We start from the raw sequence: 46809 nt of genomic DNA, 5'->3' as shown, positions 1-46809 counted from the left end.
GAGGATCGCGGTCTGGCGCGCGGTGAACCGCTGTGGGTCGACGATCCTCGGCATGTCTGCTCCCATATTCCTAGAGCGCCTACTCTAGCGCACGCACTCTATGAATTCGGACCAGATCAGAGGCGATTTCTGTTCCGATCGATTGTTGCGCGCAGCTCGGAGTGTGGAGCGCCGGTGGTTCTCATCGAGCACTCCGCCGTCCTGTGGACGGCCGGGCGATCATGGGGGAGCAGGCGGGACAGTCCACCTGCCGGACCCGCCCTGCCCGCGTGAGCTCGAGGTGTACGGGTGCATCGTCGTCGGGCTGTCGGATCGCGTGATGTCCGGCGCTTTCAACTATCGCCCCCGCGGTGGATATGCACGTCGACAGCATCTTCGCCGAGTCGCACCTGCACGATCGGATCCACGCGGTGACGACCCTGGGGCAGGACCTCCGGAACGGGCGGCTTGGCATGCCGGATGAAGCTGAATTGACATAATGCGCATTATCGGCTCTTTCCAGCCCGCCGCGAGCGGGGCCGGATCGGGTCACGTCGGCATGCATTTCCGAGCCGAGGATCGCGACGATGACCGGGGCGCGTCAGGAGCCGATGTACCGAGCGAGATGTTCTCCGGTCAGCGTCGAGCGATCGGCGACGAGCGCTGCGGGCGTCCCGGTGAACACCAGATGTCCGCCGTCGTGACCTGCGCCGGGTCCGAGGTCGACGATCCAGTCCGCATGCGCCATGACCGCCTGATGATGCTCGATGACGATGACCGACTTGCCGGAGTCCACCAGTCGGTCCAGGAGTCCGAGCAGGTTCTCCACGTCAGCGAGGTGCAGGCCTGTCGTCGGCTCGTCCAGGATGTAGACCTCGCCCGAGTCGGCCATCTGCGTCGCCAGTTTGAGTCGCTGTCGTTCGCCTCCTGACAGGGTCGTCAACGGCTGTCCGAGGCTGACGTAACCGAGCCCGACGTCCACGAGTCTCGCCAGGATGAGGTGCGCGGCGGGCGTCCGGGCCGGCCCGTCGGCGAAGAAGGCCTCGGCCTCCGTCACCGACATCGCGAGCACCTCGCTGATGTCCCGCTCCCCCAACTGATATTCCAGAACGGAAGCATCGAACCGGCGGCCCTCGCACACCTCGCAGACGGTCGAGACGCTCGCCATGACGCCGAGATCGGTGAAGACGACACCTGCGCCGTTGCAGTTCGGGCAGGCTCCCGCCGAGTTCGAGCTGAACAGCGCCGGCTTGACCCCGTTGGCCTTCGCGAACGCCTTGCGGATGGGCTCGAGCAGACCCGTGTACGTCGCCGGGTTACTGCGACGCGAGCCGCGGATCGGGCTCTGATCGACCGTCACCACACCGGGACGCCCGGCGACCGAGCCGTGGATGAGCGAACTCTTGCCCGAGCCGGCGACACCCGTGACGACCACGAGGACGCCGAGCGGCACGTCGACGTCGACGCCCTGCAGGTTGTGCCGGTCGGCGCCACGGATCTCGATGACACCGGTCGGTCGACGCAACACCGGCTTGAGCGTGGCGCGGTCGTCGAAGTGGCGTCCGGTGAGCGTGTCGCTCGCTCGGAGGCCGTCCACCGTCCCCTGGAACGTCACCTGTCCCCCGCCGGTCCCGGCTCCGGGACCGAGGTCGACGACGTGGTCGGCGATCGTGATCGTCTCCGGCTTGTGTTCCACGACGAGGACGGTGTTCCCCTTGTCGCGGAGCCGCAGGAGCAGTTCGTTCATCCGCTGGATGTCATGCGGGTGCAGTCCGACGGTCGGCTCGTCGAACACGTAGGTCACGTCGGTGAGCGACGACCCCAGGTGGCGGATCATCTTCGTGCGCTGCGCCTCCCCACCGGAGAGGGTGCCCGTCGTGCGGTCGAGTGACAGGTACCCCAGCCCGATGGCGACGAAGGAGTCGAGCGTCTCCTGGAGGACCGTCAGGAGTGGGCGCACCGACGGTTCGTCGAGCGCCCGGGTCCACGCCGCGAGGTCGCTGATCTGCATCGCGCACAGTTCGGCGATGTTCCGACCGGCGATGCGCGAACTCCGTGCGCCCTCGCTCAGGCGGGTCCCCTCACACGCCGGACACGTGGTGAAGGTGACGGCGCGGTCGACGAATGCGCGGATGTGCGGCTGCATCGCCTCACGGTCCTTCGAGAGGAACGACTTCTGCACCTTCGGGATCAGGCCCTCGTAGGTCATGTTGATGTCGCCGACCTTGACCTTCACCGGCTCCTTGTGGAGGAAGTCGTGGAGTTCCCGCTCCGTGTAGTCCTGGATGGGCTTGTCCGCGTCGAGGAATCCGGATCCGGTGAAGATCCGCACACCCCAGCCGTCGGGTGTGTAGCCGGGGATCGTGAGCGCGCCCTGGTTGAGCGACTTCGTGGCGTCGTAGAGCTGGGAACGGTCGATGTCGTTCACCGTCCCCATCCCCTCGCACCGCGGGCACATGCCGCCGGTGATCGAGAAGCTCCGCCGCTCCTTCGTGCTCTGGCCCCCGCGCTCGACGGTCACCGCTCCGGCGCCGCTGATCGAGGCGACGTTGAAGGAGAAGGCCTGTGGAGAGCCGATGGACGGGTCTCCGATCCGACTGAAGAGGATGCGCAGCATGGTGTTCGCGTCGGTCGCCGTGCCCACCGTCGAACGCGAGTTCGCGCCCATCCGCTCCTGGTCCACGATGATCGCCGTGGTGAGTCCCTCGAGCACGTCGACGTCGGGCCGCGCCTGCGACGGCATGAAGCCCTGGACGAAGGCACTGTAGGTCTCGTTGATCATCCGCTGTGACTCGGCGGCGATCGTCCCGAAGACGAGGGAGCTCTTCCCCGAGCCGGACACGCCCGTGAACACGGTGAGGCGGCGCTTGGGGAGGTCGACATCGACGTCGCGCAGATTGTGCTCGCGGGCACCCCTGACCCGGATGACGTCGTGGCTGTCAGCGGCCCTGGTGTGCATCGGCGTCTCGGTCATGGCGATCAGCGTATCCGTCGTCATCGGCCGGCGTCTCGCCTCGATCGACACTGGATCCGCGCGACATGGAAGGTCATGCTGTGAAACAGCTGTGTGGATGCGTCACACTGGTGGAACGCACCCCGTCTGCTCGGGAGCGCTGCACTGTACACCGTCAGGAGCCGACCATGTCCGAACCGTCCACCACCACCTACACGCTGAACTCCGCCAAGCTGACCGCGAGCCAGATCTCCGGTGTCCGATCGGCCTTCGCCGTCGGAGGGATCCTCACGATCCTCTTGGGTGTCTTCCTGCTGGTCGCGCCGAAGGCCTCGCTGGTCGCCGTCGCGTGGATCTTCGCCGTCTACTTCCTGATCGCCGGGATCGCCCGCATCACTCGTGGCGTCGTCGCCCGGGAGCACGGCGGACTCTGGCGGGTCCTCACGATCGTGTTCGGAGTGCTGTTGCTGGCCGCCGGCGTCTACATCTTCATCGATCCGCTGCTCGGCATCGGCGCACTCGTCTTCGTGATCGGTGTCTCCTGGATCGTCGAGGGCGTGGCTTCGCTGTTCGACTCGGCACCGGACGTGTCGCGGTGGATCACCGTCCTCTACGGCGTCATCAGCGTCGTCGCCGGCGTGTTCGTCCTCGCGAACCCGCTGCTCGCCGCCGTGACCCTCCTGCTCGTCACCGCGTTCTTCCTCATCGCGGCCGGCGTCGTCGAGATCATCCAGGCGATCACGTTCGGCAAGCAGGTGAAGCGGGCCGGTCTCGCCGGCTGACCCCGCTTGGCAGGACGACGAACGCCCGGCCCCTCGAGGACCGGGCGTTCGTCGCGTCGGGATCGTCGCCTACTCGGCGATGAAGTCGCTCGTGTCCCCCACGTAGCGGGTGTGGTCCTCGGGGATCGGGTCCACGGCGGCCGAGGCGACCTCGGCCGCGAACTCGCCCACGTTGTAGAGGCGACCGGCCGACTCCTTGCGGGAGCTGATCGCACCGGGGTTGGCACGTTCGAGGAGCGTCGCGGTGATGGTCCCCTCGATCATGTCGCCCGAGACGACCACGAACTCGACACCGGCGGCATCGAACTGGTCCTGCTTGGCCCGGAGTGCGTCCTCGCCCGCGCGCTTGGAGGTCGCGACCGGCACGTACTCGGGCATCGTCGGCGTGGTCCGGATGAAGTGCGCCTGGTGGCTCGTGACGAACACGATCCGCGAGCCGGGGCGGAGCAGCGGGAGGGCGTGTTCGACGACGCTCACCTGTGCGTCGCGGTTGAGCTGCATGGCGTAGTCCTCGGCCATGCCGCTCTCCATCCCACCGGAGGCGTTCAGCACCAGGACGTCGAGGTCGCCGAGTTCGGCCTTCGTCGTCGCGAACATCGCGGCGACCGACGCGGGGTCGGTGAGGTCGGCTCCGACCACCACGGCCTGCACACCGAGGGCTCGCACCTCGTCGGCGAGCTTGACGGCGCGAGCCTCCTTGTTCCGGTAGTTGATCACGACGTTGGCGCCGGCACCGGCGAAGTACCGGATGGTGTCGGCACCGATGCCGCGGGAGGAGCCCGTCACGAGGACGTTCTTCCCGGAGAGTGATCCGGCGGCCAGGGGGTTCGTCACGTGAGGGCTCCTTCAGATCTGGGGCCGCTCATCGGCGGCTGGTTCCAGCCAACGACCTTACCAAGAACCGGGAGACGGATCCGGTTCGGCGCTCCGCCCAGCTGATAGCGTTGAACCCGACCGGCGCACCGTCTCGCGCTCCCCCGGACTGCGAGGCGGCAGACGCGAGAGCCGATCCGGGAGGAATCCGCACCATGGACGTCATCACCGAGTACGCCTGGATCGCCTGGTTGGTCCTCATCCTCGTGTTCGTCATCATCGAGATCCTGTCACTCGAGTTCACCTTCCTCATGCTCGCGCTCGGTGGCACCGTCGGGCTGCTCTCCGGCCTCCTCGGCGCTCCATGGTGGCTCCAGCTGCTCATCGCGGCCGCTGCCGCCCTCCTCCTCCTGTTGGCCGTCAGGCCGCCGCTGCTCCGAGCGCTGCAACGCGGCGCGGACCCGGCGAGGAGCAACGTCGACGCACTCCTCGGCATGCCGGGGATCGTCCTCGCGACGGTGACCCCGCACGCTGGCCAGGTCAAGCTCGGCAACGGCGAGGTCTGGACCGCCAGGACCCCGCACGACTCCCCCGCGTCGTCGCTCGAGCCCGGCACGCGCATCGTCCTGTCCGTCGTCGACGGTGCCACCGCCGTCGTCGTCCCCGTCCCGACCCACCCGGCACCGCTGGGCGAGCAGAAGGAGTAGTCGTGAACGACATCTCATCAGGAGCGATCATCGGCTGGGTGATCGCGGCCATCGTCGTGGTCTTCGTGCTGGTGGTGCTGTTCCGATCCATCCGCATCATCCCGCAGGCGAGCGCCGGCGTGGTCGAGCGGCTCGGCAAGTACCACAAGACCCTCATGCCCGGGTTGAACCTGCTCATCCCGTTCATCGACCGGCTCCGGCCGCTCATCGATCTCCGAGAGCAGGTCGTCTCCTTCCCGCCGCAGCCGGTGATCACCGAGGACAACCTCGTCGTCTCGATCGACACGGTCGTCTACTTCCAGGTGACCGACGCCCGTGCCGCGACCTACGAGATCGCGAACTACCTGGGGGCCGTCGAGCAGCTGACCACGACGACGCTTCGAAACGTCGTCGGTGGGCTGAACCTCGAGGAGGCGCTGACGAGCCGCGACGAGATCAACAGCAAGCTCCGCATCGTGCTCGACGAGGCGACCGGCAAGTGGGGCATCCGCGTCGGACGCGTCGAGCTCAAGGCGATCGACCCGCCGCTCTCCATCCAGGACTCCATGGAGAAGCAGATGCGGGCCGAGCGTGACCGTCGAGCGCTCATCCTCACCGCCGAGGGCACCAAGCAGTCGGCGATCCTGACCGCCGAGGGTGCGCGGCAGGCCGAGATCCTCCGCGCCGAGGGTGATGCCCAGGCGGCTGTGCTCCGTGCTCAGGGTGAGGCGTCCGCCATCCAGACGGTGTTCAAGGCCATCCACGACGGTGACCCCGACGAGAAGCTCCTGGGCTACCAGTACCTGCAGATGCTCCCGAAGCTCGCGGAAGGCCAGGCGAACAAGCTCTGGGTCATCCCGAGCGAACTGACCGAGGCGCTCAAGGGCATCGGCTCCGCCTTCGGGCCGGGCAACACCCGCGACCCTGCGGCCACGGCACGGGCGGCGGCCGCAGCCGCGCAGACGCCCTCCTTCACCACGGCGCCGGCCGCGTCGCCCCAGACGCCACCGGCGCCGACGGCGCCCGTCCAGCCCGAGGGCTGAGCACGCGGTGACGACAGCGGTCCTCCCCTACTTCCGTCCGGCCCGCCCTCGGGTCCTCGCCCATCGAGGGCTGGCCGGGCCGGGGGCCCCCGAGAACACGCTGTCGTCCTTCCGCCGCGCCCTGGCTGCTGGCGCCGAGTACGTCGAGACCGACGCGCACTGCACGCGCGACGGACACGCCGTCCTCTTCCACGACCCGTTTCTGCGCCGCATCACCGGCGATCCGAGACCGATCGCCGACCTCGAACTCGCGGATCTCCAGCGGATCGACCTCGGCGGCGACCGCATGCCGACGTTGTCGGAGGCGCTGGCCGAGTTCCCCGGGGCGCGCTTCAACCTCGACATCAAGGCCGCTGCAGCGGCTGCTCCGGCAGCTGCCGCGATCATCGGCGCCGGTGCGGCCGATCGGGTGCTCGTCACCTCCTTCGACGAAGGCAGACGTTCCGCGATCGTGCGGGCCGTGGGGCTGGAGGCCGGTGCCGACTCCGTGGCATCATCCGCGTCGGCCGGGATCCTGCTCCGCGTCCTCCCCGCAGCCGCCCTCGGGCTCCGCGGAGCGCTCCGTCGGTCGCTCGCCGGTGTCCAGGCGCTCCAGGTGCCCGAACGGTTCCGCGGCGTGCCCGTCGTGACGAAGCGCCTCCTCGCACAGATGCACGCCCTCGGCGTCGAGGTGCACGTGTGGACGGTCAACGACCCCGCCGACATGCGACGCCTGCTGGATCTCGGCGTCGACGGCCTCGTCACCGACCGCTGTGATCTCGCGCTCGACGTGGTCCGCTCACGCTGACGGCTCAGCTCTCCGCATCCGGCGTGGCTCCAGCTGGGCATGAGCTGATAGCTAGATGGGTGAACGGAACAGTTTACCCAGCTTGTGGGTTTATAACTGTGGATGCCGAGCGAGAGGAGACCACACAATGGCAGATCGCAGTTTGCGCGGAATGCGCCTGGGCGCCCAGAGTCTACAAACGGAAGAGGGCGTCATATTCTCGGCGCGGAGCAACCACATCTACCGGTGTCAGAGTTGTGAGCGCGAGACCACCATGACCTTCGCCGCCGATGCGGAAGTCCCCGAACTGTGGGAGTGTCGGCACTGCGGTGCGGAGGCCGTCCTCCTCGTCGACTCGAAGCCCGTCGTCGTCGACCGCGGTGACGTGAAGACGCCCCGCAGCCACTGGGACATGCTGCTCGAGCGCCGCTCGCGCGATGAGCTCGAGGAACTGCTCGAAGAGCGCCTCTCATATCTCCGGGCCCGGCGCGGCCAGCAGAAGAGCGCGTGACACCGAGCCCCTGACAGGCCTCCCCTCGATCGGCTGATCCGATATCGGATCAGCCGATCGTCATGTCCGGGGACGGTTCGAGACGCGCCTGGGCCTGGCCGCGAACCCGGCGAGGACCAGCGAGGCGAGTCCCATGCCACCGATGAACATCTCGACCTGGTGACCGAAGGCCATCGACGGCGTGACCGTGTCCGCGAGCGGCACCTCGGAGACCATCGACCCGGGGCGGAAGGCCGGGATGCTGTCGATCGTCGATCCGTCTGGGCCGATGATCTGACTGGTCCCCACGGTCGAGATGTTCACGACCGATCGTGCCGACTCGATCGCCCGGAGTCGAGCGATGGCCAGCTGCTGTTGATTCTCGTCCGTCTGCCCGAAGTCCGCGTTGTTGGTCTGGGCGAACACGATGCGCGCGCCACCCGCCACCGCGTCTCGGGTGAGCCGGTCGTCGGCGATGTCGAAGCAGATGCTGATCCCTGCGAGCACCCCGCCGATGTCGAAGACGTTGTCCTTCGTGCCAGGGGTGTACTCGCGCTGGATGAGGCCGATGAGGTCGGGTGCGAACGGCTCCCAGAACTTCCGGTCCGGGACGTATTCGCCGAACGGGACCGGGTGCTTCTTGTCGTAGACGTCGCGGACGCCGTCCGAGGCGTCCCAGAGGAGCGACGAGTTGTAGTAGCGATCGCCGCGCTGAGAGATCGCACCGACGACGAACGGTGCGTCCATGCGGCGGCTCAACGCGTCGAGGGCCGCAGCCGATTGGGGAACCCGCTGCGGGTCGAGGTCTGCGCTGCCCTCGGGCCAGACCACGACGTCGACGTCCGCATCGAGCACCTGCAGCGTCTCGTCGATCTGGGTCTGCATGACGGTGCCGGGTGCTGCGGCGTCGAAGTAGCCGGCAGGGCCGTTGCCCTGGATGGCAGCCACCCGCATGCTCCCGGTCGTCGCCGTCGGCCATGCCGGCACCACGAGCACCGCGAGGACCGCGAGGACCGCGGTCCCGACCCGGCTGACCGTCGGGAGCTCCGCGGTCGCGGCGAGCTGCAGGGCGAGTGCCACGAGCAGCACCATGAGGAACGACAGCCCCGAGAACCCGACCCAGGCGACGAGCGGGGCGAACGGGCTCTCGGACTGGCTGAGCGCCATCCTCGCCCACGGGAATCCGCCGTAGGGCCAGGTGCTCACGAGCGTCTCGCGCGCGGTCCACAGGGCGGCGACCACCGTGGCGGTCAACCAGACCCGTCCCCCGACGCCTGGGAAGGCGCGCGGTACCCAGCGGTACGCCAGGGTGATGAGCACGGCTCCGAGCGCGAAGAAGATGGCCTCGAGTGTCGACAGCGCCGCCCAGGGGACGGGACCCAGGTAGGCGGTCGCCCACTCGATGTGGATCAGGTAGAACGACTCCCCCGCCAGGAAGCCGATCAGGAGCGCACCGCCGACGCTGCGTCCCATGAGGGTGAGGAGGACGAGGGCGATGCCGACGAACGTCAGGGGCCAGACCCCGCGGTCCGGGAAGCCGGCGTCGAGGACCGGCCCGGCGGCGATGGCCACGACGGCCGCGAGCCAGAGCGGGAGCGGTGGACGACGATCGACCAGCGCGTCGATCGGTCGGAGCCGGCGGCTCCGACGGTGCGGGGACCTCACAGCGAGCTGTACGCGACGATGCCGCGTCGGATCGAGTCGAGCGCCTCGCGCGAATGACGGCCCACCGGTCCGTCGACGACGCGGAGCTGATCGAGCAGGTCGATGGTCTGCTTGCACCACCGCACGAAGTCCCCGGCGGCGAGTTCCGCCTCGATGAGCACCGTGTCGAGGTTCGCGCCCTTGGCCCACTGGTGCATGGCGAGCGAGAGTCCGGTCGAGATCGGGTTGCTCCCCGGGAGGCGGTGCTCCCGTTCGCTGTCGTCGAGCCGACTCCAGAGGTCCTGCGTCCGTTCGAGTGCGGACCGGAACGGGCCGCGGGGCAGGAAGCGTTCCGGGGTGTTCTGCTCCTCGCGCCGTGGTTCGTACACGATCGCGGCGGCCATCGCGGCGAGGGATGCGGCGTCGAGGTCGTTCCACGCACCGGTGCGCAGGCATTCCGCCACGAGGAGGTCCCGTTCTCCGTAGATGCGCTTCAAGGTGCGTCCGGGAGCCGCGACGACGACCGCGCCGTGCTCGTCGCGGGCCAGGTACTCGTACTCGAGCAGCACGTCGACGACCCGGTCGAACACGCGTGCGACCGCGCCCGTCCGCGTCTGGATCTGCTGTCGCAGCTGGTCGGTCTGCTTCTTGAGCTTGAACCATCGTTCCGCCCAGCGAGCGTGGTCCTCGCGATGCGGGCAGACGTGGCAGGCGTGAGCCCGCATGCGCTTGCGGAGTTCGGCGAGCTTGCGTTGGCGACGGTCCTTCGACGCGCGCGAGCCGTTCGGCTCGCCTTTGCGTTCGAGGTCCGTGAGCTCGCGCCGGATTCCCGCGTACTCGACGAAGTTCCCGAGGTGGCACGACATGGACTTCTCGTAGCCGGCGAGCGAGGACTCCTGCTCGCGCACCTTCCGGGCGATCCCGACGACGGCCCGGTCCGCCTGGAACTGTGCGAAGGACGACTCGAGGATCTGCCGGGTGCGTTGACGGCCGAACTGGTCGATCAGGTTGACCGCCATGTTGTAGGTCGGGCGGAAGCTGGAGTTGAGCGGGTAGGTGCGTCGGGAGGCCAGCGAGGCGACGGACTGCGGGTGCAGCCCCTCGGTCCACTGGATCACGGCGTGGCCCTCGACGTCGATGCCACGGCGTCCGGCGCGCCCGGTGATCTGGGTGTACTCCCCCGGGGTGATCGGGACGCGTGCCTCACCGTTGAACTTCTCGAGCTTCTCGAGGACGACCGTCCTGGCCGGCATGTTGATGCCGAGCGCGAGGGTCTCGGTCGCGAAGACGACCTTCACGAGCTTCCGCCGGAAGAGCTCCTCGACGACCTCCTTGAACGCCGGCAGGAGACCGGCGTGGTGGGCGGCGACGCCCCGCTCCAGACCATCGAGCCACTCCCAGTAGCCGAGGACGGCGAGGTCCTCGTCGAGCAGGGTCCGACAGTGCTCGTCGACGATCTGACGGATCTCGTCGCGTTCGTGCGCCTCGGTCAGCCTGATGCCGGAACGGAGGACCTGCTTCACCGCCTGGTCGCACCCGACGCGGCTGAAGACGAAGAAGATCGCCGGGAGCAGGAGGTGGTCGTCGAGCATCTGGACGAAATGCCCGCGGTCGAGCTTCTCGGCCCGATGCGGGGCTCGGCGCTGGTTGTAGCGGCTGATGTCCTTGTACTGACGACTGTTCGGTGCACGGCCACCGAACTGCGCCATACGGACGAGCTCCGGGTTGACCTGGTGGGTGTCGGCGAGGCTCGGCGCGGCGAACAGGTCGATGAGCTTGTTCCGCATCAGCACGTGCTGGGTGAGCGGCACCGGGCGATCCTCGGACACGATCACGGCGGTGTCACCGCGGACGGCCTGCAGCCAGTCGCCGAACTCCTCAGCGTTCGACACGGTCGCGCTCAGCGACACCATCCGGACGGCCTGCGGGAGGTGGATGATGACCTCCTCCCACACCGCTCCGCGGAACCGGTCCGCCAGGTAGTGCACCTCGTCCATGATGACGAAGGCGAGATCGGTCAGCGCGTCGGAGTCCGCGTACAGCATGTTGCGGAGGACCTCGGTCGTCATGACGACGATGCGGGCGTTGCCGTTCACGTTCGTGTCGCCCGTGAGCAGGCCGACGTGCTCGGACCCGTACTCGGCGGTGAGTTCCTGGAACTTCTGGTTGCTGAGCGCCTTCATCGGCGTGGTGTAGAAGACCTTGCCGCGGTCGCCGTGCATGGCGAGGGCGATCGCGAACTCGGCGACGATGGTCTTACCGGCCCCCGTCGGTGCGGCGACGAGGACGCTGCTGCCGTTCTCGATCCGCTCGCACGCCTCGAGTTGGAACGCGTCGAGATCGAAACGCTGCCTCGCGCGGAACTCCTGGAGCCTCGGTGTCGCGTTCCGGACCGCCGCTGCCCGATACCGCTCGGCAGGCGAAGCGGTGTCGCTCATGCGAGCCCCGCGCTACCGAGTTCGGCGTCGATGCGTCGCTGCCGCTTGGCCGCACTGCGGTCGTGGAGGACGGCGACGCCGTACGCCGCGAAGTACAACAGGACCATCGGGATCGCGAGGACGAACATCGACACGATGTCGGCGGCGGGCGTGGCGATGGCCGTGAAGAGCACGATGACGAGGATCGCGACCCGCCACGCCTTGATGATCGCCGCTGCGGAGAGCACACCGACGAAGTTCAACAGGACGAGGAACACGGGCAGGACGAAGGCGACACCGACCGCGAGCACCAGCTTCAGGACGAAGTCGTAGTAGGTGGTGGCGTCGAGGAAGTTGGCCGCCGCCGTCGGGGTGAAGCCGAGCATGAGCTCGACGATGTGCGGCAACACGAACCAGCCCGCGTAGCAACCCGCCAGGAACAACGGCACCGCGGTCGCGAAGAAGCCGATCGCGTATTTCAGCTCCTTGCGCGTCAGGCCGGGCACGAGGAAGGCCCAGATCTGGTAGAGCCATACCGGGCTGGACAGGACCACGCCGGCGGTGAGAGCGATCTTCATCCGCAGGTCGAACGCGCTCGTGACGTTGGTGAAGTTCAGGAACGCCTGCCCGCGATCGTCGGCGATGACGAGGATGGGGGCGCTCATCGCCTCGATGATCCACTCGGAGGCGATGAAGCCCGCGACCATGCCGACGATGATGCCGATGGCGGAGTAGAACAGACGCTTCCGCAACTCGACGAGGTGCTCGCCGAGCGACATCCGCCCTTCGCGGTTCTGTTTCTTGGGACGCTTCTCGGTCAGGGCCACGGCGACATCGTCCGTTCCTGAGCAGCGTGTTCGAGGCGCGCTCGTCGGGGGCCAGGTGCTGGCGTCATCGGGCTCGGGTGGTCCTCAGGGTTACGGCTTGACCGGCGGGTCGGTCGGCTTCTGCGGGGCCGTCGCGGCCGGGGTCTGGTCGGCGGGTGCCGCAGTCGCGGGCGGAACCGTGCCCGTCGCGTCGGGCGAGGCGGGCTCGTCGTCGCGCATGCTCTTGACCTCGCTCTTGAAGATCCGCATCGACTGACCGACGCTGCGGGCGAGACCCGGGAGCTTCGGTGCTCCGAACAGCAGCAGGACGATGAGGAGGATGATGACGAGGTGCCACCCGGTGAATGCATTGCCGAACATAGTCTTCGTTCCTGATCTTCGAGGTCGAGGTCCACTCACTCTACCCTGCATCTCCCGTTCGACCGCCGGGAGTCTCGGGAGTCAGCTCCCGGATGTCGTGCGGTACTGCGCGAGACCGGCGGCCGCCCAATCGGCGACCGCGTCGCGGGCATCCGCCGGCCCGAGCACCGTGATGAGCCCGGGGTGCGCGGCGACCAGTCGTTTGAGGCCGTGATGGTGCGCCAGGCGCAGGGTCGCGGTCACCTCGACATCGGCGTCCTCGCGGGCTGCGGAGCCGCCTGGCGCGCTGTCGACGGCGACCACGTAGTCGTCGATGAGCGGGAGGACCGAGCGTCGGACGAGCACGGTGACGTTGCGGTCGGAGTCGCTCGGCTCGAACAACGCGGTCGGGACGACGACGTCCGCTTCGCGGAACACGACCTCGGCATCGGTCTCGCGCAGCTCGGTCATCCGATCGAGGCGGAAGCGACGCGTCGCCTCGCGCAGGTGGCACCACCCGTAGAGGTACCAGTCCTGGTCCTGGGATTCGAGACGCAGTGGGTCCACCAGTCTCGCCTCGGTCGCCCCGCTCGCATCGACGTAGTCGAACGCGACGCTGTGGCCGGCGGCCAGAGCCGACCGGATGATGCCCACCGCGTGCGCGGAGTAGGACTCGGTGACCGCGAGCTGGCCCGGAGCCGACGACGCCCCGCGGGCGAGTTTCGCCATCACGCCCCCGATGACGTCGCTGTCGACGAACTCGGGGAGGCGCTGGAGCGACTGCAGACCGGCGATGAGGGCCGAGGCCTCGCGGGCTGAGAAGCGAGGACTGTCGTCGAGCGCGACCCGGTGCGTGAGGACGATCTCGTCGTCCTCCTCGAAGCTGCCCCAGTCGATGTCGAAGAGGTCGCCGGCGAGGTACTGCCGGGTGTCGCCCGGCACGCCGGACACCGTCAGGAGCTCGACCGCTTCGCGGATCTGGCGCGGGGACAGGCCGAAATGCCGCGCGGCCTCGTCGACCGTCACCCGCTCGCGGTCGATGAGGTACGGCACGAGCGAGAGGAGGAAGATCAGCTTGTCCTGGGCGCGGGGCGCCGCCGGTCGCTTAGCCACGGGCGGCCTCCTCGGGGTGGGGTGCGTCGTCGGTCGCGCGGTGGCGGGCGACGACCAGCTCGAGTCTGGACGCCACGGCCTCGACGAGTGCCGGAGGGTCGAGGACGACGACCTCCGGGCCGAAGCCGGCGAGCTCGTCGGCGAGGATGTGGTGGTCGAGGTACGGGATGGTGAGTTCCGTGCGCTCCGTGTCGCTGACGCCGTAGCGGTTGCCGAGGCGGGCCGCGGCGTCGGTCCCGGGCCGGACACGGACGAGGGCACGCTGCGACGAGGACACGCGGCGCAGGCCGTCGATCGCGTCGGCGGCGTGGTCGCGGTCCTCGGCGGGGAACGACGCCCCCGTCGGCTTGACCGGACCGGCGATCCGCGACAGGAGGAACGTCCGGGGCTCGTCCACCGTCCGGTCGGTGGCGTAGAGGTGCCAACGACCCTCGTGCTGGACGAGAGCCAACGGTGCGACGGTGCGGACGCGTGGCCGCGCCTCGCCGGGCTTCAGGTAGGGGAAGGCGACCACGGACCGACGTTCGAGCGCCGCGTCGAGCGGTTCGAACGAGGCCTCCCGGGTGCGGAGTCTCGGCGCGTATCCGATGATCGGTTCGTCGGGCTCGATGCCGAGCGACCGCAACTTCGTCATCGCGCGCTGCGACTGGCCGGAGAGCGACCCCTCACGCCACACCGTGGCGGCGAGCGACAGCAGTGACAGCTCCGCCGGGGTGAACCGGACGTCGGTGGGAAGCTCGTAGGCGCCCTTCGGGATCCGATAGCGCATCGACTGGTTGTTGCCGGGTTCACCCGGCTGTTCGATCGTCTCGAGCGGGACGCCGAGTTCGCGGATGTTGTCCTTGTCGCGCTCGAACTGTCGCTCGAGGCTGGCGTTGCCGCCGCCACTCGAATACTGCTGGCGGTACCCCTGGACGGTCGACAGGATCTCGTTCTTCGTCAGGCCGGTCTGCGTGGCGAGGAGCGCGAGCACGAGGCTGAAGAGTCGCTCCTCCACCGGGACCGGCTTCGGGGACTCGCTGGCTGAGGACACCGGTCCAGTCTACCGACGGACGGCCCGTCCCCCACCCGCGACGCGGGCGTTGGACGGGCCGTCTCCGAGGCGTGTCAGTTACTGTGCCGCGCGCTGGGTGCCGAGCACGTCGATGACGAACACGAGCGTCGCGCCGGCCGGGACGCTGCCCGACCCCTGCTCGCCGTAGCCGTCCTTCGGCGCCACCACGAGGATGATCTGCGAGCCGACCTGCTGGCCGACGACCGCGTCGTTGAAGGCCTTGATCATCTGACCGCCGTCGGCCTGGAAGACGAGGGGCTGACCCTTCTCCCAGCTGCTGTCGAAGACGCTCTTCTGATCCCACAGCACACCGGTGTAGTTGACGATGACCTGGTCGCCGGCCTTGACCGTGGCACCGTCGCCGACGCGGGACAGGGTGTGCTTCGTCTCGGTCGGGGCGGGGGCCGCCGGGATGGTGATACCGGGCTGGCCGCTCGGAGCGGTCACGACGGACGGGAACCCCGACGGGATCGGGCGCTCGGCGCCGTCGGCCTTGGGCAGCGCCGCACCCTGGATGTCGGCGACGAGGATGATCGCGTCGTCCTTCTTGATGCCGTTCGCCTCGCTGCCACCGCTCGGGCCGAAGGCGTCCTCGGGTGAGATCGCCGCGACGACACGGGATCCGACCGTCGTGCAGGCGAACGCCTTCGCGAAGCCGGGGAGGCTCCCGGACAGGGCGATGAGGGTGCTCGCGGGCCCGTTGAAGTCCGTCTGCTGCAGGACGTCTCCGGTGCGTCCGTTGAGGAGCATCAGGTTGAGGTTGACGGTGCCTTGGGCCGAGACCTGCTGACCGTCGCCCTGGATGACGACCTGGCGCTCCGTCGTCTTCGTGTACAGCGGCGTCGGGAGGTCCACCTTCGGGGTGGATCCGAAGTCACCGGACACGCTGATGAGCTTCGTCGCGTCGCCGGCGGACGCCGCGGTGTCGCAGGACGCCGACCCCGGCGCGGTGCACCCGGTGAGGGAGACGAGCAGGAGGCCTGCTGCGGCGATGAGAGCTGGTGCAGTGCGCACGGATCCTCGTTTCGGTGGTACGGGTGGGACGGCAGGTCGCCGTCGCACAGTTTAGTCGACGTGAACCGGGGTCAACGATCGTCGCCGAGAGCCGGCTCAGCGGCGGACGGTTCGATCGACTCGTCCGGCCCCGCGCTGTCACCGTCGAGGCCCCGTGCCCGGGAGAGCTCGGCGCTCGCCCCGGCGCTCCTGGCGCGCTTCCGCAGGATCTTCGCACTCGCGGAACGTTCCCCGAGGGCGCCCGGCGTCCACAGCTCGACGTCCTCGGCGCTGAAGTCGCTCTTCGAGGCGCGTCGCTTGAGCTCGGGCAGGACCGTGCCGGGCGCGAGTTTCCGTGCGGTGATGAGGAAGCCCGTGTGCCCGATCATCCGGTGGTCCGGTCGAACAGCGAGCCCCTCGACGTGCCACCCGCGCATCATCGTCTCGTTCGACTGCGGGTTCGTGAAGCCGCCCGTCCCTCGGATCGCCTCGGCGACGCGCGACAGCTGGGTGACCGTGGCGACGTAGCAGAGGATCACTCCGCCGGGCTTCAGCGCCTCCCACACGGCGTCGAGGCACTCCCACGGTGCGAGCATGTCGAGCACCACGCGGTCGACGGACTCGGCGGGCATCGTCTCGGGCAGGGTCTCCTGGAGGTCGCCGACCGTGACCGACCAGTTCTGCGGGTCGTAACCGAAGAAGGTCGCGACGTTGCCTCGCGCGACGTCGGCGAACTCGTCCCGACGCTCGAAGGAGGCCAGTCTGCCCGACGGCCCGATGGCCCGGAGGAGCCAGAGGGAGAGCGCGCCGGAACCGACACCGGCCTCGACGACCGTCGCGCCGGGGAAGATGTCCGCCTGTCCGATGATCTCGGCCGCGTCCTTCGGGTAGATGATGGCGGCACCGCGAGGCATCGACATCACGAAGTCGACCAGCAGCGGCCGGAGCGCGAGGTGCTCGATGCCCTCGGTGTTGGCGACGACGCTGCCGTCCGGCAGACCGATGATCGAGGTGTGCTCGATCATCCCGCGGTGCGTGTGGAAGACCTTGCCGGCCTCCAGCGTGATGGTGTTCTTCCGCCCCTTCGGTCCGGTCAGCTGCACGCGGTCGCCCTCGCGGAAGGGGCCGCTGTTCGCCGGCTGGTGGTTCGCGCTCATCGCTGTGCTGCCTCTGTCTCGGGGTGGTGGGTGGTGCCGCTGGCGGTCGAGCGCAGCTCGGCGAGATCGGCGACGGAGCGCCCGGCGAGGGTGTCCCAGGTGGTGTGGTGCGGGCCCTCGGGGATCGGCACGATGTGCGGGACGGACACGGCGATGGTCCCCGCCGCCAGCGCGGACGCGAGACCGGTGGCGGAGTCCTCGATCGCGATGCACTCGCACGGGTCGACGCCGAGTGCCGCTGCGGCTCTGAGGTAGGGGTCGGGATGGGGCTTGGGCTGCTCGACCTCGTCGCCGGCGACGATGAGGTCGAACGCGTCGAACGGGATGCCGCCTGCGATGTCCTCGGCCATGGACCGGATCGACATGGTGACGAGCGCGGTCGGCACGCCGGCCTCCCGGAGCTCGCGGAGCAGCTCCTGGGCACCGGGACGGAACGGGACGCCGCGTTCCTGGATGAGGCGCCGGACGTGGTCCGTGAGATGGGTGACGATCGTGTCCGCGTCCAGCGCGACGCCGCGGCCCTGGAGGACGGCGGCGGAGTCCCAGAGGCCATTCCCGACGAGCAGGAGGCCGTCCTCATGGGTCCAGGCGCCGCCGTGGGCCGCGACCAGCTCGGTCTCGGCCTCCATCCAGTAGGGCTCGGTGTCGACGACGGTGCCGTCCATGTCCCAGAGGACTGCGGCAGGGAGGAGAGTGGTCACAGGGGGCCATGCTACCGGGTGCTGAAGCGCCTATCCTGGATGGATGGTCGCGGAAGGTCCCCGTGCACCGAGGAGTGAGACGTGACGGAAGACACCAAGGAGCCGCTGGGCGGTCGCCTGCTCGTCGTGGCGTTCGAGGGATGGAACGACGCCGGCGAGGCGGCGAGCGGCGCGGTGCGCGTGCTTCGCGAATCGCTCGCCCTCCGCCCGCTGCTCGAGATCGACCCGGAGCCCTACTACGACTACCAGTTCAACCGGCCGACGGTCGGCGTCGACGAGGACGGCAAACGGTCCCTGACCTGGCCCGGTACCACGATCTCGGGGCCCGACCCCGAGGCGGCGAAGCCCGCGACCCCCCTGGCGGAGGACGCCGCGCTCCGCGTCAGCGAGGGCGGCGGTGACAACGTCTACGTGCTGCTCGGTGCCGAGCCGTCGCGCGGATGGAAGGCGTTCGTCGACGAGATCCTCGCCGTGATCACCGAGCAGCGCATCACCGGCATGGTGATGCTCGGTGCGATGCTCGCCGACGTCCCGCACACGCGACCGATCTCGGTCTTCGCCTCGAGCGAGAACGCTGAGCTGCGGCAGGCGCTGCAGCTCGAACGCAGCACCTACGAAGGACCGGTCGGCATCCTCAGCGTGCTGGCCGACGCCGCCGAGCGGCAGGGCGTCCAGAGTCTGTCGGTCTGGGCCTCGGTCCCCCACTACGTGCACAGCGCGCCCTCCCCGAAAGCCGTGTTGGCGCTGATCGACAAGCTCGAGGAACTCATCGACGTCGTCATCCCCCGCGGAGCCCTCGTCGAGGAGTCCGGTGAGTGGCAGAGCGGGATCGACACGCTCGCCGCCGAAGACGAGGACATGGCCGCCTACATCCAGCAGCTGGAGCAGGCGCGCGACACCGTCGAGTCGCCCGAGGCGAGCGGCGAGGCCATCGCCAAGGAGTTCGAGCGGTACCTCCGTCGGGACGAGGGCAAGGGCGACGAGCCCTGGCGGAAGGACCGCGAGTAGCCCGGTCCCATCGCGGTGGGGTGACTCCGGTGAGCCGCCGTCCTGCTCAGCGCACGCCGAGGAGCGCGTCGACGGCCGACCGCGCGAGGTCGGCGTCGTCGACGCCGGTCGTCGCTGCGGCGTCGACGAGTGCGATGGCACCCGGGGTGTCGAGGTCGTCGGCCAGTCGGACCCGCATCGCCTGCAGCAGCTCGACGGCGGACGCTCCACTCGCGGCATCCGTCGCGAAGGCCGAACGCCAGGTCCTGAGCCGGCGATCGGCCAGGACGAGGTGCTCGTCGTGCCACTCCCAGTCGCTGCGGTAGTGGTTCGCGAGGATCGCGAGTCGGATGGCCGAGGGGTCTGCTCCGTCGGCGGCCAGGCGTGACACGAGGACGAGGTTGCCGAGGGACTTGGACATCTTCGTGCCCTCGTAGGCGACCATGCCGGCGTGGCTGAACACCTTGGCGAGCGGGCGGCCGGACAGTGCTGCGGCGTGCCCGGCACTCAGATCGTGGTGTGGGAAGACGAGGTCGGAGCCGCCGCCCTGGACCGTGAAGTCCGATCCGAGATGCTGGAGGGCGATGACCGAGCACTCGATGTGCCAACCGGGACGCCCTCGGCCGACGGGCGACTCCCAGCTCGGCTCGCCGTCGCGCGCCGCCCGCCAGAGCAGTGGATCGAAGGCGTCGCGTTTCCCGGCGCGGTCGGGGTCTCCCCCGCGCTCGGCGAAGAACGCGGCCATCGTCGCCTCGTCGAGCCCGCTCTCCGCGCCGAGGTGCCAGACGTCGTCGGCCGCGGCGCGCACGTCGAAGTAGACGTCGTCCCCGGCGGCACTGTCCGGGGTGTCGACCGTGTAGGCGACCCCGCGTTCGACGAGCAGCGCCACGGCGTCGGCGATCGGCCCGATGACCTCGGTGACCGCGACGTAATCCTCGGGGGGAAGGATGCTGAGGCGCTCCATGTCGCTCCGGAAGAGTTCGACCTGGCTCGCTGCGAGTTCGACCCAGTCGACGCCGGTCGCGGTGGCCCGCTCGAGCAGCGGGTCGTCCACATCGGTGACGTTCTGGGCGTAGTGCACCTCGTAGCCGGCGTCCAGCCAGACGCGCTGCAGGGTGTCGTAGGCGAGGTAGCTCGACGCGTGGCCGAGGTGGGTCGCGTCGTACGGCGTGATGCCGCAGACGTACAACCGCGCCGTACGTTCGGCGGAGGCTTCGATGAGCCCGGCGCTCGGGGTGTCCCAGAGACACGGGGCCGCGCCGGAGCCGGGCAGCTTCGGGACGACCGGGGCGGACCAGGCCCTCACGCGTTGATCACACCCGTGCCGAGCAGCACCAGCAGGACGACGCCGAGCACGATGCGGTAGACGACGAAGGGCAGGAAGCTGCGCTTCGAGATGTAGCTCATGAAGAAGGCGATGACCGCGAGGCCGACGACGAACGCGATGACGGTGGCGACGAGCGTCTCGACCGGTCCGTACGGGCTCGGCTCGCCGATGCTCTTGAAGACCTGGTAGAAGCCGCTGCCGAACACCGCGGGGATCGCGAGCAGGAAGGCGTACCGCGCCGCAGCACGGCGCTCGTAGCCCATGAACAGTCCGGCGGTGATCGTGCCGCCGGAGCGGGAGACGCCGGGGATGAGAGCGAGGGCCTGGGCGCCTCCGAAGATCGCGCCGTCGCGGTAGGTCAGGCTCTTCAGACGTCGCTTCTTCGCACCGACCGCGTCGGCGACACCGAGCAGGATGCCGAACACGATGAGCATGATCGCGACGATCCACAGCGACCGGAAGGTCGTCTCGATCTCGTCCTGGAACAACAGGCCGAGCACGACGATGGGGAGGCTGCCGATGATGATCAGCCACCCCATGCGGGCGTCGGCGTCATCCCTCGGGATCTTGCCGACGAGGGCTTTGCACCAGGACGAGATGATGCGGACGATGTCGCGCCAGAAGAACACCACGACGGCGGCCTCGGTACCGATCTGGGTGATCGCCGTGAACGCCGCGCCAGGGTCCTTCGCTCCGGGGAGGAACTCGCCGAGGATGCGCAGGTGTGCGCTCGACGAGATCGGGAGGAACTCGGTGAGTCCCTGGACGAGTCCGAGGATGATGGCGTTGATGAGGTCCACAGGGCACCTTTCTGCAGCCGGATGGCTGGTGTTCGGCCGGATCCGGCAGTCGTCGGCGGGGCGGCTCCTGGAGCGTCTCGCGGCGCGGAGGGCGCGGAGACGGACCGTGGGAAGTCAGTAGTCGAGGAGGAGGTCCGTGAGGACCTGCTTGCCAAACCCTAGCGCGTCGAGCGGCACGCGCTCGTCGACTCCGTGGAACATCGCGGGGAAGTCCAGGTGTTCCGGCAGGCGCAGCGGAGCGAAGCCGTACCCGGTGATGCCGAGGAGCGAGAGCGCCTTGTTGTCGGTACCGCCGGAGAGCATGTACGGGAGCACCGGGGCGCCGGGGTCATGGCGCCCGAGGGTCTCGACGACCGCGTCGACGAGCGGACCCGAGAACGGTGTCTCGAGGCCGATGTCGCGGTGCATGACGACGATCTCGATGTCCTCACCGACGATCTCCGCGACGCGCGCGAGCACGGCGTCCTCCTCGCCGGGCAGGGTGCGGATGTCGACGAGCGCCTCGGCGCGATCGGGGATCACGTTGTGCTTGTATCCGGCCTGCAGCAGGGTCGGGTTGCTCGTCGTGCGGAGCGAGGCCTGGATGAAGCCGGAGGCCGTACCCGTCGCGAGGGCGAGCTCGTCCGGGCCGAGCCGTTCGGGCGTGGTGCCGAGGATGGAGGCGATCTCACGGAGCAGCTGCTCGGTGGTGTCGGTGAGTCGGACGGGCCACTCGGTGCGTCCGATGGCCGCCACCGCTTCCGCGAGGCGGGTGACGGCGTTGTCCTGCACGTAGCGGGATCCGTGGGCCGCCCGTCCGGTCGCGACCAGTTTGATCCAGACGAGGGCCTTCTCCGAGGTCTGGAGGAGGTAGGAGCGGCGTCCGCCGAAGGTGATCGAGTACCCGCCGACCTCGCTGATCGCCTCGGTCGCGCCGGCGAAGAGCTCCGGTCGTTCGGTCACGAGGTGGTGGGAGCCGAACACGCCGCCGTTCTCCTCGTCCGAGAACATCGCGATCACGAGGTCGCGTTCCGGCCGACGGCCGCTGCCGAGGATCTCGCGGAGTGACGCGAGGATCATCGCGTCCATGTTCTTCATGTCGACGGCCCCGCGTCCCCACAGCAGGCCGTCCTTGATCTCGCCGCCGAAGGGGTCCACCGACCAGTTCGCAGGATCGGCGGGCACCACGTCGAGGTGCCCGTGCACGACGAGCGCCGGCTTCTCGGGGTTCGCGCCGGCGACCCGTGCGACCACGCTGGTCCGGCCCGGAGCAGCGTCGATCAGCTCCGGCTCCAGACCGAGGTCGCGGAGGTACGCCTCGACGTATTCGGCGGCCTCCGTCTCGCCGTTGGAGCGGCCCTCGCCGTAGTTCGTCGTGTCCATGCGGATGAGGTCCCGCGCGATCCGCGTGGTCTCGTCGAGCGTGAGGTCGGATGCGTCTAAGCCGGAGGTCATGGCTCCACGGTACCCGTCGGCCCTGACCGCTGCACCTCTCCCCCGATCGCGCGGTCGACGCACGGCCGGAGGGCGTCGAGCAGATCCTCCGGCGGAACGAGGTGGTGAACGGCTGTCGAAATCCGTGCTAGAGTTTCTTCTCGTGCCCAGCGAAAGCCGGACACGATCACAACACGCGCGGGTGGCGGAAATGGCAGACGCGCTAGCTTGAGGTGCTAGTGCCCTTACGGGCGTGGGGGTTCAAGTCCCCCTTCGCGCACACCGTGTTGAGACGGCGAACGGCCGGAGCGAAAGCTCCGGCCGTTCTTGTTTTCCCGCCGCACTCCACGACACGCCGACACCCGAGATCATCGTCGGTTCGAGCGAGATCCCGCACACCTTCGCCGGTCCTGGACCCTGCTCCGCCGGTACCGGGCCCTCCTCCGCCGGACCCTGAGCCTGTCGAAGGGTCGACCGAGCTGGTGGTCCCTGGCGGGCACTTCGACAAGCTCAGTGACCGGGAGAGTCCCGCCCGGAACACGCCGGTCCCTGAGCCTGTCGAAGGGCAGGAGGACGCGCGTGAGGAGCGGTGCCGTCCTCAGTGCCCGTGGCCGAGGCGCCGACGGAGCAGATCGATGCGGGCCTGTAGCTGGGTCACGCTCGCCTGTGCCACCGCGGGTCCGCCGCAGACGCGTCGCAGTTCGGCGTGCACGAGTCCGTGCGGCTCCTTCGTGTGCTTCGCGTAGAGACCGACCAGGGTGTTGAGCACCTGGCGCTGTTCCTTGAGCGTGCGGTAGAGCGGAGCGGGGATGTCCGCCTGCGGACTCGGCGAGGATGCGTTCTTGTCGACGAACGCCCCGCGCTTGGCCTGCCGGCTCTGGCGTTGCACGAGCAACTCGTGCACCTGTTCAGGTTCGAGGAGCCCGGGGAACCCGATGAAGTCGAACTCCTCCTCGGTGCCGGGCTGGGCGAGCTCGCCGAACTCGTCGCCGTCGAACACGACCCGGTCGAAGTGCGCGTCCGAGGAGACGGCCTGCCAGGTGAACTCCTCGAGGAGTGAATCGGAAGCCTTGTCCTCGCGCTCCGCGGCCGCCATCATCGCGTCCTCCGGATTGAAGAGGTCGCCCTCCGCGTCCGGGTCGCTCGGGCGGTCGAGTGCGTGATCGCGTTCGAGCTCGAGTTTCTCCGCGAGGGCCATCAGGTTCGGCACGTTCGGGAGGAAGATGCTCGCGATCTCGCCGCGTCGTCTGGCCCGGACGAATCGCCCGATCGCCTGCGCGAAGAACAGTGGCGTGGCGGACGACGTCGCGTAGACGCCGACGGCGAGTCGTGGGACGTCCACGCCTTCCGACACCATGCGGACCGCGACCATCCAGCGCTTGGTGTTCCCCGAGAAGTCGGCGATCCGGTCGCTGGCCTCCTTCTCGTCGGAGAGGACGACGGTGGGCTGCTCCCCCGTCAGCTCGTGCAGGATGGCCGCGTAGGCGCGCGCGGTCGTCTGGTCGGTGGCGATCACGAGTCCGCCGGCGTCCGGGACCGCCTGACGGACCTCGGACAGCCGGAGGTCGGCGGACTTCAGGACCGCCGGGATCCAGTCGCCCTGCGGGTCGAGTGCGGTCCGCCAGGCAGCGGAGGTGATGTCCTTCGTGTTGCCCTCGCCGAGGCGGGCCTCCATCTCGTCGCCGGCCTTGGTCCGCCAGCGCATGTGGCCGGCGTAGACCATGAAGAGCACCGGACGGACGACCCCGTCCTGGAGCGCGCGACCGTATCCGTAGTTGTAGTCGGTGACGGAGGTCCGGATGCCCTGGTGATCAGGCTGGTAGACCACGAACGGGATCGGTGCCGTGTCCGACCGGAACGGGGTCCCGGTCAGGGACAGCCGGCGGGTCGCCCGCGAGAACGCCTCGTGGATGCCGTCGCCCCAGCTCAGGGCGTCGCCGCCGTGGTGGACCTCGTCGAGGATGACGAGGGTGCGACCCGAATCGGTCGTGCGCTGATGGACGGGCGGGTTCGCCGCGACCTGGGCATAGGTGACGGCGACGCCGTGGTAGTGGCGGCCGAAGACCTGGTCGCGGTTCGCGAAGTTCGGGTCGAGGCGGATGCCGACCCGGCTCGCGGCCTCGGCCCACTGACGCTTCAGGTGGTCGGTCGGGGCGACGACCGTGATGCGGTCGATCGTGCCGCGATGGAGGAGTTCGGAGGCGAGCCGCAGCGCGAACGTCGTCTTGCCTGCGCCCGGTGTCGCCGCCGCGAGGAAGTCACGGGGTTCGGTGGTGAAGTACTGCTCGAGCGCCTCGGCCTGCCAGGCTCGAAGCTTGCTCGCCGTGCCCCACGCTGCGCGTTCCGGGAAGGCCGGTGAGAGGTGTTCGGCTGCGGACCCGCCCAGGTGCTGGGTCGAAGAGATTTCCGCGTTCACTGGAGACCACTGTACCCGGCCGAACCGACACCGCCGACCATCGTGTGCGGCCTCGACAGCCGTCCGGATGTCCGACTCGCGACTGATCCGCCAGCCGAGGGGCGGGCGTACGCTGGAGGTTCCGGATGCACAGCAGGAGGAACCACCCATGACCGAACAGCACCATCCCTGGTCGCGGTACGTCGCCATCGGCGACTCGTTCACCGAGGGGATCGGCGATCCCGAGCCGGGTGCGCCGGGCGGGCACCGCGGGTGGGCCGATCGGGTCGCCGAGGTGCTGGCCGCGCAGAATTCGGACTTCGCCTACGCCAACCTCGCGGTGCGCGGCAAGCTCGCACAGCAGATCCTCGACGACCAGGTGGAGCCGGCCCTGGAGCTGCACCCGGACCTCATCACGATCTCCGCGGGCGGCAACGACGTGATCCGGCCCGGCACCGACCCCGATGACATCGCCAGACGACTCGAGCAGGCGATCATCCGGCTCCGGAGCGACGGAGCGACGGTCGTGCTGTTCACCGGCGTGGACGTCGGCTTCTCCCCCGTGTTCCGGAGCATCCGCGGTAAGGTCGCGATCTACAACGAGAACCTGCGGGCCATCGCCGCCCGACACGACTGCATCATCGCCGATCAGTGGTCGCTCCAGGCGATCCAGGATCCGCGGATGTGGGCCCCGGACCGGCTGCATCTGAACGCGCTCGGCCATCACGAGGTCGCCCGCCTCGTCCTCCACGCGCTGAACGTGGAGAACGACCTCAAGCCGCTGCAGCCGGAGCCGCTGCCCGTGCGGCGTTGGCGTCAGGCCCGGACCGAGGACCTCGCCTGGGCGCGGGAGTACCTCGTGCCCTGGGTGCTCCGCCGGGTGCGGCACCAGTCGTCCGGCGACCACATCACCGCCAAGCGACCGATCGCCGGACCCTTCCTGACGGTTGCAGCCCAGGACCAGGAACTCGACGTCTGATCGTCCGGCCGATCACCCGGGCTCCGGCGTCTGGCGCGGTCACGGGTTGGTCAGGCGCCACCAGGGCGTGACCGGGGCGATGTCCGCGTCGAGAGCCAGCGGGACGTCGATCGTCGCCGCACCGCCCTCCGCGCCGGCACCCACGGTGTAGCTGAGCTTCCCGACCGTCGAACCGGCGGCACCCGCCTCGATGGCTCTGGCGCGGCTCTCGACAGTGATCGGGGTGTCCTGCCAGACCAGCACGGAGGCGTCGGACGCCACGACGACCTTCGCCGCCTCGTCCCACGCGGTCGAGTAGGAGCCGACCGATTGCCCGGCGGTGGCGAGCTGGACCTGGTGGAATCCGGCCGGCACGCTCTGCAACAGGGAGACCACGGCCTCGTTGAGCACGGTGTGGTCGTCGGCACCGAGGATGACGCCGACGACAGTCACCGTCCGCCCCGCCACCTGGAGGTCGGCGGAGAACAGCAGGCAGGCGCCCGAGGCGTCGTCGGTCCCCGTCTTCATGCCGGTCACCCCGTACTGGCCGAGGAGGGCGTTCGTGTTCTCGACCTCGCCGATGGCGGGCAGTACCGCCGTGGGCTCCTTGACGATCGACGAGAGCACCGGGTCGGCGAGCACGAGCTTGCCGATGGTCACCAGGTCGCTCGGGGTGCTGACGTTCGTCTCGCCCAGGCCGCTCGTGTTCGTGACGGTCGTGCCGGTCAGCCCGTGTGCGTCGAGCCAGGCGCGCGCCGCGTCGAGGTACGCGTCGACCGAACCGAAGGCCCAGACGGCGAGCGAGATGCTGTAGTTGTTCGCCGACGGGAGGAGGAGCGCTTCGAGCATCTGCCGCTGGGTGAACACCGACCCGGCGACGACGGGTGCCGCTGAACCGTTCTCCGCGATGGTGTCGTAGTAGAACCCGACGTCGGCGTCGGTCAGCGTGATGGACGGGCCCTGATCGCCCGCGGCGAGGGGCTTGGCCTCCAGCACGACGAGGGAGGTGATCGTCTTGGTGATGCTCGCGATGGGGAACGGCGTCTGTTCGCCACTCGAACTCAGGACGCCGTCGAACCCGACGGCACCGAGGGCGCCCCGCCCGAATCCGGGCCAGGCGACCGGTGTGGTCTGCTGGACGAGCGAGGTCGTGAGGGCGTCGCCGGCTTCGAGCGTCGCAGCCGCGGCCGGGACCGGTCGGAGCAGCGCGCCTGCGCTGTACCCGAACAGCCCGATCAGGAGGGCGAGGACGCCGAAGACGGCGAGACGGCGGCGGCGATAGATCTGTCGTCTCGTGAGTGGCACCCGGTCATGCTACCCGGCGCTCCTGCGCGTCCCCTGTCGCGACCTGCCGCCGTGCCGGTGGTCTTCGAGCAGCGTTGGACCGTGGTCAGCGGACCCGGAGCTCCCAGAGGGCGACGGCACTGGCCGACGCGACGTTCAGCGAGTCGACGCCGTGGAGCATCGGGATGGTCACGATCGTGTCGGCGGCGGCGAGGGCCGAGGCGCTCAGACCGTCACCTTCAGCGCCGAGCACGATGGCGAGCCGTTCCGGGGCGGTCCGAGCATAGGTGTCGAGGTCCACGGCGTCGTCGGCCAGAGCGAGGGCGGCCGTCTCGAAGCCGGCATCCCGCAGGACGTCGGATGCGACATCCCATTCCGGCAGGCGGGTCCACGGCACCTGCAGGACCGTGCCCATGCTGACGCGGACGCTTCGACGGTACAGCGGGTCGGCGCAGCGCGGGGTGATCAGGACCGCGTCGGCACCGAGGCCGGCGACGGAGCGGAAGATGGCGCCGACGTTGGTGTGGTCGACGATGTCTTCGAGGATGACCACCCGGCGGGCGTCGGCGAGGAGTTCGGCGGGGTCGGCGAGCGGTGGGCGGTGCATCGCCGCGAGCGCTCCCCGGTGCAGGTGGAAGCCCGTCAGCTGCTCCAGGAGTGCGGGCTCGCCGACGAAGACCGGGACGTCGTGATCCTCGAGGAGTGGCGAGACGTCGTCGAGCCACTTCTCCTGCAGCAGGACCGATCGCGGTCGGTGCCCGGCGCGCAGCGCACGTTCCATGACCTTCGTGGACTCGGCGATGTACAGGCCACCCGCGGGTTCGGACACCCGGCGGAGGGCGACGTCCGTCAGCCGCGCGTAGTCGTCGAGTCGTCCGTCGTCGAGATCGGTGATCCGGATGACCTGCATGGGAGACGTCCTCTCGACGCGATGTTCGACCTCCACCTTGCCAGAGTGGGAACACGATCGAAAACGAGGCCGTTTAGACTCAGGGGAAGCGATGGCCCGGAGTACTCCGATCATCGCGGACGGATGGACGGAGCAGGCATGAGCACGCTGATCGCAGCAGGGGATCCCGCTGACGAGACGGCCGAGGCCGGGCTCGAACGGGCGATCGAGCTGCTCGCGGACCGACGCGTCGCCTTCCTCACCGGGGCCGGCGTCAGCACGGACTCCGGCATCCCCGACTATCGGGGCCAGGGCGCTCCGGTGCGGACCCCCATGACGGTCGACCAGTTCCTGTCCAACGACGACGCCGCGCGCAAACGCTACTGGGCCGGCAGCCACCTCGGGTGGAAGCGGTTCGACGGCGCTCGACCGAACGCCGGCCACCGGGCGATCGCGCTCCTCGAGGAGGCCGGCATCGCCGACGGCGTCATCACGCAGAACGTCGACGGCCTCCACGTCAGAGCCGGCTCGCGCCGCGTCGTCGACCTGCACGGGTCGATGGACCGCGTCAGCTGTCTCTCCTGCGGGCAGAGCTACGCCAGGTCGAGCATCGCGGAGCGCATGACGTCGCTGAACCCCTGGCTCGACACCGAGACGGACGTGACGATCAACCCGGACGGCGATGCCGAGGTCGGGCGCGTGGACGAGATCGTCGTCCCCGTGTGCACGGTCTGCGGTGGCATGCTGAAGCCGGACGTGGTCTTCTTCGGCGAGTTCATCCCCACGGAGAAGTACGCCGAGGCGGCGGCACTCGTGCGCGGCGCCGACGCACTCGTGATCGCCGGGTCGTCGCTCGTGGTCAACTCGGGGATCCGGCTCCTCGAACTCGCCCGCCGGAAGCGGTTGCCGATCGTCGTCATCAACCGTGGCGTCACGAAGGCGGACGGCCGTGCGGATGTGAAGCTCGACGCGGGTGCCAGTGAGACGCTCACCGGGATCGCCGCTCGCCTGGTCCCGTCCGCGTTCACGAGCGTCGTCTCGCAGGAGGCGACCGACGCCTGACGCCTCAGGCGTCGGTGTGGTCGTCCGCGAGGAACGCGGTGAGGCGTTGCGCCGCGTCGTGCGGCTCCTCGTAGTGGATGAGGTGTCCGACGCCCGGGATGACGTGCAGCTGCGCGTCGGCGAACCGCTTCGCGAGCGCGTACTGCGCGGCCACGGGCGTGATGTCGTCGCGCTCGGCGGCGATGAGCAGCGTGCGGCTGGGGATGCGGTCGGCGTACTCGCTGACGTCGTGGCTGACCGAGGCGGTGAACGACTCGAGGACGACCTCCCGGTCGGCGAAGGCGCTGAAGTACTGGTCGTGCTGGGCGTGGATCCACCGACGGAGCGTCGGGTCCTTCGTCTTCGCCATCGCGACGCTCATGATGCGGACGACACCCTTGTTGCGGAGGAAGGCGAAGCCCAGGCGTTTCGGGAGCTTCGCGGACGACCAGTAGTAGAAGACCGCGAGCCTCGTCAGGACACCTCGAGGGCCCTGGAGCGCCGGGGCGGCGATCGGGTTCACGAGGACGAGGTCGTCCGGTCGGAGTCCCCCGGCGACGGCGGCGCTCGACACGATCGAGCCGAACGAGTGCCCGAGCAGGACGACCCGGCCGGTCAGGTGTAGCTCCTCGATGAACCGTCCCAGCCAGGCTGCGTACCCCTCGACGGAGTGGGTGGCGTCGGGGAAGGGTGCGGAGCTGCCGAAGCCGGGGAGGTCCGGAGCGATGATCCGGAATCCGGAGAGCTGCGCGACGACCGGTTCGAGGCCGTGGTGGTCGCCGCGGAACCCGTGCACCATGACGATCGTCGTCGACGCCTCTCGGTCGCCGTAGTCCCAGAACCGGGTCTCGGCTCCGTCCACGATGAGCGAGCGCTCCCGGACGGGGATGCGGTCGAGCTGGTCGGCGTACGGTGATTCGACGGGCATCCACTCAGTCTAGGCAGTCCGGCTCCGCGTTCACCCGACGACGCGGAGCGTGCCGTCCCGGCGTGGCACAGGCCCCTGTCGGAGGTGCGTCATAGGGTGAAGGCGTGAACACGGTCGACGCGAACCCCCACTGGACGGACCGCCTGGCGGTCTTCGATCTCGAGACGACCGGCATCGAGGTGGAGACGAGTCGCATCGTGACCGCCTTCGTCGGTGTCATCACCGCGGACGGTTCGGTCGAACGCTCGTGGTCGTGGATGGCCGACCCCGGGGTCGAGATCCCTGCTCGCGCCGCCGAGATCCACGGCGTCACGACGGAGCGTGCCCGGGCGGAGGGGCGTCCGGCACCGGCCGTCGTCGGAGAGATCGTGTCCGTCCTCACCGAACTGTTCGCCGCACGGACCCCGGTGGTCGCCTACAACGCGCCCTACGACTTCTCTCTCCTGCACTTCGAGGCGGAGCGACACGGGGTGACCTCGATCACCGCCCCGTCCCCCGTCGTCGACCCGCTGATCCTCGACCGACGGCTCGACACGTTCCGCCGCGGCAAGCGGACGCTCGAGGTCGTCGCCGCCCTGCACGGCGTTCCACTGGAAGGTGCGCACGACGCGGGCGTGGACGCCGTCGCCGCCGGACGCGTCGCTCAGGCCATCGGCCGACGCTACGCCGACGCATTGCCGACGAGCGTGGACGAGCTGCACGAGGCTCAGCGGACCTGGTCGCTCGAGCAGGCGGAGAGCTTCCAGTCCTACATGCGCCGCGTGCGCGACCCCGAATTCGTCGCCGAAGGCGCTTGGCCCATTCGCACCGGACGCCCTGCCGCTCGACCCGAGACGCCGGTCATCGTCCCAGCGGACCAGCTGCCCATCGGTATCTGAGTCGCACGGACTCCCCACGACGACGAACGCCCCGATCCGAGGATCGGGGCGTTCGTGTATGACAGCGGAAGGACTACTTGCCGAAGCCCTTGAAGCGCTGGTTGAACTTCTCGACGCGACCGGCGGAGTCCATGATGCGCTGCTTGCCCGTGTAGAACGGGTGCGACTCGGACGAGATCTCCACGTCGATCACCGGGTAGGTGACGCCGTCGAGGTCGATCGTCTTGCCCGACGAGACCGTCGAGCGCGTGAGGAACGTCGCGCCGGAGGCGAGGTCGCGGAAGACGACGGCTTCGTACGTGGGGTGGATGTCAGATTTCATCAGCAGTCCTTGTTGAGTGGATGGTGTGGGTAGTACCCGCGCTCGGAACTCCAGGCACGAGGCAGAAAGCTCTTGGCTCCGCGAGCCAAAGGTCGACTTTACCAGACTCGGCGCGCATCTGCTCGCCTGCCGAGGTCGACCCGCCGAGGTACGGCCGTCAGGAGGGGGCGACAGCCGAGCGTCCGGCGCGGGCGGAGCGGGCGTGGAAGCGTCCGTCCTCCTCGGCCAGGTCGATCGGGAGGTCGAAGGTCTCACTGAGGTGCTCGGCCGTGAGGGTCTCGGCGATCGGTCCGGCGGCGACGACGCCGCCGTCGCGAACGAGCAGGACGTGCGTGAAGCCGACGGGGATCTCCTCGACGTGGTGGGTCACCATGATGATCGCCGGTGAGTCGTCGGCGCTCGCGTAGCCGCCGAGCAGCTCGACGAGCTCCTCGCGCGTGCCGAGGTCGAGGCTCGCGGCCGGCTCGTCGAGCAGGAGGAGTTCGGGGTCGGTCATGATGGCCCGCGCGATCTGCACGCGCTTCTGCTCGCCGTCGCTGAGCGTGCCGAAACGGCGGTCGGCGAGGTGGTCGAGCTTCCATTCGGCGAGGACCCGCGAGGCCCGCTTCACATCGATGTCCTCGTACTGCTCGACCCAGCGGCCGGTGACCGAGTAGGCCGCCGTGAGCACGACGTCCAGGACGGTCTCCTCCGGCGGCACCCGCTTCGCGAGGGCGGAGGACGCGAAGCCGATGCGCGGTCGCAGCTCGAAGACGTCGACCCGGCCGAGCGTCTCGTCGAGCACGGAGACCGTGCCCTTCGAGGGGTGGATGAGCGTCGCCGCGAGCTGCAGGAGCGTCGTCTTGCCTGCGCCGTTCGGGCCGAGGACGATCCATCGCTGGTCGCCCGTCACCGTCCAGTCGACGCCATCGAGGATGGGGTTGAGATTGCGGACGACGGACACATCGGAGAACTGCAACACGCTCGGCATGGTCCTAGCCTATCCGCCAAGACTCGTCGCGCGTCGCCGTCCTCCGAGGCGTCCGCAGGTGGTTCAGACCAGGCTGCGGTACAGCTCCGCCGTCTGGGTGGCGATGCGCGACCAGCTGAAGTCGGACTCCGCGCGTCGGCGACCAGCGGCCCCGTAGGCCCTCGCCTGGGCGGGATCCTGGACGACCTCGGTGAGGGTGGCGGCGAGGTCGGCGACGAAACGCTCCGGGTCGAGCGGGGTGCCGGTGCCGTCGGACGCCTGCGCGAGGGGGACGATCCTCCCGGTCACACCGTCCTGCACGACCTCAGGGATGCCGCCGGTCCCCGTCCCGACCACGGCGGCACCGCAGGCCATCGCCTCGAGGTTGACGATGCCGAGCGGCTCGTAGATCGACGGGCACACGAAGGTCGTGGCGGCGGTGAGGACGGTGCACAGCTCGTGACGCGGGAGCAGCCGTTCGATCCACACGACCCCGGTGCGCTCGCGCTGCAGCTCCTCGACGAGCCCCTTGACCTCGGTGAGGATCTCGGGGGTGTCGGGAGCGCCGGCGCACAGGATGAGCTGCACGTCGGGCGGCAGCAGGCGGGCCGCGCGGAGCAGGTACGGCAGCCCCTTCTGACGGGTGATCCGACCGACGAAGACGACGGAGGGACGGGACGGGACGATGCCGAGCGACCGCAGCAGCTCGTCGTCCACGCGTGGCTGCCAGTCGGTCAGGTCGATGCCGTTGTAGATGACCTGCACCTTGGCCGGGTCGAGGCGCGGATACGACCGCAGGATGTCGCGGCGCATGCCGTCGCTGACCGCCACGACGGCCGCGGCGCCTTCGTAGGCGGACTGCTCGATCCAACTGGACACGCGGTACCCGCCGCCGAGCTGCTCGGCCTTCCACGGCCGGAGCGGCTCCAGACTGTGCGCGGTCACGACGTGCGGGATGCCGTGCAGCAGCGACGCGAGGTGACCGGCACCGTTCGCGTACCAGGTGTGCGAGTGCACGAGGTCGGCTCCGGCGACGTCCTGGGCGATCAGGAGGTCCGTCCCGAGTGTCGTGAGGGCGCCGTTCGCCCCCTGGAGCTCGGCCGGGACACCGTAGGCGACGGTGTCGGCCTCGTCGCGTGGAGCGCCGAAGCAGCGCACGGTCACGTCGATGTCGCTACGGAGGGATTTCACCAGCTCCGACACGTGGACGCCTGCGCCGCCGTAGATCTCCGGCGGGTACTCCTTTGTCACAAGATCAACTCGCATGTCTAGACGCTAGTACAGGTCTCGTCCGGCATCTATTGTGAAGCCATGGCCGCCTCAAAGAAGATCTTCGGAATCGTCCTCGCTGGTGGGGAAGGGAAGCGGTTGATGCCGCTGACCGCAGACCGCGCGAAACCGGCCGTACCGTTCGGCGGGCAGTACCGTCTGATCGATTTCGCGCTGTCGAACCTCATCAACTCCGGACTCACCCAGATCGTCGTCCTCACCCAGTACAAGTCCCACAGCCTCGACCGCCACGTCTCGCAGACCTGGCGGTTGTCCGGCCTGCTCGACTCCTATGTCGCGTCCGTGCCGGCGCAGCAGCGTCTCGGGAAGCGCTGGTTCAGCGGATCCGCCGACGCGATCCTGCAGAGCCTCAACCTGATCCGCGACGAGAAGCCCGACATCGTCGTGGTCGTCGGCGCCGACCACGTCTACCGCATGGACTTCGCGCAGATGATCGAGGCGCACATCGCCTCGGGCAAGAAGGCGACGGTCGCCGCGATCCGTCAGCCCATCTCCCTCGCCGACCAGTTCGGCGTCATCGACGTCGACGCGGACGACCCGACGACCATCGCCCGCTTCCTCGAGAAGCCGCTCGACGCGCCTGGCCTGCCCGACTCCCCCGGTGAAGTGCTCGCCTCGATGGGCAACTACGTCTTCGACGCCGACGCCCTCATGCAGGCGGTCATCGACGACGGCGAGGTGACGAGCTCGAACCACGACATGGGTGGCGACATCGTCCCGTACTTCGTCGATCGCGGCGAGGCGGGCGTCTACGACCTCCAGCGGAACGATGTACCCGGATCGACGGATCGCGATCGCTACTACTGGCGCGACGTGGGGACGATCGAGTCGTTCTACGAAGCCCACCAGGACCTCATCTCGACCCTCCCGATCTTCAACCTGTACAACCGGGACTGGCCGATCTTCAGTTCTCAGCTGAACTCGCCGCCGGCGAAGTTCGTGCGGGACGCGAAGGGCAATCTCGGCCAGACCATCGACTCGATCGTCTCCCTCGGTTCGCTGCTGTCCGGTGCCCACATCGAGCGCAGTGTCCTCGGGCCATGGGCGCTCGTGGAATCCGGCGCCCACGTCTCCGACTCGGTCGTGTTCGACAAGGTCCACATCGAACCGGACGCCGTCGTCAAGCGGGCTATCCTGGACAAGGATGTGGTGGTCACCTCCGGCGCGAGCGTCGGTGTCGACCACGACCGTGACCGCGCTCGCGGCTTCACCGTCACCGAATCCGGTCTCACCGTGGTTGGCAAGGGAGTACGCGTCGTTCCATGAGTACCGAGCGTTCGGCAGTGGCGGATCCAGAAGCAGCACTCCCCCCACAGGCCGGACGAGGCGTCCGGTTCCTCGCGGTCCTCGACGCCGACTCGACGCTCATCGAGAACGAGGTGATCGAGCTCCTCGCCGAGGAGGTCGGCAGCCTCCCCGAGGTCGCCGCCATCACCGAGCGTGCCATGCGCGGTGACCTCGACTTCGCCGACAGCCTCCGGGCCCGGGTCGCGACGCTCGCGGGCCTGCCCGTCGACCGGATCCCGGTGATCGCCGAACGGATCCGGACGACGACCGGCCTGGAGACGCTGATCGGCCGGCTGCATGCGCACGGGTCACGGATCGGTGTCGTGTCCGGCGGGTTCCATGAACTGCTCGACCCGCTCGCCGAGGCACTCGGCCTCGACCATGTGCGGGCGAACTGCCTCGAGACGGCCGACGGTCGGTTGACGGGAGGCCTCAGCGGTCCCATCATCGACGCGGCGGCGAAGGCGGCCGCACTGCAGGAGTGGGCCGACGAGGACGGCGTGCCGTTGGCACGGACGATCGCGATCGGCGACGGAGCCAACGACCTCGAGATGATGGCCGTCGCCGGGCTCTCGGTCGCGTTCAACGCGAAGCCGATCGTCCGCCGCCATGCCGACGTCGTCGCCGGGCGGGTCGACCTCGCCGGCGTCCTCCCGCTCCTCGGGCTCTGATCCGCGCGTCGGGGGTCAGCGCCCGAGTTCGGGTTCTGCTCGGTGCGGTGCTGCCCGGGTCAGTGACCCATGCCGAGGCCGCCGTCGACCGGGATCACGGCGCCGGAGATGTACCCCGCGTCGTCACCGGCGATCCACGTGACGACCTTCGCGACCTCGTTCGCACTCGCGAAACGCGCTGCCGGGATGCTCTTCTTGTACTCGGCCTGGGTCTCGGCGGGCAGTTCGGCGGTCATGTCGGTCTCGATGAACCCCGGGGCGATCACGTTCGCCGTGATCCCACGTGCACCGAGCTCGCGGGTGATGGACCGCGCCATGCCGATGAGGCCGCTCTTCGAGGCCGCGTAGTTGACCTGACCGGCCGACCCGTAGAGGCCCACGACGCTGGAGATGAGCACGATGCGTCCGAAGCGTGCCTTGAGCATGCCCTTGGACGCGCGCTTGACGACGCGGAAGGAGCCGCCGAGGTTCGTGTCGACCACCTGGTCGAAGTCGTCCTCGCTCATCCGCATGAGCAGGGTGTCCTTCGTGATGCCCGCATTCGCGACGAGCACCTCGACCGGCCCGAGCTCCGACTCGATCTCGCTGAACGCCGCGTCGACGGAGGCTGCATCGGTGACGTCCGCGCGGACCGTCAACGTGCCCGCTGGGCCCTCGCCGGATCGAGCGGTGACGGCGACGCGGTGACCCTGCGCGACGAACTCCTCGGCGATGGCGAAGCCGATCCCCCGGTTGCCTCCGGTGACGAGTACGGTGCGTGGTGCGGTCATGGTCGATTCCTCTCCTGCGGCGATACCGGCCGACTCGTGCGGCGGCCGTCGGGGCGCGCGGCGTTCCGGCCGCGGACCCGTACCAGCATATGGGGGTCCTCCGGTTCTCCCGGTGATTTGGGGGCTTCGCCCACCCGCCGAGCGCGTAGGCTGGTCGTGGCATGAAGCAGCAGAGCATCACCTCCCTCCCACCGGCTCCCGAACAGGAGCGCCGGCAGCGGTTCATCAAGTACTCGATCACCATGGGTGTCCGGTTGCTTTGCCTCGCTGCGCTCCCGTTCGTCCAGGGCGGTTGGATGTTCGCGGTCGCGGCCGGTGCCATCTTCCTGCCGTACGTCGCCGTCATCATCGCGAACGCCGGATCGCTGCCGTCGCAGGGGGCCATCGAGCGCCCCACCGGTGTCGTCGTGTCCCAGCGGCCGATCATCGTCGACGACTCGGTTCCGCCTCGTCCCACCGACCAGGCATGATCGGGTTCGGTGCCGAGCCCGACGGCGTGATCTGCTCCCGGGCCGGCTGCCGCGCGGCGGCGAGCTGGCGGATCGAGTGGCGCAATCCGAAGATCCACGCGGAGGACCGCGTGAAGGTCTGGACCGCCTGCGACGAACACGTCGACTTCCTGGAGGCCTTCCTCGAAGCCCGCTCCTTCCCCCTCGAGCGGCGTCCGTTGACATCGGCGGTCGGCTCATGAGCGCGGGTTGGCGGTTCGCCTTCAGCCGCCGTTGGCTCGGCTACCTCGGCGTCGCGATCGTGTTCGCGATCGTGTGCGTCCTGCTCTCCAACTGGCAGCTCGCTCGGGCGAGCGAGAAGGAGGAGGAGGTCCAGCGCATCGAGACCAACTGGGACGCGACCCCGATCCCGCTCGACGAAGCGCTGCCGTCGCTCGACTCGTTCAGCGTGGCCGACGAATGGCACCCGGTGTCGATGAGTGGCACCTACCTGCCTGACGAGCAGCTGCTGGTGCGGAACCGTCCCAGGAACAACCAGGCCGGCTTCAACGTCCTCACGCCGCTCCGACTCGCCGACGGAGACGTGTTCATCGTCGACCGTGGCTGGGTCGCCGCGAACGATTCACTCGAAGCACCCGAGTCGGTCCCGGCGCCTCCGAGCGGAGAGGTCTCGGTCGTCGTCCGCATCCGACCCGGCGAACCGACGCTCCCCGGCCGCGGGGCCGCCGACGGACAGGTGGCCACGATCAACCTCCCGCAGATCGCCGAACTCCGCGGCGAGACGCTCTACTCCGGTGCGTACGGCATGCTCCTCTCGGAGAGCCCGGCGCCGGCCGAAGCGGCGCCGCTCGGTCCGATCAAGCCCGAGCCGAACGAGGGGATGCACCTCTCGTACGCGCTGCAATGGGTGGTCTTCGCGCTGATGGGCTTCATCTTCCTCGCCTATGCCATCCGTCAGGAGTACCGCATCCTGAATTCCGACGACCCGAAGGAGCAACGCCGTGCGGCTGCACGCGCCGAACGGCTCGCCGCGAAGGCACGGTCCGACGCCGACATCGAGGATGAGATCCTCGAAGCGAGTCGCTGACGCGAGTGCGACGAGCCGTCGACGGACGGGGCGTACCCGGCCGGTGATGCTCACGGACCGAGCGCGCTGGCCCGCTGGCGCTAGGCCAGGCTGACGAGGTCCTGGTAGTCCTTGTTCCAGTGGTCCTCGACGCCGTCGGGCAGGATGAGCACCCGCTCGGGGTTGAGCGCCTCGACGGCGCCCTCATCGTGACTCACGAGCACGACGGCACCCTCGTAGTGGGCGAGCGCGTCGAGGATCTCCAGACGGCTGGCCGGGTCGAGGTTGTTGGTCGGTTCGTCCAGGAGGAGCATGTTCGCGCCCGAAACGACGATCATCGCGAGAGCGAGTCTCGTCTTCTCGCCACCGGACAGCACGCCCGCGAGCTTGTTGGAGTCGTCGCCGGTGAAGAGGAACGAGCCGAGGACCTTGCGCGCTTCCATCTCCGTGATGTTCGGCGACGAGGAGACCATGTTCTCGAGCACGCTGCGCTTCACGTCGATCGTCTCGTGCTCCTGCGCGTAGTAGCCGATCCGCAGGCCGTGCCCGGGCTCGAGCTGCCCGGTGTCGGGCTGGTCCACTCCGGCGAGGATCCGCAGCAGGGTCGTCTTGCCCGCACCGTTGAATCCGAGGATGACGACCTTCGAGCCACGGTCGATCGCGAGGTCGACGGCCGTGAAGATCTCGAGCGAGCCGTAGCTCTTCGACAGGTTGCTCGCCATGAGCGGCGTCCGGCCACAGGGCGCCGGGGTCGGGAACCGCAGCTTGGCCACGCGGTCTTGCGCGCGGACCTCCTCGAGCCCGGAGAGCATCCGTTCGGCGCGAGCCACCATCTGGTGGGCTGCGGCCGCCTTGCTGGCCTTCGCACCGAACTTGGCCGCCTGGAGCTGGAGCGCGGTCGCCTTCTTCTCGACGTTGGTGCGCTCCTTCTTCCGGCGCTCCTCGTCGGCCTCGCGCTGACGCTGGTAGTTCTTCCAGTTCATGTTGTAGATGTCGATGACGGTGCGGTTCGCATCGAGGTAGAAGACCCGGTTGACGGTCTCGCCGACGAGCTCGATGTCGTGCGAGATCACGATGAACCCGCCCTTGTACTGCTTGAGGAACTCACGCAGCCAGACGACGGAGTCGGCGTCGAGGTGGTTGGTCGGCTCGTCGAGGATGAGCGTCTCGGCGTCGGAGAAGAGGATGCGCGCGAGTTCGATGCGGCGGCGCTGTCCGCCCGACAGCGTCTTCAGCTGCTGATCGAGGATGCGATCGGGCAGGTTCAGGTTCGACGCGATCGAGGCCGCCTCGGCCTCTGCGGCGTACCCGCCGAGCGCGTTGAACCGGTCGGTGAGGTTGCCGTACTTCTTCATGGCGGCTTCCGCCACCTTCGGGTCGTCGCTCGCCATGGCCATGCTCGACTCGTGCATGCCGAGTGCGAGCTGGCCGAGACCACGCGCATCGAGGATGCGGGTGCGGGCGAGGTCCTCCGGGTTGCCGGAGCGTGGGTCCTGCGGCAGGTACCCGATCTCGCCACCGCGATCGATCTTGCCGTTCGTCGGGAGGGTCTCCCCCGCCAGCGTCTTGGTCAGGGTCGTCTTCCCGGCACCGTTACGGCCGACGAGGCCGATCTTGTCGCCGGCAGACACGCGGAAGTTCACGTGCTCCATGAGCACGCGTGCCCCCACGCGGATCTCGAGGTCGTGCACACTCAGCACAGGCATAGTCCATTTCTTCGGGTGCGTTTCGACAACGCGGAGGGTGGGGGTCAGCCTCCCAGTATAAATCGTGAATCCGATGCTCAGCACCGCGGCCGTTCCGGCAGGGTCCCGGCGCGGCCGGACGTCCGTCAACGCAGGGTGGAGATCCGTCCGACCGCCTCGGTGAGGAGCTCGGGCGAGCAGGCCAGGTTGAGCCGTGCGTGGCCGACGCCTCCGGGCCCGAACGGGGCTCCCTCCTGCAGGGCCACGCGCGCCTCGCGCAGGATGCGCCGCGCCGGGGGCTCCGTCCAACCGAGCCCGGTGCAGTCCAGCCAGGCGAGGTACCCGGCGGCAGGCGGTCGGTAGCCGACCTCGGGCAGCTCGGCACCCAGCAGCTCACCGAGCAGCCGCCGGTTGCCGTCGATCAACGAGAGGAGCCCGTCCAACCAGGGCTCTCCCGACTCGAAGGCGGCGACCGAAGCCAGCACTCCGAACTGGCCCGTCCGCCAGAACACCTCGACCGGCATCCCCGCGACCACGCTCCGCGGTCCGGGTGCGGCGGTGACCATCACCGCGCACTTCAGGCCGGCGAGGTTCCAGGCCTTGCTCGCCGACAGGACGGCGTACCCGTGTTCGGCGGCCTCGTCGGACACGCTGAGGTAGGGGACGAACCGCTCGCCCGGTTGGGTGAGCGGAGCGTGGATCTCATCACTCACGACCGTGACCCCGTAGCGCGCTGCCAGTGCTGCGACCGAGCGGAGTTCGTCGACCGTGTGCGGCCGACCGATCGGGTTGTGCGGGTTGCAGAGGAGGAAGGCCTTCACTCCGTCGCGGAACGCGGCTTCGACACCGTCCAGGTCGAGCCGCCAGCCTCCGGCGGGATCGTCGGCGCGGCTGGACCCGAGCAAGGGGACGTCCACCACGACTCCCCCGGCCTCGGTCACGAGGTCGAAGAACGGCGGGTAGACCGGCGAGGTGATCACCACGCCCTCGCCGGGTGAGATGACGCGACGCAGGATCTCGACGATGCCCATGCTGACGTCGGCGGTGGTGAACACGGAGCCGGGATCCACCTCCCAACCCCAGCGTCGCGCTGCGAAGTCGGCGAACGTCTGTGGGAGCCGTGTGCGGCTCGCGACGTACCCGGCGTCGCCGCGGTCGATGGCCGCGTGTAGGACCTCGCGGACCACGGGTGCCAGCGGGACGTCCATCTCGGCCACGAACATGGGCAGGACGTCGTCGGGGTACTCGGACCACTTCTCGCTCGTCCGGCTGCGCAGGACGTCGAGGGGGTCGGCGGACACGATCTCGGTCATGCGTCGACCCTATCCGGGATCAGCCGGGTGACGCCGCCGGGAACAGGACGACGGACGGCTGCATTGCAGCCGTCCGTCGTCGTGGAGGATCGATCAGATCGAGAAGCCGAGGGCACGCATCATGTCGCGCCCGTCGTCCGTGATGCGCTCCGGGCCCCACGGCGGCATCCACACCCAGTTGATGCGGAAGGCGTCGACGATGCCGTCGAGCGCTTGACCCGTCTGCTCCTCGAGGACGTCCGTGAGCGGACATCCGGCGGAGGTCAGGGTCATGTGGATGATGAGCGCGTCGTTCTCGTCATCCCAACCCAGGTCGTAGATGAGACCGAGGTCGACCACGTTCACCCCGAGCTCGGGGTCCATGACGTCCTTGAGCGCCTCTTCGACCTCGTCGAATCGTTGCGGACTGAGCGTTGTTACCATGTCGTTATCTTAGACCGCTGGCGCGGCTTCAGGCACCTTCCGGGGCGACGACGGCGTCCACGAGGAAACGGTCGTAGCCTTCGTTCTCGAGGCGGTCGGCGAGCTCGGGACCGCCCTGCTCAGCGATCTTGCCGGCGACGAAGACGTGCACGAAGTCCGGCTTGATGTAGCGGAGGATGCGCGTGTAGTGCGTGATGAGCAGGACACCGAGGCCCGTGTTCTCCTTGGCGCGGTTGACGCCCTCGGACACGATCTTGAGGGCGTCGACGTCGAGGCCGGAGTCGGTCTCGTCGAGGACTGCGAACTGCGGCTTCAGCAGCTCGAGCTGGAGGATCTCGTGACGCTTCTTCTCGCCACCGGAGAAGCCCTCGTTGACGTTGCGTTCCGCGAAGGCAGGCTCCATGCGCAGGTTCTTCATCGACTCGCGGACGTCCTTGATCCAGCCGCGGATCGCGGGCGCCTCGCCGTCGACGGCGGTCTTCGCCGTGCGGAGGAAGTTCGTGACCGTGACTCCGGGGATCTCGACGGGGTACTGCATCGCGAGGAAGAGTCCGGCACGGGCGCGCTCGTCGACGCTCATCGCGAGGACGTCCTCGCCGTCCAGCGTGATGGATCCGCTGTCGACGGTGTACTTCGGGTGGCCGGCGATCGTGTACGCGAGCGTGGACTTGCCCGAACCGTTCGGACCCATGATCGCGTGCGTCTCGCCCTTCCGGATGGTGAGGTCGACGCCACGCAGGATCGGCTTGGTGCCCTGCTCGGTTTCGACGCTGACGTGCAGGTCGCGGATTTCGAGGACTGACATGGTGCTAGATCTCTTTCGTTGCGGTCGGGTCGATGTAGATGTCGCCGTCGATGAGCTCGACGGTGTAGACGGGGACCGGCTCGTAGGCCGGAAGGGTGAGCGGCTTGCCCGTCGTGAGCGAGAACTGTGAGCCGTGTGCCCAGCATTCGAGATTGCCGTCCTCGACGAAGCCTTCGGACAGCGAGATGTCGCCGTGGGTGCAGACGTCGCCGATCGCGAACAGTTCGTCCGACGCGTCGCGCACGAGGGCGATCGGCACGCCGTCCACCACGACCCGCTTGGCCTGGTTGACGGCGAGCTCGTCGAACGAGCACACCTTCGTCGCCATCAGTGCTGCGCTCCGCCGGTGCCCTGTCCGTCGGCGCCGAGCAGTTCGGCCTCGATGGCCGCCGAGAGGCGCTCCTGCAGCTCGGTGTCACCGATCTGCTGGATGATCTCCACGAGGAAGCCGCGGACGACGAGTCGTCGTGCCTCGTCCTCAGGGATGCCTCGAGCCTGCAGGTAGAAGAGCTGCTCGTCGTCGAAGCGTCCGGTCGCGCTCGCGTGACCGGCACCGGCGATGTCGCCGGTCTCGATCTCGAGGTTCGGCACGGAGTCGGCACGGGTGCCGTCGGAGAGGACCAGGTTGCGGTTCTGCTCGTAGCTGTCGGTGCCGACGGCACGGTTGCTGATGAGGACGTCGCCGATCCACACGGACCGCGCACCCTCGCCCTGCAGTGCGCCCTTGTAGGTCACGCGCCCGCGGGTGTTCGGTGCGTCGTGGTGCATGTAGACCTGCTGCTCGAGGTGCTGACCCGCGTCGGAGAAGTACACGCCGAGCGAGTCGAGGTCCGAGCCCTGACCGGCGAGGTGCAGGGTCGGGTTCACCCGGACGACCTTGCCGCCGAGCGACACCACGACGTGCTTGAGGTGGGCGTCACGACCGATGGACGCGAAGTGGCTGGCGAGGTGCACGGCGTCGTCGTCCCACCACTGCACGGTCACGACGGTCACGTCGGCCTGCTCGCCGACGACGATCTCGACGTTCTCGGTGAGTCGAGCGTCGCCCGCGTTCTCGATGATGACGAGGCCGCGGCTGAACGGCGCGGCGGTGATGACGGTGTGCGCAGCGCGGGCGCCGTCGCCGAGTCCGCTCCGCTCGAGGCGCAGGGTCTTGGACTCCTCACCCGTGACCGAGATCGCCAGTGCCTGGTCGAAGCTCGACCAGGCGTTCGCGGAGGCGCGCTCCTCCGGCACGCCGGCGGAGCCGACGCGCGCGTCGTCGCGACTGATCCACTCGACGCTGAATCCGTCGACGTCGTCGTGCGTGATCGGGGTGGGAGAGCCGTCGAGCTCCCCCGCGGTGAGGTCGGTGAACTGCGCGACCGGGCTGAGCTTCCAGACCGCCTCGCGTCCCGTCACCGCTGGGAAGTCGGCGACATCATAGGAGCTGAAGCGCTCCGAACGGGTCTGCACCGGGATGACGCGTCCTGCGCCGTCGCTGTGAGCCGTGATGCCGTGCTGTCCTTCGGTCTGAGTCGGTGCTGCAGTCGTCATTAACCGACGGATCCTTCCATGCCCATCTCGATGAGCTTGTTGAGTTCGAGTGCGTACTCCATGGGCAGTTCGCGTGCGATCGGCTCGATGAAGCCGCGGACGATCATCGCCATGGCCTCGTCCTCCGGCATGCCGCGGCTCATGAGGTAGAAGAGCTGCTCCTCGCTGACCTTGGACACCGTCGCCTCGTGTCCGAGCTGGACGTCGTCCACACGGATGTCGATCGCCGGGTACGTGTCGCTCCGGGAGATGGTGTCGACCAGGAGCGCGTCGCAGCGCACGGTGTTGGCCGAGTGATGGGCGTTGGCGTCCACCCGGACCTCGCCGCGGTAGCCCGCGCGTCCGCCGCCTCGGGCGATCGACTTGGAGACGATGGACGACTGCGTGTACGGAGCCATGTGGATCATCTTCGCGCCGGCGTCCTGGTGCTGGCCGGGACCGGCGAAGGCGACGGACAGTGTCTCGCCCTTGGCGTGCTCGCCCATGAGGTAGATGGACGGGTACTTCATCGTGACCTTGGATCCGATGTTGCCGTCGATCCACTCCATGGTCGCTCCTTCGGCGGCCGTGGCGCGCTTCGTGACCAGGTTGTAGACGTTGTTCGACCAGTTCTGGATCGTCGTGTAGCGGACGCGGGCGTTCTTCTTGACGATGATCTCGACGACCGCGGAGTGCAGCGAGTCCGACTTGTAGATCGGCGCGGTGCAGCCCTCGATGTAGTGCACGTAGCTGCCCTCGTCGGCGATGATCAGCGTGCGCTCGAACTGACCCATGTTCTCGGTGTTGATCCGGAAGTAGGCCTGCAGCGGGATCTCGACGTGGACGCCGGGCGGCACGTAGACGAAGGAGCCACCCGACCATACGGCGGTGTTCAGCGCGGCGAACTTGTTGTCGCCGGACGGGATGACCGTGCCGAAGTACTCCTCGAAGAACTCGGGGTGCTCGCGCAACGCGGTGTCGGTGTCCATGAAGATGACACCCTGCGCCTCGAGCTCCTCGTTGATCTGGTGGTAGACCACCTCGGACTCGTACTGCGCGGCGACGCCGGAGACGAGGCGCTGGCGCTCCGCCTCGGGGATGCCGAGCTTCTCGTAGGTGTTCTTGATGTCGTCCGGCAGGTCCTCCCAGGTCTGAGCCTGCTTCTCGGTGGACCGGACGAAGTACTTGATGTTCTCGAAGTCGATCTCGGAGAGGTCGGCGCCCCACGTCGGCATGGGCTTGCGCTCGAACAGCTGCAGGGCCTTGAGGCGGCGCTGCAGCATCCAGTCCGGTTCGCTCTTCAGTGCGGAGATGTCGGCAACGACCTCCGTGGAGATGCCGCGGCGCGCTGAAGCGCCGGCGACGTCGCCGTCGTGCCATCCGAACTCGTATTGGCCGAGTCCGGCGAGCTCCGGGCGATCGATCAGGATGTCTGACATGTGTCCCTCTTTCCTCCCTGGAGACAACCACCGGCTGGAGGTCGTCATTCCCTCCCATGGCACGCGCCTGATCGGAGCGGATTGGGGAGGGGATGTGCGGGCGGCTTCTTCGCGAACCTACAATGTTCATGAACCATGGCGCTTCTCGCGCGCACCGTGAACCTCATAATCCTACAGCTTCCTGTGGGTTGTGGGTGAGGACGGTGGATACCGCAGCCGTGGCCACCGCGAACCGAAGGATCGACCCGTGTCACACCACTCCAAGACCGCCGGTCGACCGACGCCGGCACCGTCCCTTCCCGACCGGGTGCGTGCCACCCGGTTCTGGCAGTGGTTGCCGACGACGATCGACAAGCGCGTGCGTGTCGTCGCCTGGCTCTCCTTCGCCTTCCAGCTCGTCCTCATCGGGACCGGGGGCGCCGTCCGCCTGACGGCCTCCGGGCTCGGATGCCCGACGTGGCCGCGCTGCACGGACGACTCCTTCGTCAACACGCCGGAGATGGGCATCCACGGGTTCATCGAGTTCGGCAACCGCCTCCTCACCTTCGTCCTCGCGGCCATCGTGATCGCCGCGTTCCTCGCGGTGATCCGTATGCGTCGGCAGCGCCCCGACCTCTTCCGGCTGACCCTGCTCCAGGGACTGTCGATCCCTGCGCAGGCGGTCCTCGGTGGCATCACGGTCCTCACCGGGCTGAACCCGTACGTGGTCGGGCTGCACTTCGTCATCTCCATCGTCCTGGTCGCCCTCGCGACAATGCTCGTCCATCGGGTCTACCGCGGTCCCCGTGGCGCGGTGAAGGTCATGCCCGGCTGGTACCTCGGCGTCGTCCACCTGACGAGCCTCTTCGTCGCCGTCACCGTCGTGTTCGGCATTCTGACGACGGGCTCGGGCCCGCACGCCGGCGACAACTCGAAGGAGGTGCCGGCGCCGCGCAACGGGTTCGACCCCGAGTTCCTCCAGCACCTCCACAGCTGGCCCGCCTACGCGACGCTCGCCGGCACCATCGTGCTGCTCGTCGGCGTGATCGCGCTCGGCGCCCGCCGCGGGTCTCGCGGGGTGCGCACCGCGGTCTCGACCCTGCTGGCGGTCGAAGTGGTGCAGATCATCGTGGGGCTCACCCAGGCCCGCCTCGGACTCCCCGAGGTGCTCGTGGGGCTGCACATGGTGCTCGCCGGGTTGCTCGTCGCCGCGATGACCTGGGTCGTGCTGCAGCAGCGGATCCCGGTCCGGACCACGTCACGCGTCGAGGAGTCGGCATCCCTCAGCGTCTCCCGCTGATGGCTCAGTTTCGCTCCTGCTGACGGGTCAGCGGGCCTGCTGACGGCTCACTGCACCTGCTGACGACTCAGAGCATCCCGACCGCGGTCACCCGGACGACCGCGGTCCCGGTCTCGTCGGAGGCGTCGAGGTCGATGACGGCGCTGATCCCCCAGTCGTGGTCGCCGGCCGGATCGGCGAACACCTGACGCACCCGCCAGACACCGCCCGTGTCGCCCACGGGGCGCTCGTCCTCGTCGTCGACGACCAGCAGCGCCGGGCTCCGTGCTGCAGCACCGGTCGGGAGTTCACCGTGCTCCTCGAAGTACGGATCCATGGCGTCGGCCCAGGCGTCGGCGTCGAATCCGGCCGACGCGTCGAGCTCGCCGAGCGCGTCGTAGTGCTCCAGCGACGCGAGCTGGACCCGGCGGAAGAGTTCGTTCCGGACGAGGACGGTGAACGCCCGGCGGTTGGCGAGGACGCTCCGTGGCGTGGGCGGGAGTGACCGACTCGCCTCCGCATGGCGTTCGGGGTCCGGGTGGGACAGTTCCTCCCACTCGTCGAGCAGACTCGAGTCGACCTGTCGGACGAGTTCGCCGAGCCACTCGATGAGGTCCTGGAGCTCCTCGTCCTTGAACTCGTCCGGCACGCTCTGTCGGATCGCCCGGAAGGCGTCGGAGAGGTACCGCAGAACGAGTCCCTCGGACCTCGAGAGACTGTAGAACGAGACGAACTCGCTGAAGTTCAGTGCACGCTCGATGAAGTCGCGCACGACCGCCTTCGGGCGGAGCTCGAGGTCGAGTGCCCACGGCTGCGCGGCGGTGTAGCTCGTGAACGCCGCCTCGAGGAGTTCGGCCAGCGGTCTCGGATGGGTGACCGCCTCGAGGAGCTCCATGCGCTGGTCGTACTC

The 46809-nt window shown here is 68.8% G+C and carries 45 protein-coding genes and 1 tRNA gene (1 of these 46 cut by a window edge); 16 read left to right on the top strand and 30 right to left on the bottom strand.

Features of this window, described 5'->3' with window-relative positions:
- Positions 1-580 precede the first annotated feature (580 nt).
- Positions 581-2953, bottom strand: coding sequence for an excinuclease ABC subunit UvrA (locus RWN05_RS09860; protein WP_314139400.1), 2373 nt, complete (start codon positions 2951-2953; stop codon positions 581-583).
- Positions 2954-3120: 167 nt separating this feature from the next.
- Between RWN05_RS09860 and RWN05_RS09855 the strand changes: the two genes are divergently transcribed.
- On the top strand, positions 3121-3714 hold the full coding sequence (locus RWN05_RS09855) for a DUF308 domain-containing protein (RefSeq protein ID WP_314139399.1): 594 nt from the start codon (positions 3121-3123) through the stop codon (positions 3712-3714).
- Positions 3715-3783: 69 nt separating this feature from the next.
- Here RWN05_RS09855 and RWN05_RS09850 read toward each other — a convergent pair whose 3' ends face one another.
- Positions 3784-4548 (bottom strand): SDR family oxidoreductase, encoded by a 765-nt coding sequence (locus RWN05_RS09850; protein WP_079002548.1) that lies wholly within the window; start codon positions 4546-4548, stop codon positions 3784-3786.
- Between the two features lie 194 nt (positions 4549-4742).
- On the opposite strand from RWN05_RS09850, the gene RWN05_RS09845 reads away from it, so the two are divergent.
- The 4 genes from RWN05_RS09845 to RWN05_RS09830 all read left to right on the top strand — a co-directional run bounded on the left by RWN05_RS09845 (position 4743) and on the right by RWN05_RS09830 (position 7533).
- Positions 4743-5234, top strand: coding sequence for an NfeD family protein (locus RWN05_RS09845; protein ID WP_079002547.1), 492 nt, complete (start codon positions 4743-4745; stop codon positions 5232-5234).
- 2 nt (positions 5235-5236) lie between these two features.
- Positions 5237-6256: an SPFH domain-containing protein gene (locus RWN05_RS09840; RefSeq protein WP_079002546.1), complete on the top strand. Its 1020-nt coding sequence runs from the start codon at positions 5237-5239 to the stop codon at positions 6254-6256.
- A 7-nt stretch (positions 6257-6263) separates the two neighbouring features.
- Positions 6264-7043 (top strand): glycerophosphodiester phosphodiesterase family protein, encoded by a 780-nt coding sequence (locus RWN05_RS09835; protein ID WP_314139398.1) that lies wholly within the window; start codon positions 6264-6266, stop codon positions 7041-7043.
- Positions 7044-7170: 127 nt separating this feature from the next.
- On the top strand, positions 7171-7533 hold the full coding sequence (locus tag RWN05_RS09830) for an RNA polymerase-binding protein RbpA (protein WP_064296965.1): 363 nt from the start codon (positions 7171-7173) through the stop codon (positions 7531-7533).
- 60 nt (positions 7534-7593) lie between these two features.
- Here the strand turns inward: RWN05_RS09830 and lnt are convergent, their stop codons facing one another.
- The 9 genes from lnt to RWN05_RS09785 form a co-directional block, all read right to left on the bottom strand.
- On the bottom strand, positions 7594-9177 hold the full coding sequence (gene lnt / locus RWN05_RS09825) for an apolipoprotein N-acyltransferase (RefSeq protein ID WP_314139397.1): 1584 nt from the start codon (positions 9175-9177) through the stop codon (positions 7594-7596).
- Entirely contained in the window at positions 9174-11594 is a 2421-nt protein-coding gene (locus RWN05_RS09820; RefSeq protein WP_121290603.1) for an RNA helicase, read from the bottom strand. The genes lnt and RWN05_RS09820 overlap by 4 nt, the downstream gene beginning before the upstream one ends.
- Entirely contained in the window at positions 11591-12352 is a 762-nt protein-coding gene (gene tatC, locus RWN05_RS09815; protein WP_071260381.1) for a twin-arginine translocase subunit TatC, read from the bottom strand. Before tatC ends, RWN05_RS09820 begins: the two co-directional genes overlap by 4 nt.
- 138 nt (positions 12353-12490) lie before the next feature.
- Positions 12491-12760, bottom strand: coding sequence for a Sec-independent protein translocase subunit TatA (gene tatA / locus RWN05_RS09810; protein WP_314139396.1), 270 nt, complete (start codon positions 12758-12760; stop codon positions 12491-12493).
- An 81-nt stretch (positions 12761-12841) separates the two neighbouring features.
- On the bottom strand, positions 12842-13852 hold the full coding sequence (locus tag RWN05_RS09805) for a WYL domain-containing protein (protein WP_314139395.1): 1011 nt from the start codon (positions 13850-13852) through the stop codon (positions 12842-12844).
- Positions 13845-14885, bottom strand: coding sequence for a WYL domain-containing protein (locus tag RWN05_RS09800; protein ID WP_314139394.1), 1041 nt, complete (start codon positions 14883-14885; stop codon positions 13845-13847). The genes RWN05_RS09805 and RWN05_RS09800 overlap by 8 nt, the downstream gene beginning before the upstream one ends.
- Before the next feature lie 78 nt (positions 14886-14963).
- Entirely contained in the window at positions 14964-15920 is a 957-nt protein-coding gene (locus tag RWN05_RS09795; protein ID WP_314139393.1) for an FKBP-type peptidyl-prolyl cis-trans isomerase, read from the bottom strand.
- Between the two features lie 71 nt (positions 15921-15991).
- Entirely contained in the window at positions 15992-17056 is a 1065-nt protein-coding gene (locus RWN05_RS09790) for a tRNA (adenine-N1)-methyltransferase (protein WP_314139392.1), read from the bottom strand.
- Positions 17053-17757 (bottom strand): HAD family hydrolase, encoded by a 705-nt coding sequence (locus RWN05_RS09785; protein ID WP_314139391.1) that lies wholly within the window; start codon positions 17755-17757, stop codon positions 17053-17055. The genes RWN05_RS09790 and RWN05_RS09785 overlap by 4 nt, the downstream gene beginning before the upstream one ends.
- Before the next feature lie 81 nt (positions 17758-17838).
- Here RWN05_RS09785 and RWN05_RS09780 point away from each other — a divergent pair, with 81 nt between their 5' ends.
- Positions 17839-18765: a proteasome assembly chaperone family protein gene (locus RWN05_RS09780; RefSeq protein WP_191941123.1), complete on the top strand. Its 927-nt coding sequence runs from the start codon at positions 17839-17841 to the stop codon at positions 18763-18765.
- A gap of 46 nt (positions 18766-18811) precedes the next feature.
- Here RWN05_RS09780 and mshC read toward each other — a convergent pair whose 3' ends face one another.
- The 3 genes from mshC to RWN05_RS09765 all read right to left on the bottom strand — a co-directional run bounded on the left by mshC (position 18812) and on the right by RWN05_RS09765 (position 22305).
- The gene (gene mshC / locus RWN05_RS09775) at positions 18812-20050 is read right to left on the bottom strand and encodes a cysteine--1-D-myo-inosityl 2-amino-2-deoxy-alpha-D-glucopyranoside ligase (RefSeq protein WP_314139390.1); all 1239 of its coding nucleotides are present in this window, start codon (positions 20048-20050) and stop codon (positions 18812-18814) included.
- Positions 20047-20871: an undecaprenyl-diphosphate phosphatase gene (locus tag RWN05_RS09770; protein WP_071260226.1), complete on the bottom strand. Its 825-nt coding sequence runs from the start codon at positions 20869-20871 to the stop codon at positions 20047-20049. The genes mshC and RWN05_RS09770 overlap by 4 nt, the downstream gene beginning before the upstream one ends.
- 114 nt (positions 20872-20985) lie before the next feature.
- Positions 20986-22305 (bottom strand): M20/M25/M40 family metallo-hydrolase, encoded by a 1320-nt coding sequence (locus RWN05_RS09765; RefSeq protein WP_314139389.1) that lies wholly within the window; start codon positions 22303-22305, stop codon positions 20986-20988.
- A 175-nt stretch (positions 22306-22480) separates the two neighbouring features.
- Between RWN05_RS09765 and RWN05_RS09760 the strand changes: the two genes are divergently transcribed.
- Positions 22481-22564 (top strand) — tRNA-Leu (locus RWN05_RS09760).
- Between the two features lie 318 nt (positions 22565-22882).
- On the opposite strand, the gene RWN05_RS09755 is transcribed toward RWN05_RS09760, so the two are convergent.
- Positions 22883-24700 (bottom strand): DEAD/DEAH box helicase, encoded by a 1818-nt coding sequence (locus RWN05_RS09755; RefSeq protein ID WP_240555453.1) that lies wholly within the window; start codon positions 24698-24700, stop codon positions 22883-22885.
- 148 nt (positions 24701-24848) lie between these two features.
- On the opposite strand from RWN05_RS09755, the gene RWN05_RS09750 reads away from it, so the two are divergent.
- On the top strand, positions 24849-25658 hold the full coding sequence (locus RWN05_RS09750) for an SGNH/GDSL hydrolase family protein (RefSeq protein WP_064296953.1): 810 nt from the start codon (positions 24849-24851) through the stop codon (positions 25656-25658).
- Between the two features lie 39 nt (positions 25659-25697).
- Here the strand turns inward: RWN05_RS09750 and RWN05_RS09745 are convergent, their stop codons facing one another.
- Positions 25698-26942 (bottom strand): D-alanyl-D-alanine carboxypeptidase family protein, encoded by a 1245-nt coding sequence (locus tag RWN05_RS09745; protein ID WP_153303434.1) that lies wholly within the window; start codon positions 26940-26942, stop codon positions 25698-25700.
- Positions 26943-27027: 85 nt separating this feature from the next.
- Positions 27028-27831 (bottom strand): RNA methyltransferase, encoded by an 804-nt coding sequence (locus RWN05_RS09740; protein WP_064296952.1) that lies wholly within the window; start codon positions 27829-27831, stop codon positions 27028-27030.
- A gap of 138 nt (positions 27832-27969) precedes the next feature.
- Here RWN05_RS09740 and RWN05_RS09735 point away from each other — a divergent pair, with 138 nt between their 5' ends.
- On the top strand, positions 27970-28872 hold the full coding sequence (locus RWN05_RS09735) for a Sir2 family NAD-dependent protein deacetylase (protein ID WP_064296951.1): 903 nt from the start codon (positions 27970-27972) through the stop codon (positions 28870-28872).
- Positions 28873-28876: 4 nt separating this feature from the next.
- Here the strand turns inward: RWN05_RS09735 and RWN05_RS09730 are convergent, their stop codons facing one another.
- Positions 28877-29779, bottom strand: a complete 903-nt coding sequence (locus tag RWN05_RS09730; protein ID WP_079002535.1) for an alpha/beta fold hydrolase — start codon at positions 29777-29779, stop codon at positions 28877-28879.
- 104 nt (positions 29780-29883) lie between these two features.
- On the opposite strand from RWN05_RS09730, the gene RWN05_RS09725 reads away from it, so the two are divergent.
- A complete protein-coding gene (locus RWN05_RS09725; protein ID WP_240555451.1) occupies positions 29884-30657 on the top strand; it encodes a 3'-5' exonuclease in 774 nt (257 codons plus the stop codon).
- 73 nt (positions 30658-30730) lie between these two features.
- Here the strand turns inward: RWN05_RS09725 and RWN05_RS09720 are convergent, their stop codons facing one another.
- The 3 genes from RWN05_RS09720 to glgA form a co-directional block, all read right to left on the bottom strand.
- Positions 30731-30979 (bottom strand): type B 50S ribosomal protein L31, encoded by a 249-nt coding sequence (locus RWN05_RS09720; protein ID WP_056005588.1) that lies wholly within the window; start codon positions 30977-30979, stop codon positions 30731-30733.
- 157 nt (positions 30980-31136) lie between these two features.
- Positions 31137-31949: an ABC transporter ATP-binding protein gene (locus RWN05_RS09715; protein WP_314139387.1), complete on the bottom strand. Its 813-nt coding sequence runs from the start codon at positions 31947-31949 to the stop codon at positions 31137-31139.
- Between the two features lie 63 nt (positions 31950-32012).
- Entirely contained in the window at positions 32013-33194 is a 1182-nt protein-coding gene (gene glgA, locus RWN05_RS09710; protein ID WP_314139386.1) for a glycogen synthase, read from the bottom strand.
- Between the two features lie 45 nt (positions 33195-33239).
- Between glgA and RWN05_RS09705 the strand changes: the two genes are divergently transcribed.
- Positions 33240-34484: a glucose-1-phosphate adenylyltransferase gene (locus RWN05_RS09705; protein ID WP_064296946.1), complete on the top strand. Its 1245-nt coding sequence runs from the start codon at positions 33240-33242 to the stop codon at positions 34482-34484.
- Positions 34485-34501: 17 nt separating this feature from the next.
- A complete protein-coding gene (serB, locus tag RWN05_RS09700; RefSeq protein ID WP_314139384.1) occupies positions 34502-35176 on the top strand; it encodes a phosphoserine phosphatase SerB in 675 nt (224 codons plus the stop codon).
- Positions 35177-35235: 59 nt separating this feature from the next.
- On the opposite strand, the gene fabG is transcribed toward serB, so the two are convergent.
- Positions 35236-35946 carry a 3-oxoacyl-ACP reductase FabG gene (gene fabG / locus RWN05_RS09695; RefSeq protein WP_064296944.1) on the bottom strand — a complete coding sequence of 237 codons (711 nt, stop codon included), beginning with the start codon at positions 35944-35946 and terminating at the stop codon, positions 35236-35238.
- A gap of 161 nt (positions 35947-36107) precedes the next feature.
- On the opposite strand from fabG, the gene RWN05_RS09690 reads away from it, so the two are divergent.
- Genes RWN05_RS09690 through RWN05_RS09680 form a run of 3 tightly spaced genes read left to right on the top strand, consistent with a single transcriptional unit; the run spans position 36108 to position 37482 of the window.
- Positions 36108-36416: a DUF3099 domain-containing protein gene (locus tag RWN05_RS09690; RefSeq protein ID WP_064296943.1), complete on the top strand. Its 309-nt coding sequence runs from the start codon at positions 36108-36110 to the stop codon at positions 36414-36416.
- Positions 36413-36637, top strand: a complete 225-nt coding sequence (locus RWN05_RS09685; protein WP_064296942.1) for a hypothetical protein — start codon at positions 36413-36415, stop codon at positions 36635-36637. The genes RWN05_RS09690 and RWN05_RS09685 overlap by 4 nt, the downstream gene beginning before the upstream one ends.
- The gene (locus RWN05_RS09680) at positions 36634-37482 is read left to right on the top strand and encodes an SURF1 family protein (RefSeq protein WP_071260209.1); all 849 of its coding nucleotides are present in this window, start codon (positions 36634-36636) and stop codon (positions 37480-37482) included. The genes RWN05_RS09685 and RWN05_RS09680 overlap by 4 nt, the downstream gene beginning before the upstream one ends.
- An 80-nt stretch (positions 37483-37562) precedes the next feature.
- Here the strand turns inward: RWN05_RS09680 and abc-f are convergent, their stop codons facing one another.
- The 7 genes from abc-f to sufB form a co-directional block, all read right to left on the bottom strand.
- The gene (abc-f, locus tag RWN05_RS09675; protein ID WP_056005615.1) at positions 37563-39161 is read right to left on the bottom strand and encodes a ribosomal protection-like ABC-F family protein; all 1599 of its coding nucleotides are present in this window, start codon (positions 39159-39161) and stop codon (positions 37563-37565) included.
- A 131-nt stretch (positions 39162-39292) separates the two neighbouring features.
- On the bottom strand, positions 39293-40459 hold the full coding sequence (locus RWN05_RS09670) for an aminotransferase class I/II-fold pyridoxal phosphate-dependent enzyme (protein ID WP_314139383.1): 1167 nt from the start codon (positions 40457-40459) through the stop codon (positions 39293-39295).
- Between the two features lie 93 nt (positions 40460-40552).
- Positions 40553-40882: a metal-sulfur cluster assembly factor gene (locus RWN05_RS09665; protein WP_056005622.1), complete on the bottom strand. Its 330-nt coding sequence runs from the start codon at positions 40880-40882 to the stop codon at positions 40553-40555.
- 28 nt (positions 40883-40910) lie between these two features.
- Entirely contained in the window at positions 40911-41687 is a 777-nt protein-coding gene (gene sufC, locus RWN05_RS09660) for a Fe-S cluster assembly ATPase SufC (RefSeq protein ID WP_079002531.1), read from the bottom strand.
- A 4-nt stretch (positions 41688-41691) separates the two neighbouring features.
- Complete coding sequence (locus RWN05_RS09655) at positions 41692-42015, bottom strand: non-heme iron oxygenase ferredoxin subunit (RefSeq protein WP_064296937.1); 324 nt, start codon at positions 42013-42015, stop codon at positions 41692-41694.
- Positions 42015-43223, bottom strand: coding sequence for a Fe-S cluster assembly protein SufD (sufD, locus tag RWN05_RS09650; protein ID WP_314139381.1), 1209 nt, complete (start codon positions 43221-43223; stop codon positions 42015-42017). The genes RWN05_RS09655 and sufD overlap by 1 nt, the downstream gene beginning before the upstream one ends.
- On the bottom strand, positions 43223-44641 hold the full coding sequence (gene sufB / locus RWN05_RS09645; protein ID WP_056005633.1) for a Fe-S cluster assembly protein SufB: 1419 nt from the start codon (positions 44639-44641) through the stop codon (positions 43223-43225). Before sufB ends, sufD begins: the two co-directional genes overlap by 1 nt.
- 307 nt (positions 44642-44948) lie before the next feature.
- Here sufB and RWN05_RS09640 point away from each other — a divergent pair, with 307 nt between their 5' ends.
- Entirely contained in the window at positions 44949-45920 is a 972-nt protein-coding gene (locus RWN05_RS09640; RefSeq protein WP_079003931.1) for a heme A synthase, read from the top strand.
- Between the two features lie 67 nt (positions 45921-45987).
- Here RWN05_RS09640 and RWN05_RS09635 read toward each other — a convergent pair whose 3' ends face one another.
- Positions 45988-46809, bottom strand: partial view of a DUF3516 domain-containing protein gene (locus tag RWN05_RS09635; RefSeq protein WP_314139380.1) — the end only. Its footprint extends 1728 nt past the window's final position; 822 of the gene's 2550 nt are visible here — the last part of the coding sequence; its start codon lies off the right edge, out of view; the stop codon is at positions 45988-45990.

Origin of the sequence: uncultured Plantibacter sp., assembly GCF_963518075.1 — a bacterium.
Taxonomy (GTDB): Bacteria; Actinomycetota; Actinomycetes; order Actinomycetales; family Microbacteriaceae; genus Plantibacter; species Plantibacter flavus_A.
Note: the sequence above shows the minus strand (reverse complement) of the source record. Positions and strands in the feature narration are given on the sequence as shown.

Bases quoted from the DNA above. Each gene is read 5' to 3' on its own strand.
- RWN05_RS09860 (WP_314139400.1), bottom strand. From the start codon at position 2,953: ATGACCGAGACGCCGATGCACACCAGGGCCGCTGACAGCCACGACGTC.
- RWN05_RS09855 (WP_314139399.1), top strand. From the start codon at position 3,121: ATGTCCGAACCGTCCACCACCACCTACACGCTGAACTCCGCCAAGCTG.
- RWN05_RS09845 (WP_079002547.1), top strand. From the start codon at position 4,743: ATGGACGTCATCACCGAGTACGCCTGGATCGCCTGGTTGGTCCTCATC.
- RWN05_RS09830 (WP_064296965.1), top strand. From the start codon at position 7,171: ATGGCAGATCGCAGTTTGCGCGGAATGCGCCTGGGCGCCCAGAGTCTA.
- RWN05_RS09820 (WP_121290603.1), bottom strand. From the start codon at position 11,594: ATGAGCGACACCGCTTCGCCTGCCGAGCGGTATCGGGCAGCGGCGGTC.
- tatC (WP_071260381.1), bottom strand. From the start codon at position 12,352: ATGTCGCTCGGCGAGCACCTCGTCGAGTTGCGGAAGCGTCTGTTCTAC.
- tatA (WP_314139396.1), bottom strand. From the start codon at position 12,760: ATGTTCGGCAATGCATTCACCGGGTGGCACCTCGTCATCATCCTCCTC.
- RWN05_RS09790 (WP_314139392.1), bottom strand. From the start codon at position 17,056: ATGAGCGCGAACCACCAGCCGGCGAACAGCGGCCCCTTCCGCGAGGGC.
- RWN05_RS09765 (WP_314139389.1), bottom strand. From the start codon at position 22,305: ATGACCTCCGGCTTAGACGCATCCGACCTCACGCTCGACGAGACCACG.
- RWN05_RS09750 (WP_064296953.1), top strand. From the start codon at position 24,849: ATGACCGAACAGCACCATCCCTGGTCGCGGTACGTCGCCATCGGCGAC.
- RWN05_RS09740 (WP_064296952.1), bottom strand. From the start codon at position 27,831: ATGCAGGTCATCCGGATCACCGATCTCGACGACGGACGACTCGACGAC.
- RWN05_RS09735 (WP_064296951.1), top strand. From the start codon at position 27,970: ATGAGCACGCTGATCGCAGCAGGGGATCCCGCTGACGAGACGGCCGAG.
- RWN05_RS09730 (WP_079002535.1), bottom strand. From the start codon at position 29,779: ATGCCCGTCGAATCACCGTACGCCGACCAGCTCGACCGCATCCCCGTC.
- RWN05_RS09720 (WP_056005588.1), bottom strand. From the start codon at position 30,979: ATGAAATCTGACATCCACCCCACGTACGAAGCCGTCGTCTTCCGCGAC.
- RWN05_RS09715 (WP_314139387.1), bottom strand. From the start codon at position 31,949: ATGCCGAGCGTGTTGCAGTTCTCCGATGTGTCCGTCGTCCGCAATCTC.
- glgA (WP_314139386.1), bottom strand. From the start codon at position 33,194: ATGCGAGTTGATCTTGTGACAAAGGAGTACCCGCCGGAGATCTACGGC.
- RWN05_RS09705 (WP_064296946.1), top strand. From the start codon at position 33,240: ATGGCCGCCTCAAAGAAGATCTTCGGAATCGTCCTCGCTGGTGGGGAA.
- fabG (WP_064296944.1), bottom strand. From the start codon at position 35,946: ATGACCGCACCACGCACCGTACTCGTCACCGGAGGCAACCGGGGGATC.
- RWN05_RS09690 (WP_064296943.1), top strand. From the start codon at position 36,108: ATGAAGCAGCAGAGCATCACCTCCCTCCCACCGGCTCCCGAACAGGAG.
- RWN05_RS09685 (WP_064296942.1), top strand. From the start codon at position 36,413: ATGATCGGGTTCGGTGCCGAGCCCGACGGCGTGATCTGCTCCCGGGCC.
- RWN05_RS09680 (WP_071260209.1), top strand. From the start codon at position 36,634: ATGAGCGCGGGTTGGCGGTTCGCCTTCAGCCGCCGTTGGCTCGGCTAC.
- RWN05_RS09670 (WP_314139383.1), bottom strand. From the start codon at position 40,459: ATGACCGAGATCGTGTCCGCCGACCCCCTCGACGTCCTGCGCAGCCGG.
- RWN05_RS09665 (WP_056005622.1), bottom strand. From the start codon at position 40,882: ATGGTAACAACGCTCAGTCCGCAACGATTCGACGAGGTCGAAGAGGCG.
- sufC (WP_079002531.1), bottom strand. From the start codon at position 41,687: ATGTCAGTCCTCGAAATCCGCGACCTGCACGTCAGCGTCGAAACCGAG.
- RWN05_RS09655 (WP_064296937.1), bottom strand. From the start codon at position 42,015: ATGGCGACGAAGGTGTGCTCGTTCGACGAGCTCGCCGTCAACCAGGCC.
- sufD (WP_314139381.1), bottom strand. From the start codon at position 43,223: ATGACGACTGCAGCACCGACTCAGACCGAAGGACAGCACGGCATCACG.
- sufB (WP_056005633.1), bottom strand. From the start codon at position 44,641: ATGTCAGACATCCTGATCGATCGCCCGGAGCTCGCCGGACTCGGCCAA.